Here is a 57,671-nt window from a genome sequence, read left to right as displayed (position 1 = left end):
CAGGCGGATGAAGTGGCCGTTCCACAGTTGCATGACGATTGGAGGTGGACTGGAACGATTCCAGCGGGCCTGCATTCTGGCCTGCCATTCCTCGGCAGCTTCGTCGCCAATGTCTACAATTCCTTCGGTGGTCAGCAATTGCAGAATCCGCTGATAGGAAATCCCCGGTGCGACTTCATCCAGGCCTTCAAAAACACTTAGATATGCTGCATTTGCGCTGATAAGCCTGCTGTCGCCATCAAAGAAAGCAAACCCGTCCTGAATGGTCTGGATCGAATGCCACAGGCGGCGTTCAGCAATCTCGATCTTGGCATGGGCGACGGTAAGATCGGATTTGACCTTTTCGTTTTCACCGCGGACAGTTTCAACTTCGGCCTGAGTTTCACCAATACGCCTGGTCAGCGCCATGGCGTGTTGGCCCAGTTTTCGATTTGCAGTCGAAAGTTCGGCCTGTTTCAAGGCAAGCATTCGTTCTGCTGCCAGACGCGCGCGCCGTTCCTGTGCCAGTTTGTTCGCAAGACTCATTATGATCGATTCCGGGACGTTCGGATTTCAGCATCGCGACAGAGAATGAAAAACTGTTTAAGCCGTTGCGCTACAGGCGCGCGCCATGCAAGGCTGAGCCCAAAGAGGAGGGCACCATGCGCCGCTTTGTTTATATTTCAATAACTTACATGATTTTTCTTCTGAACCTTCCCGCTGCGGTTCTGGCGCAGAGTGCGGTGCCTGAATTCCGCTATGTCGCCTCTCGGGACACGGATTTCTATGGCTCGGATCTGGATGCCTTGTTCGACACCGATTTGAAGTCCTGCATTCAGGCCTGCTCGGCCAACGCGCAATGTACGGCGTTCACCTATAATACCCGGTCCGATGCCTGCTTTCCCAAAATTGGCGTGAGCCGCCAAGAGACCTATCAAGGGGCTCTGTCTGCGCAAAAGGTGCCAGGCACTGAAAAGTCTCTAACCCTGGGAAAAACACGGGCTGAAACATTGAGCGCCCTGAGTTCTGACGATCTTGGTCGCGCAACAAAACAAGCCCGAGATTTGGGGTTCCTGCACCCGGCAGAAGGGTACGATCTGCAAGCCGTTCTGGATGCCGCGCGCGACGCGGGCAGTGTCACGCAGGCGATGCAGTGGACGGGTGTCGCCGTATCGCTCAGCGACACCCCGGATCTTTGGGTGGAATATGCGCGCCTGCTGCTGGCCATGAACCCTTCGGGTTGGAATGAGCGGCGCGATCTGCGCAATCGCGCGCTGAATGCGGCGATCAATGGCTATCTGCGTGCCGATGCTCCCGGCTCCCAGATCGCTGCCCTGATGATACTTGCAGAAGCCTTGGAAGAGGTTGAGCGCGGGCGCGACATGATCCCTGTTCTTCGGTTGGCCGAGCAGGTGCAACCGCGGGAAGACGTATTGGCCGCCTTGGACAACGCCATCGGTAAATATGGCTTCCGCGTGGTCGACAGCTCGGTCGAAAGCGATGCGGCTGCCCCCAGGATTTGTTTCGAGTTCTCGGAACCTCTGGTCAAGGCTGGGGTTGATTATGATCCCTTCGTTCAGCGTGACGCTGACGGGCTGGTCGTGCAGGCCGATGACAGCCAGCTCTGCGTCGATGGGGTTGCGCATGGCCAGCGCTATCGCCTGACATTGCGCGAAGGGTTGCCTGCCGCCTCGGGCGAAGCACTGAACCACAGCATTGAACAGACCCATTATGTTCGCGACCGGGCACCTTCGGTTCTGTTTCCCGGGCGCAGCTATGTCCTTCCGAATTCTGCGGATGCGGCCTTGCCTGTCGAAACGGTCAATGTGACAGAACTTGACCTGACTCTGCGGTGGGTCAGTGACCGGAACCTTTTGCGTGCCGTGCAACAGGACCTTTTCGGCCGTCCGCTCAGCGAATGGCAGGAAGAAGAATTCTCGGAAGAGATTGCTCAGGACATCTGGACGGGTACTGCCGAGGTTTCCAACCAGTTGAACCAGACCATGACGGCACGTCTTCCCATGGCCGAAGCGATCTTTGATCAACCTGCGGGTATCTATGCATTGACCGCCCGCGTTCCGGGAGCCGATCCCTATGACGATCCTGGTGCAACGCAATGGTTTGTTCTTTCTGATCTGGGGATCAGCACCGCCCTGGGCACTGACGGTCTGCACGTGACCGTGCGCGGGCTAAGCGATGCAGTACCGCGCGAAGGTGTCGAAGTTTCGCTGGTCTCAAAGGCGAACGCTGTCATCGCGACGGCGCGGACCGATGAAACCGGCTATGTAAGCTTCGATCCGGGCCTGACGCGCGGAAAAGGGGCCAGTGCGCCTGCTCTGGTGACGGCGGCAAGTGATGACAGCGATTTCAGCTTTCTCTCGCTGACCGATCCTGCCTTTGACCTATCGGATCGCGGCGTTGAAGGGCGCGCGCCGGCGGGGCCGGTCGATGTCTTTCTGACCACCGACCGAGGTGCTTATCGGGCTGGAGAGGTGATCCATGTCACTGCCCTGTCCCGCGATGGTAAGGCGCTGGCCATTGAGGGCCTGCCTCTGACTGCAATCCTGTATCGCCCGGACGGGGTGGAATACCGCCGGTCTGTCTCGGATGGCGGCGTTGCCGGGGGTCATATCTTTGCCCTGCCTGTGGCCGCAGACGTGCCGCGTGGCGCATGGAAGATTGAAATCAAATCCGATCCCAAGGGCGATGCACTGGCGCGTCAGACCGTGCTCGTCGAGGATTTCCTGCCCGAACGTATCGATTTTGACCTGACCTTGCCCGACGCACCCTTGCGCCCCGGCGATAGTCCACCACTCTCGATCGACGCGCGCTATCTGTTTGGTGCGCCGGGGTCTGACCTGAGCATCGATGGGCAGGTCATCGCGCGCCCGGCGGACACGGTTCCGGGCTACGGAGGTTATCGCTTTGGTCGCTATGATGCAGAGACCTCGATCAAGAGCACATATTTCGGTGACATGCGCACAGACACGGCGGGTCAAGCAACTGTGGCGGTCGAAGTCCCTGCATTAGAGACTGAAGGAAAGCCGATCGAGGTCGAGATCATCGCCCGACTGGCCGATGGCTCGGGCCGCCCGGTTGAGCGTCGCCTGACCGCGCCTGTCTTGCCGCCGCACCCTGTTATTGGCGTCAAGCCCCTGTTCGACGAGGTCATCCCGGAAGGCACGGAGGCTGCGTTTGAGATTGTCGGCCTTTCCCCTGACCTGACGCCCAGTCCGATGCGTCTGCGCTGGACGCTGAACAAGGTCGAAACGCGCTATCAATGGTACCAGCTGTACGGCAACTGGAATTGGGAACCAACTACGCGCCGCAGCCGTGTCGCCACTGGCGAAGTGGACGTCTCTACCGACCCTCTGACGCTGACACAGCCGGTGAAATGGGGGCGCTATGAACTGGTGGTGCAGCGTGTCGATGGGACGTATGCAGAAACCGCTATCGATTTCCATGCGGGCTGGTATCAGGCAGCCGATGCATCGACCACGCCGGACCGGCTTGAAATGTCGTTGGATCGCGACAGCTATCGCATCGGGGATACGGCGCAGTTGCGGATTGTACCGCGAATGGCCGGTGTCGCTCAGATAGAAGTCCTTTCGAACCGTCTGGTCCATCGCCAAATGGTGGAAGTGCCGGAAGGTGAAACTCTGATACCCATTGAGGTAACGAAGGATTGGGGCGCAGGGGCTTATGTCACCGCAACCGTGATCCGCCCAATGGATGTTGCAGCCGGTCAGAACCCGGCGCGGGCGATGGGTGTGGCCCATGCCAGCATCGATCCAGAGGACCACAAACTCTCAATAACTGTCGATGTGCCCGAGATCATCGCACCACGTCAGACGCAAAAAGCCCGTATCAGGGTCGAAAACGCCGCAGACAATGATCCGGTCTGGCTGACCCTGGCCGCTGTCGATGTGGGCATTCTGAACCTCACCGGGTTCGAAAGCCCGGACCCGCAAGGATACTATTTCGGGCAGCGTCGTCTGGGCGTTGATCTGCGGGATGTCTACGGGCGACTGATCGACGGCATGACCGGAGCCATGGGCACAGTGCGCTCGGGCGGCGACAGTGACAACGGGATGCGTCGCCAGTCTCCGCCGCCGACGCAAGACCTGATGGCCGTGTTCAGTGGCCCGGTCGAGATCGGTGCGGATGGTGAGGTTGAGATCGACATTCCCCTTCCCGCCTTCAATGGAACCGTCCGCCTGATGGCCGTCGCGTGGTCGCACAAAGCCGTCGGCCAGGCCGAAGTCGAAATGATCGTCCGCGACCCTGTGGTCGTCACCGCCAGCCTTCCGCGCTTCCTTGCCCCAGGGGATCAAAGCCGAATGCGTCTTGAGATCGTCCATGCTGATGGCACGCCCGGAGAAATGGCACTTGGCCTGACCGCCTCCAACGGTTTGGAACTGGGCGCGGCACCAGCCAGCTTTGTGCTGGAGGACGGTGGCAAGGCGGTTTTCGAGATCCCGATCACGGCCAGCGCCGTCGGCGATCCTGAAATCAGCGTGTCGATCACCACGCCTGATGGACGCGACCTGTCGCAAACCCTGCGGATGCCGGTGCGCGCCAATGATCCGGTGATTGCGCAGACGCGGCGTTTTGCCTTGGGCGCAGGCGACAGCTTCCTGTTTTCACAGGATGTGTTTGACGGGTTCCAGCTGGGCTCGGCCAAGGCCATTCTGTCAGCCGGAGCATTGGCAAAATTCGACACACCCGGACTGCTGGATCAGCTGAACCGTTACCCCTATGGCTGCACCGAACAGATCACCAGCAAAGCGCTGCCGTTGCTGTACCTGTCATCCGCTGCGCAAGCCTCGGGGCTGGGGGATGGTCCGGTGGTGGATCAGCGCATCGGCGATTCGATCCGCAGCATCCTGACCCGTCAGGCCGCGAACGGAGCCTTTGGCCTGTGGCGCGCAGGCAGCGGGGATTTCTGGCTGGACGCCTATGTGACCGACTTCCTGTCCCGTGCCCGCACTCAGGGACATCCCGTGCCAGACCGGGCTTTCGCTCAGGCAATGGATAACCTTCGGAACAGGGTCAATTATGCACCAGATTTTGACGAAGGCGGTCAGGACATCGCCTATGCCCTGATGGTTCTTGCACGGGAAGGCGCGGCCTCGATGGGCGATCTGCGCTATTACGCTGATGTTAAAGGGGATGCCTTCGACACCCCTCTGGCGGCGGCACAACTGGGCGCAGCTCTGGCCTATTATGGCGACCAGACCCGTGCGGATTCGATGTTCAACCGTGCCGCGCGAATGCTGGATTGGCAACAGAACCAGCAACAGAACGTCTGGCGCGCTGACTACGGCACCTACCTGCGGGATGCGGCCGGTCTGTTGACCCTTGCCGTGGGCGCAGGTAGCGAGGCGATTGACCGCGATGCTTTGATCCAACGGGTGAGCACAGGCCGCACGCCGCTGTCTACTCAGGAGGCCACGTGGTCGTTGCTGGCGGCGCACGAGCTTGTGTCTGACACAACGGAATCGGGCTTGATGGTCAACGGCGCGCCGGTTTCTGGTCCGTTTGTGAAGGTTCTGCAATCCGGACAGGCGGATGATATCAACATCATGGCCGCCGACGGTCAGGCGACGGATATCACCTTGACGATCACGGGCATTCCGGAATCTCCGCCGGAGGCGGGCGGCACCGGCTACGCGATCGAACGGCAGTACTACTCGATGGATGGCGATTTGATCGACGCAAACAGCTTTGCCGTGGGTGACCGCTTCGTCACAGTTCTGCAAGTAACACCGTTCGAAAGCGGCGGAGCACGGTTGATGGTGGACGATCCACTATCCGCCGGGATCGAGATCGACAACCCGAGCCTGCTCCGCTCGGGCGATGTGCGGGCACTCGACTGGCTGGACCTGTCCGACGCTACCCATACCGAGTTCCGTTCGGACCGGTTCCTGGCCGCCGTTGATTTGTCCGGTCGTGAGACGGTAACGCTGGCCTACGTGGCGCGCGCCGTAACGCCGGGCGTGTTCCATCATCCTGCAGCCTCGGTCGAAGATATGTACCGCCCGCAGAACCGCGCGCGTACGTCGACCAGGCAGGTTGAGGTTCAGTGATCAGCCTTGCACCATACCACTGCTTGGATGGCTGTCATGCCTAGGCGGTCGCGGCTTTTGTTTGCGCTGGCCGGAGCACTTTACCTCACGGCACTGGCGCGGGATGGTGTTGACCGCTGGGTCGACGCCACAACCCTCCCTCCCGTTCTGGCTGAAACTTCGGTCGAGATGCGAGACCGGAATGGCGACCTTCTGCGTGCATTTCCAGTCGAGGATGGCATCTGGCGACTACGCCCCGGCGCAGTCGATCCGAATTTCATCGCCATGCTGATCCGGTACGAGGATAAACGGTTCTGGACCCACGCCGGAGTGGACCCCATCGCGATGCTGCGGGCCGCTGGGCAAAGCCTGTGGAACGGGCGTAACGTGTCGGGTGGGTCCACCCTGACCATGCAGGTGGCACGGTTGATCGAAGATGGCCCGACCGGGCGCTGGAGCGGAAAATTTCGCCAGATCAGAGTCGCATTGGCGTTGGAGCGGCGCCTGAGCAAACAGCAAATCCTGAACCTTTATCTGACCCATGCCCCTTATGGTGGTAATCTGGAAGGACTCCGCGCCGGCACCCGCGCGTGGTTTGGAAAGGACGCCGCCCGGCTGACCCCTGCACAGACAGCCCTGTTGGTTGCGTTGCCGCAATCTCCGGAAGCGCGGCGTCCGGATCGTAACCCAGAGGCCGCCCGAGAAGCGCGTGACCGGGTGCTGCGCAGGCTTGAACGCCATAACGTCCTGACCGGTGTTGAAGCGCGCGTGGCTTTGACCGAAGCTCTTCCGGATCGGATGAATTCGTTTCCGCGCCTTGCACCACATCTGACTGACCGTGTGGCGCGGCAAGCACCCGCGATCCGAGCCTTCGACCTGTCGCTGGATGCCGGATTGCAGGCCCGGCTGGAAACCTTGGTGGCCCAGGCCGCCACCCGTGTCGGACCGCGCGTTTCCGGGGCCCTGATCGTGGCCGATCATCGCAGCGGCGAGGTTCTGGCATCGGTCGGATCTGCCGGGTATCAAGATGCGCGTCAGGGGTTCGTGGATATGACCCGGGCCGTACGGTCTCCCGGATCGACCCTGAAACCTCTGGTCTACGGGCTGGCCTTCGATCAGGGGCTGGCCCATCCCGAGACCCTGATCAGCGACAGCCCCGTCATGTTCGGTCGGTACGCGCCGCGCAATTTTGATGGCGCATTCCGTGGAGATGTCCGGGTGCGGGATGCATTGCAATTGTCGCTGAACATCCCCGTTGTGCGGCTGACGAATGAACTGGGGCCCGCTCGTGTGATGACGGCATTGCGGTTGGCCGGCTCGGAACCGCGTCTGAATGGTGGCACACCCGGATTGGCGATTTCTTTGGGCGGCGTGGGGTTGAGCCTGCACGATCTGGTTCAGGTTTACGCCACTCTGGCGGCTGGTGGCACAGGCCCGATCCTGTTTCACGATACGCTTGCGGAGGCGCGGCAAACTCACCGCGTTCTGTCAGAAACCTCTGCTTGGCAGGTTGCGGACATTCTGGCCGGGGTTTCGCCACCGGCGGGCAATGCAACAGGGTCGCTTGCCTACAAAACCGGCACATCTTATGGCCACCGCGATGCCTGGGCCATCGGCTTTGACGGGCGGCACGTCATCGGGGTCTGGCTGGGACGGGCTGATGGAACGCCTGTTCCCGGTGCATTTGGGGGCGATCTTGCCGCGCCGCTTCTGGCCGAGGCTTTCAACCTGTTGAAACCCGACCTCACGCCCCTGCGTCCACCGCCGCCCTCGACCCTGCTTGTCGGCGCTGCCCAATTGCCGCAACCTTTGCAGCGATTTCGCCCCCGCACAAAAGCTTTCGAAGATGATCCTTCCGCGCCGGACTTGCTGTTTCCTCCCAATAACGCTGTGTTAGAGACATTCGGAGCACCTTTGACGGTCAAACTGCGTGGCGGCGTCGGACCGTTTTCCGTACTGGCAGATGGAGTGCCCTTGCTGACCGGGCAGCGGCAAAGAGAGTTCAAAATCCCCAATCCGGGGGCCGGTTTCACCTCACTTGTAGTGGTGGATTCTCAAGGTCAGTCCGACAGGGTCGCAATCAGGATCGATTAGCGCCGACCCTCACGCAGCCAACCTCCCAACAGGAAACCACCTGCCAACAGCAAAACCAGCCAAGGAGGCAGCAGCCCCGCTTGGGTCACATCCCTTGTCTCGTAGGCATCACGTGGCGTCAGACCGATCCAGCCCCGACCGGCCGCTGGACGCCCGGCGCGCACGTTTCGGATCGACGGCAATCCATCTTCCAGCCGGATCACGCCGCCACGCATATTGGCCAGAACCGGTTCAAGGATATCCCCTGTAGCGATGGTGCGTTCAAATTCCTTCGGCGCGGCGGGACCAAGGCCAATCACGGCCGTGTGGTCGCCTTCCTGCAAACGATAAAGACCAATCTCGGGCCCATAGTATAACGCTTCGAACCGCCCCGGAGAGACCTCTTGCAAAGTGATTTCCAGCGTTTCGCCGTTCGGGCGCGTCACAGTCACCGGACCCACGTCATCCCCAAGCGTCTGTCGAATGATGCGCATGGATTGTCCGTTGGCTTCGGCCCACAGCGCCTCTTCCTCAAGTTCGGGTTCCTTCATCATCCAATGGGCCAACCTGCGCAAAAGCTCCAGTTGTGGGCCGCCACCTTCAAAGCCGCGACTCCACAGCCAGGCATGGTCCGAAGCCAGCATTGCAACACGCCCCTTGCCCACGCGATCCAGAACCAGCAACGGGCGTTCGTCAATGCCTGTCATCAGTACCTCGCCCGAGCGATGGTTCACATCAATCTGGCGCAACCAGGCGCCCCAATCCGCGGGATCGCCAAGATTTGTTGTCACCGGATGGCGCTGACCTAACTCGCTGACCATCGGCACATAACGTTCCTCAAAGACACGCGCGGAAGGTTGAGCAGGCAATATCGGTGCCAGCGGCGACCGGAAAATGCTATCTGCACTTGCGAAATCGGGACCAGCAGCAATCAGAACTGCGCCGCCATCGTTGATATAGTTGGTGACATTGTCCAGGTAGATCGCCGGCAGGATGCCCCGCCGCTTGTAGCGGTCGAAGATGATCAGGTCGAAATCGTTGATCTTTTCCAGAAACAGTTCACGCGTTGGGAAAGCGATGAGTGACAGTTCATCGACGGGCACGCCGTCCTGTTTCTCGGGCGGACGCAGGATGGTGAAGTGCACCAGGTCTACGGAACTGTCGGATTTCAGCAGGTTACGCCATGTGCGCCCACCGGGATGCGGCTCACCCGAGACCAGCAACACGCGCAGGCGATCCCGAACGCCGTTCATCTGGATCAGCGCGGTATTGTTGCGGTCGGTCAACTCACCTTCGGCCTGAGGCACGGAAAACTGGATCACATTGCGCCCGCCATGCGGCAGAGTGACAGGCAGTTCTACGTCCCGACCGATTGGAATACTCAGCTGCTGCGGCTCGCCACCATCCACGGAAATCTCCAGCGGCGCTGTCGCGGCACCCGCGGGGGCTGCTCCGCTGTCTTCAACGCGCAGGGTCAAAGTCACTGATTCTCCGATGATGGCAAAGGCAGGTGCATTTCGGACGATAAGCCTGCGATCCCAGTCGTCTGCACGCCCGGTTTGCAGAAGATGCATCGGCGCTGGCAATTCCGGGGCCTGATCAGCGTCATGCACAAGCCCATCCGATACCACCAGAATGCCTGCGATGCGCGCGCGCGGTTCTTCGGCCAGAGCTTCATTCAGGGCAGCCATGACCTGCGTGCCCTCATCCCCCTCACCGTCGCCGACCCGAATGCGGCGCAGTTCCGTATTATCTCGTGCCTCGATCTCAGCGGCCAGATCTTCGGCGGCTTGGGCGGTTTGCCGGGCCCGGTCCGAAAGTGTCTGGCTGGCACTTTCATCCTCGATCATCAAAACGATATCGGTCAGCCGAGCACGGTCTTCGATCTGATAGACCGGACCGGACAGTGCCGCGATGACAACCAAAGCTGCCAATCCCCGCAGGGCCCAGCCCGACAAGCCGCGCCACAAGGCCAGACCTACTCCAACAGCGGCAATCGCCCCCACAGCAGCCAAAAACGGCCACGGAATCAGTGGGTCGAATATGACGGTTCCGGTCATTGTCCCAACCTGTCCAAAAGTGCGGGCACATGGACCTGATCGGATTTGTAGTTCCCGGTCAGAACGTGCATCACAAGATTTACGCCAAACCGATTTGCCAGTTCGCGTTGCCGTTCCCCGGCATAGCCACGACCGACAGGCAACAGGGCCTGCCCGTTACGATCCACGGCCCAGGCTCCGGCCCAGTCATTGCCGCCGATAACCACCGGTGTCACATTGTCATTGAGGTTGCGGAAAGGCATCCCCTCGATCTGTTCTGCATCCCCGGGCGCAGCTTCGACCCAAACCTCGGTACCGGAATAGCGACCCGGGAAATCCTGAAGTAAATAGAATGTTCTGGTCAGGACATGATCGCGGGGAATCGGCTCTAATGCAGGGATATTCAGCGGTCCGGCCAGTTGTTGCAACCTGCGGCCATTCGGGCTGGATGCGCCAAAACCGGCGATGTCCGCATCACGCGTGTCAAACAGGATCATCCCACCCGAGCGCAGATATGCGTTCAGTTTGATATACGCCTCAGCTGAAGGTTGCGGCTGGTTCGGTGTAATGGGCCAATAAAGCAGCGGAAAGAATGCCAGCTCATCTCGTTCCAGATCAACGCCGATTGGGTCCGCCGGTTCGACGGAGGTGCGAAAGAACAGGGTTTGCGCCAAGCCCCGAATTCCGGCCTCGGCAATGTCGTCCACCTGCGCGTCACCCGTCAGCACATGCGCCAGCACAAGTTCTTGCGTTGCCGCCAAGGCGAACTCGGTATCTTCGGGCGTCTGCGCCTGTACTTCCGGCACCAGCAGGAAAGCTGCCAGCGCCGCAGCCGTCGTTCGGGCCAGACCCAACCTGCCCGACAGAGCCAGAGAGGCAATTACGTCAACCGTCAGCAAGATCAGTGCGAGGCTGAGCAACAGTCCACCAAGCGGGGTTTCCGTGCTGACCTCCTGCCCTTTGATCGGCACATTGGCGGGCCAGATCACCGGGCGCAGCTCGGTTTCTTCCGAGACCACGTTCAATGCCAGCTTCTGTTTGCCGCTTTCATAGAGACCCGGACGCAACTCTGGCCCGATCTGGCCCGAGATCAGCTGAACCCCATCCACACCTGCCAGCGTTCCAGCATCCGACAAGGCTCCAAACCCGTCCATGATCTGAACCGGTTCCCACGTGGTGCCCTGCAACTGCGCTTCTTGCCGCGATTTGGCTGCTGAGGCCACGGCCAAACGATCCAGCATCTCGACGAACAGGCCTGACAGCGGCAGGCTGGACCATTCGGCATCCGCAGTGACGTGAAACAGCACTACCTGCCCAAGCCCCAGTGCCTTGCGCGTCACCAACGGAGTCCCGTCGGACAGCGAAGCAATCACGCGATCCGCAAGATTAGGGTCTGGTTGGGCCATGACTTGTGTCGAGACAACCACGTCATTCGGGATAGCCAAGCCGTAAAAAGGAGAGTTCTCAGGGAATGGAGCCAGCGTCTTGGCTTCACCCCAGCTCATCGCGCCGCCGACGGATCGCCCACCGCTGCGCAGCCGCGCCGGTAACAGGGTGTCTTCGGTGTCCCGCCCCAGATCGCTGGCCGCCATGCGCGGACCGGCAAAACGCAGCAGCAGACCGCCCTGTTCGACCCATTCGATCAACGCGGCCTTTTCCGGTTCCGACATCTGCGCCACGTCCGACAGGGCGATCACATCCGGGTTGGCGGGCAGAACCTCAAGCAGGCCGCCATCGACAAAATCCGCGGTCGGGATCAGGACCTGTGTCAGGTAATGCAGAGGCGACAACAGCTCCAGCCCTTCACGGTTGAGGGTTCCGGCAATCAGTGCAACCTCGCGCCGACGCAGACTGTCATCGGTCAGGGTCACGGCCCCGGCGGACCTTTGGCCCTGAATCTCAAACCGCGTGATACGGGCGCGCAACTCCGACGGCAGTGCCAAATCGACCTGCGCCGTGGTTTCGCCGGCTTCAAGGGTCAGCTCAACATAATGCAACACCCGAGCCGTTCCCGCCGGATCACGTCCTTGCGCCAAAACCGTCACACGGTCTTCCGGTCCGGGGCCTGCACGCTGTACGGTCAATTGGATCAGCCCGTCCTGATAGGCCGCTGGCAGGATCGCAACGGGCCGAGACGCCGCCTGATAGACCGTCACTTCACCGCGCGCCTGCAAGCTTGAAACCAGTTCAGCGTGGTTTGAATAATTCAACCGGTCACTGAACCAATGGGTATCAAACCCGCCCTCAACGGCGTTCAACGCGGCAATGGTCTGAGCAATCTGATCCGCATTCGGCTGCCAGGGGTGAGGGGTCAGTCCGGGTAAACGCCCCTGCCATGCCTCTGCGGCCTGAAAAACAGGTGTTTCCGGCTCTGTCAGGCGCAGAATCGCAATAGTTCGGCCCGCGCGCCCGGCTTCGGACAATTGTGTTTCTATCTGGTCCAGTGTCGCCGGCCAGCGCGTGGCACCGGCCCAACTGGCATCCAGAACCAGCAGAAGAGGCCCGGTTCCGGTTTCATCCCGAGATGGGTTCAGGACCGGCCCTGCCAGCCCGAAAATGATCGCAGCAGCAGCCAACATCCGCAGCAGCAGCAACCACCACGGGGTACGGTCCGAAACGCTTTCGTCATCCTTCAGACCCAACAAAAGCGTCACCGCCGGGAACATCCGGCGGATCGGCGCGGGCGGTACGGCCCGCAGGATGAGCCACAGGATCGGCAGGGTCAGAAGACCCAGCAAAACCCAGGGCGCGGTAAAGCCGATGCCCGCCAGAACCGTCATCGCGTTCCCCCGTCCAGCGCACGATAGAGCCACAACAGAGCCGCTTGCGCACTATCACCGGTATGATGCAGGCCCAGTTGCCAGCCCGTCGCTCGGCATAACTGCGTCAGCGCGTCCTTGCGGCGCGCGAGGCGTTCCAGATAACGGTCCCGTAACTCTGCGGCCTTAAGCGTTTCATGTCGGACAGAACCGCCAACGCTTTCGAAAACGGTGCGGCCACGGTAGGGAAACGACTCTTCGCTCGGGTCCAGCACCTGCAGAACCACGCCGCGCACGCCACGGTCGGCGGCTTTGGTCAGGGCCAGTTCGACTTCGTCCATGGGACCAAGAAAATCAGAGATGAACACGGCGCGGGCATGAGGGATCATGGCACGGTGTTCAGGCGGGGCGTAATCCGTTTGATCATCCTCGGACCAGGCCTGCGCCAGCCGGATGATCTGCGCATTGCCGCGCCGGGGCGGCAAGGTCGTGCCTGTCAGGCCGACACGTTCACCGCCGCGCACCAGAAGGATCGAGGTTGCCAGCCCCAACAGGCGGGCGCGATCCGCCTTGGTGGGCAAGGTTATGTCGGACGCAAACCGCATCGAAGCCCCCTGATCGACCCAAAGCATCATGGATTGCGCGATCTGCCACTCCCGTTCACGTACAAATTGCTGATCCCCACGAGCCGAACGGCGATGATCTATCATGCGACGGCTATCGCCGATCTGGGCCGGGCGGTATTGCCAAAAATCATCCCCCATACCGGACCGCCGTCGACCGTGGTCGCCCAGCAAAACAGTACCTGCCAAATGCTCTGCCCGCGCCAACAGGGGCGGCAGCCGTGATGCCTCGGCTTCAGATCTTTCACGAAGGGTCAGCGCGGCATTCACGCCGCTGCCTCGGTCCGGATCAGTCCAACAGCGGTCGTGTCGATCAGATCAGCGAGACTGTCACCGCGCGCCCGTGCCGCAAAGTTCAGTGCCATCCGATGGCTGAGCACCGGGCGCGCCATGTCCAGAACATCTTCGGCATTGGGTGCCAGACGTCCCTGCAACATCGCACGCGCCCGCACCGTCATCATCAGCGCCTGCGCTGCACGAGGACCCGGGCCCCAGGCCACGGTTTCGGCAACCCGCTCGGATACTCCTGTTTCTTCAGGACGGAAGGCTCGGACCAGATCAAGGATCAGTTCAACGACGGATTCTCCGACAGGCATCCTACGCAACAGGACCTGCGCAGCCAGCAACTCTTCCTTGCTGAAAATCTGATGCGCTTCCTCTTCTTCAACCCCGGTTGTGGCCAGCAGAATATCCCGCTCGGTCTGACGGTCGGGGTATTCGACATCGATCTGCACCAGAAATCGGTCAAGCTGAGCTTCGGGCAGCGGATAGGTGCCCTCCTGTTCAATCGGGTTTTGCGTTGCCAGCACATGGAACGGTGTACCCAATGAACGATCCTCACCCGCTACGGTCACTGTACGTTCCTGCATCGCCTGCAACAGCGCCGACTGGGTCCGTGGACTTGCCCGGTTGATCTCGTCCGCCATCAACAGCTGACAGAAGATCGGGCCGGGAATGAAACGGAAATGGCGGCTGCCATCGTCGGCAGTATCCAACACCTCAGAGCCCAGAATATCGGCGGGCATCAGGTCGGGCGTGAACTGAATGCGGTTGCCATGCAGGCCCATCACCGTTGACAGGGTCTCGACCAGACGCGTTTTGCCCAACCCCGGCAGACCGATCAGAAGGGCATGGCCGCCACACAAAAGCGCGGTCAGAGTCAGGTCCACGACCCTCTCCTGCCCGATGAAGCGGCGGGTGATCGAGGCCTTGGCCTCTTGCAGCTTGTTTTCCAGCGCTTCGATCTCGGCTACGAGGTCGGCAGGTTCGGTCATGACTTTCCCTTCCGTGGACTATTATGATTGAAGTGTATCGCGCTGAGAGGAAATGGCAAAAGCAATGAGCGGACAAAAACCTGTGAAACCCTCGCCTGATGGTCTGGCGGCATCAGTCAAAGCGGTCAATACCAACGGTTTACCGCCCGTTCATCTCTGGAATCCTCCGTTTTGCGGCGATCTGGACATCAAGATCGCAAAAGATGGCACTTGGAGTTATTTAGGCTCACCCATCAACCGTTTCGAGCTTGTGAAGCTTTTTTCCTCAATTCTTAAGAAGGAGGAGGGCAAATACTACCTCGTCACGCCTGTCGAGAAGGTGGGAATCACTGTCGAAGACGCGCCGTTTGTTGCTGTGGATTTCGACCGGGACGGGGATGGCAAGAACCAGTCTCTGACCTTCACAACCCATGTCGGCGACAGGGCCGTAGCCGGAGTTAACCATCCAATCCGGATTGTTATTGACCCGGAAACGGAAGAACCCTCACCCTACATATTGATCCGCGCCAACCTCGAAGCCCGCATAGATCGCAAAAGCTTCTACCGCCTCGTCGAGATCGGAACGCATCATGACGGCTGGTTTGGTGTTTGGTCAGGCGGGCAGTTCTTTGGCCTGATCCCCTCAGCCGACCTGAGCTGACCGGGGCGCGCGATCCTGTGCCAGCACGACAGCCAATGCAACAACGCCCGCACCCAGCGCACGGGTCCAGTTCCACTCGTCCCCTATCATCAGCATGATCAACATGACGTAGAACGGGGCAACATTGATGTGAAAAGAGGCCAATGCAACGCCCAGCTTGCCGACGGAGGTGATGAAAAATACCTGACTGAGACCCATGGAAATGAGCGCATAGATCATCAACATGCCTGCCTGTTGCACATCAAATGCAGTTGCAGGCTTCACTTCCATGCCAAATTGCGCCGATCCGAATATCAGCAGCGACGCCATAGCCAGTCCTCCGACAAAGGTGATCGTCGTACGCCCGGTCTGGCTGAGCTCGGGGAAGTCCCGGGCGGTTGCCATGCTCGCCCAGCAAAACAGCACCGTTGACACAACTGCACAGGCCGCGCCCAGGCCCAACTGTGCCGGAGCCAGAGCGCTGGTGGCGATCAGCCCGCCGACAATCGACACAAGTACGCCCAGCGCAAAGTTCCACTTCAACCGGCGTGTACCAGCAGCCAATTCAAGCAATGTGGCCACCAAGGGCGCGCAAGAGACGATGATTGCCACCGTCACCGGGTCGGTCAGCTTTTGCGCTACGATCAGCAGGAACATTCCCAACCCAATCCCAAAGCCACCGACGATCATTGCATGACCCCAGCGGGCCGAAACAACCCGGTGCGGTCCGTCCATGATCACCCAGACCGGCACCATCACCAATACGGCCAGCGCCAGTCGCGCGGCCAACAAGGCAACGGGCGGCCATGTTTGCAACAGCACTTCGGCCGCCGGAAACCCGGCCGCCCAGGTCAGCATCGAGGCCACGGCCAACCCGTTGCCCGACAAGGCAGAATACTGCCCCGCGGACGCAGAAAGGCTGTTCCCACGTACGGGGTCTGGGCTCATCGCCATCGTTTCGAACCTTCTATTGGCACGGCGCCGGAAAAATGATTCGCCGTGATACCAAAAGCGTTTCCGATTTCATTGGTTCGATCTGGTCGAATTTCGACAAACTGTCGTTTTCTGTCACTTTCACAGAAACCTGTGCGCGGATATGGTCGGCCCACCAGCTTTCCAAGGGCCGCCATGCCAAAATTCGCCGCGAATATCTCTTTGCTCTTTGCCGAACTTCCGTATCTGGACCGGTTTCGGGCAGCCGCAGACGCCGGGTTCCAAGCGGTCGAGATTCTCTTTCCCTACGAACTTGCGGCAAAAGAAACCCAACGTGCCTTGGTGGCCAACGGGCTCGATTTGGTTCTGATCAACGCCCCTCCGCCGAATTATACCGGCGGCGCACCGGGTTATGCCGCCACCCCGGGCGGTGCTGCTCGGTTTCAGTCAGATATCCGCCGCGTTCTGCGTTATGCCGAAGTGCTGAAGCCGGGCTTCATTCACATCATGTCGGGATACGCCGTCGGGACGGATGCGATGGACTGCTTCGTGCACAACTTACAGTGGGCCGTCGATATCGCGCCGCACCAGGCTTTCACGATCGAACCCATCAATCCGATTTCCCAACCCGGTTATTTTCTGAACGACTATGATCTGGCGGCCGAGGTACTGGGCAGTGTGGATCGCCCGAATGTCGGTCTGCAATATGACAGTTTTCACGCGCAGATGATCCACGGCGACGCGTTGGCCGTCTGGGAGCGTTTTCACCCAAATGTTGTCCATGCCCAGATCGGGGCCGCCCCTGAACGTTCTGAACCGGGGCGCGGGCCCACGGATTTCGCGCAGCTTTTCGAGGCAATGGACGATACCGGTTATGTCGGTTGGGTCAGTGCCGAGTACACGCCTTCAACCACTCGAACGGCTGCGACCCTGGCATGGATGCGACGTTAACACCGGTCATCCGTCTGGAAATCGCTGCACGAATGGCGCACATATCGGGCGACCCGTTTTCGAGGATGTCCGATATGATCCCTGCCCGCTTTGCCCATGCCATCTTTGGACTGATCATGTCAGGCCTGATGTCGTGCATTGTCACCGGAATCGCCACAGTCAAAGCAGTGGGGTTCCACCCTGAAACGCTTGGTGACTGGATGGCGTCCTGGGCCTTTTGCTGGCCCATCGCTTTCACGGTGATCCTGGTCCTTGGACCTTCGGTCAAACGTATGGTCGAAGGGTGGGTCAGGCCACGGGGCTGACCCAGCACCGCTAGTGCGCCTCGGCCCAGTTCGCACCCTGGCCGGCATCCACATTCAGCTTCACATCCAGCCTCACCGCCGGGTCGGACGCACCTTCCATCACGTCGCGCGCCACGTCGATCAGCGGATCCACCGCGTCTTCGGCCACTTCGAACAACAATTCGTCATGGACCTGCAACAGCATTTTGGCGGGCAGCCCATTGATCGCACCCGGCATTCGAACCATCGCGCGCCGGATCACATCCGCCGCCGTGCCCTGAATCGGTGCGTTGATCGCCGCCCGACGCGAAAAGCCGGCATGTGGCCCCTTGGCGTTGATCTCGGGCGTGTGGATTTTGCGCCCGAACAGGGTTTGGACATAGCCGTGCTCTTTGGCAAATGTCACCGTGTCATCCATATACTGGCGAATGCCCGGGAAGCGTTCGAAATAGCGGTCGATGAATCCCTGTGCCTCGGCCCGCGGGATGCGCAGGTTGCGTGCCAGGCCGAAGCCCGAGATGCCATAGATCACGCCAAAGTTGATCGCCTTGGCCTGACGACGGATATCCGGCGTCATCTCATCCAGCGGCACGTCGAACATCTCGGACGCCGTCATCGCGTGAATGTCCAGCCCATCCGCAAACGCCTGTTTCAGGGCCGGGATGTCGGCGATATGCGCCAGGATGCGCAGCTCGATCTGGCTGTAGTCGAGACTGACCAGCACATTGCCCGGCTCGGCCACGAAGGCCTCGCGGATGCGGCGGCCCTCCTCGGTGCGCACCGGGATGTTCTGCAGGTTGGGATCAGTCGAAGCCAGACGCCCCGTATTCGCCCCGGTGATAGCATAAGACGTATGTACCCGGCCCGTGTCCGGGTTGATATGGGTCTGTAGCGCGTCTGTATAAGTCGATTTCAGCTTGGACAGCTGGCGCCAGTCCAGGACCCGGCGCGGCAATTCATGCTCAGTCGCCAGATCTTCCAGCACATCGGCGCCGGTCGAATACTTGCCGGTCTTTCCCTTCTTGCCGCCCTCAAGGCCCATCTTGTCGAAAAGGATCTCGCCCAATTGCGCGGGCGAGCCGACGTTGAAGGTTTCTCCGGCCAGCTCGTGAATTTCAGCCTCTAAACCGGCCATTTTCTGTGCAAAAGCGTTGGACATACGGCTCAGCACATCGCGGTCGACCTTTATGCCGTGCATCTCCATTTCCGTCAGAACCGGCACCAGCGGGCGTTCAAGCGTCTCGTAGACAGTTGTCACCTGCACCCAGTGAAGCTGCGGCTTGAACAGTTTCCACAAGCGCAGGGTGATGTCGGCATCCTCGGCGGCATAGGCGGTGGCCTCGTCTATCGGCACCTTGTCGAAGGTGATCGCAGACTTGCCCGACCCTAGCAGCGGTTTGATCGGGATCGGTGTGTGTGTCAGGTATCTCTCGGACAATGTGTCCATCCCGTGCCCATGCTCGCCACCGTGCATGGCGTAGGACATCAGCATCGTATCATCGATGGGGGTCACATTGATGCCGTGACGCCTGAATATCTTGGCGTCGTATTTCATGTTCTGCCCGATTTTGAGGATCGAAGGGTCCTCTAGCATCGGTTTCAGTAGTGTCAGCGCCTCATCCAGCGGCATCTGCCCTTCAGCCAGCGCATCTGAGCCGAACAGATCATCCGCTGCGCCATCGCGATGGGTCAGCGGGATGTAACAGGCTTCTCCGGCCTCGACACACAGCGAAATACCGACCAGATCGGCAATCATTTCATTCAGACCGGTGGTTTCGGTATCCACCGCAACCCAGCCGCGCTCATGGGCCTGATCAATCCACTTTTGCAGAGCCACTGCATCACGGACACATTCATACTTCTCCGCGTCAAACGGAATCGCCTCGGCCTCAACTTCCTTGGCCGCAGGCACCGGTGCGTCGGCGATGACCGGTGCTTCGGCCCCCAGCTTGTCTGCAATCCGTTTGGTCAGTGTGCGAAACTCCATATCCGCCAGAAAACCCAGCAGGGTCTCTGCATCGGGCTCCCGCACTTCAAGGTCATCCAGCGTGAAATCCAGCGGCGTGTTCTCGTCCAACTGCACCAGTTTCTTAGATAGTTCGATCTGATCGCGCTTTTCGATCAGGGTTTGCCGGCGCTTGGGCTGTTTGATTTCTTCAGCACGGTCCAGCAGTGTTTCCAGATCACCGTATTCGTTGATCAGAAGGGCAGCCGTCTTGACCCCGATGCCCGGAGCGCCCGGCACGTTGTCAACGGAGTCGCCGGCCAGCGCCTGAACATCCACAACGCGCTCGGGGCCAACTCCAAACTTCTCGATCACCCCGTCCCGATCAATACGCTTGTTCTTCATCGCATCGAGCATCTCGACACCGTCACCGACCAACTGCATCAAATCCTTGTCGGAACTTACGATGGTCACGCGCCCCCCTGCCTCGCGCGCTTGCACGGTGAGAGTGGCGATGATGTCGTCTGCCTCATAACCTTCGAGTTCCCTGCAGGCGATGTTGAACGCTTTTGTCGCCTCACGGGTCAGCGGTATTTGCGGGCGCAGGTCCTCGGGCATCGCTTCGCGATTAGCCTTGTAAAGGTCGTACAGATCATTCCGGAATGTGTGCGAGCCCTTGTCGAATACCACCGCCACATGGGTCGGTGCATCCGGCCCGGCGTTCCCTTCGACATATTTTTGAAGCATGTTGCAGAACCCGGACACCGCCCCAATCGGCAAACCATCCGACTTGCGGGTCAGCGGTGGCAGCGCGTGATAGGCCCTGAAAATAAAAGCCGATCCGTCGATCAGATGCAGGTGACACCCTTTTCCGAATTTGCTCATGCGCGCGCTCCCTATCGGTCAGGGACGGTTCTGCCACAGGGTCGCGCGGCTGACCAGCCAAGAACGCAGCCTAACCGCCAAACAGCCCCGAGAAGACGTCAGAGAAACTGTTCAGCAAAGCCATGATTACCAACACGCCAAGGAAAGCAAAAAATGCAAAGGCAAAGAACTGAAAAAGGATTGCCCCCGTGCCGATAACCATTCCGGCGATGGCGGGGCGCCGCTTTTCGTGACGCAGGATGCCAACGACCGAGATGACGATCGCAAGACCGCCAAGCATGGCGACACCGATCCGCAGGAAATCATCCAGATCGCGGGCGCGTGCAACAGGCTCGGGTTGTTCCATCCCCGCGGCGGCCCTTAGGGTCGATTTGCCGATCTCGGCCGCCAGTTCGCCCAGCGACACACCCGCAGTCTGCTGAGGTACAAAGGGCCCCGCCCAGAATACGAACAACGCAGCAAACAACGCCAAAGACGCGATGCAGAACCCAACCCAGCCGAAAACCGGGTTAACATTGTCAGTGGCCGAGATTCCGGTCATCACGTATCCCTGCTTTGGTTGCGCCAAAGCACTAACATGAAAACCGAGGCAAGATTTGGGCAAAACCCGGTTAGTCGGGCAATCAGCCCTGTTCGGTACCCTTCAGCACATATTTACAATCGCAATACGGGCATTCGACCCAGCCTGTATCCTCGGGGATTTGCAGCCAGACGCGCGGATGGCCCAATGCGCCTTCGCCGCCGTCACAGGCGACACGGTCGGTTTCGACGATCTTGGTTTCCGGCGCTTCGATGGTCACGGCTAGCGATCCTTCTTCGGTTGTCGGCCTCGCGGGCATGCATTAGGTGCGTTTATGAGCGATGAGCAATCCGGGGGCAAGAGCCACATGAGCGATGCGGCAATCAGGATCGAAGGTCTGCGCAAGACCTATCGTGGCGGCAAGGGTCAGCCTGAGAAACACGCGCTGAAAGGCATTGATTTGACTGTTCCCAGGGGTTCTGTTTTTGGACTTCTGGGCCCGAATGGCGCCGGGAAATCGACCCTGATCAATATTCTCGCCGGGTTGGTGGTGAAGTCTTCGGGCCGTGTATCGATCTGGGGTTTCGATCAGGATCAGAATCCGCGACAGTCCCGCGCCGCGATTGGTGTCATGCCGCAAGAACTGAACCTTGACCCGTTCTTCACACCGCGTGGTGCCTTGGAAGTACAGGCAGGCCTGTACGGCGTTCCGAAATCCGAACGCCGCAGCGATGAAATCCTTGAACTGGTCGGCCTCAGCGACAAGGCCGAGGCCTATGCCCGCACGCTGTCGGGCGGGATGCGGCGGCGGCTGCTACTGGCCAAGGCGCTGGTCCATCACCCCAAAATCCTGGTGTTGGACGAACCCACGGCAGGCGTGGATATCGAACTGCGTCAGATGCTGTGGGCCAATGTGCGGAAGCTGAACGAACAGGGTATGACGATTATCCTGACCACCCACTATCTGGAAGAAGCGCAAGAGATGTGTGACGAAATCGCCATCATCAACCACGGCGAAAAGATCGCTCAGGACAGTACCGCAAATCTGCTGGGGCGCATGGACAGCCGGACAATGGTGATTGTGCCGGACAGCCCAGTTACCGATTTGCCCACAGCAGAAGGCGTTGCGGCGACATTGCGCGATGATGGCAGCCTTGTACTGCAATATCGCAGCGCCCAGACCAGCGCCGAGCAGGTTCTGGAAGCCGTGCGCACCGCAGGTATTCGCATCCGCGACGTCCGCACTGAAGAAGCGGATCTGGAGGATGTGTTCCTGGCGCTGACATCCAGCCGCACAGGTGATGCCCCGATGGATGATCAGGATCAGCCACGCCGCGGGATGCACCGGGTCAAGCTTTAGGCGCGGTCTATTCGCGCCTGATAGCAGTTGTTTCGAGCAGACCGGACGTGAATGTAATCGACATCTGCGCGGGCAAAGATGTCCGCCACTTTTGCGCCGATCTGGTCGCTGAGCGTGATCGCCCCGGTGCCATAGACGATCCTGTCATCCGCACCGTAACCCTTGATCAGGTATTCGGACGAGGAGGTCAGAATCTCGGGCAGCGTGTCTCCCTCATACCGGTCGCACGGCGTGGCACACAGAAAGATCGGTCCGGTTTCAGCATAGGGATGTGTCTCTAAAAAAGGCCGATGTGCCAGTATCAGCATATTTTCGCCTTCGGGAATGTTCTGCAAGCAATGGCGACACGGGTTGCCGGCGCCCGTCGAAAAGGCGCGTTCCGGCGTTGAACCATACGCATCCGGGCCACCTGCCTGAAGGTCGCGGACTTCGTCGGTTGGCAGAGCGGTGATTTTGAACATCTCAGGTCTCCTTTTTCCCGACACTGCCCATCCGACCAAACCCAATCGACCCGTTTCCTGCGCAAAGGACTCGAAAAAGAACAAAACGTGAATATAATATGGAATCGTCATGTATGCCGAGCTGTCGATCACGTCGAATTTCACCTTCCTCACCGGGGCGTCCCACCCCGAGGAGTATATGGAGCGTGCCGTCACCCTGGGCCTGCCCGCCATCGCCATCGCTGATGACAACTCGGTCGCAGGCATCGTCCGCGCCCAAACGCAGGCGCGCGAGATCACCCGCAAGGTGCGCGAACGGCTGGAGTGGGAGGCGCAGAACACCCTGATCGGCCCGCCTTGCCCCGGTCATATCCTCAAACCACCGTCCTATCCGATCCACGCGGTGCCACGGCTGATCCCGGCAGCCCGACTGATCTTTACCGACGCACCCACGGTCACCGCCCTGCCCCTGAACCGGCAGGGCTGGGCCAACCTGTGCCGCATCCTGTCCAAGGGCCGTCTGCGCGCCGAAAAAGGCGACTGCATCCTGCACCTGTCCGACCTGCTGGAGTTTTCCGACGGTCTCCACCTGCTGCTGTGGCCACAAACGGCCCGGTCTCCGGGAGGCGCGGGCACATGGCGGACACAAGCGCAACAGCTGACGCGCCGCTTTGCCGGGCGGATACATCTGTTGATGCACCCCCGGTATGACGGCGCAGATGGCATATATTTCTCTTTATTAGAGACTGAATCAAAGCAACTCAGCCTCCCCACACTCGCCAGCGCCGCACCGATGATGCATCACGGCACGCGCCGCAAGCTGGGTGATGTGCTCACCGCCATCCGCCTGCGCCGCAAGGTCGATGAGCTGGGCCGCGAGGCGCTTGCCAATGGCGAGCAACGCCTGCGGTCCGAGGCCGAGATGCTGCGCATTTTCAAAGGCTATGAGGGGGCTGTCGCCCGCGCGCATGAACTCAGCGAACAGCTCACATTCTCGCTGGATGAGCTGCGTTATGAGTACCCCAGCGAGGGCAGCGAACAGGAAACCCCGACCCAACGCCTGCATCGTTTGGCGCATGAGGGGCTGAAATGGCGCTATCCGGCGGGCGCGTCGGAGAAAGCAAAAAAGATGCTGGCGCATGAGCTCGCCCTGATCGGAAAGCTGAAATACGAACCCTATTTCCTGACCGTCCGCGACATCGTCCATTTCGCCCGCTCGCGCGGCATCCTGTGTCAGGGGCGCGGCTCAGCGGCCAACTCTGTCGTCTGTTTCTGTCTTGGCATCACTGAGGTCAGCCCCGAGATGGGCACCATGGTGTTCGAACGCTTCGTCTCCGAGGCGCGGGACGAGCCGCCCGACATCGACGTCGATTTCGAACATGAGCGCCGCGAAGAAGTGATCCAGCACATCTATGAACGCTATGGCCGCCACCGTGCGGGACTGTGCGCCACGGTGATCCATTATCGCGGCAAGCGCGCCATCCGCGAGGTGGGCCGCGCCATGGGGCTGACCGAAGACACGATTTCCGCCCTGTCTTCGCAGCTCTGGGGGTTCTTTTCCGCCGCAGGCCTTGAAGCCCAGCGCATGCGTGAAATCGGCCTCGATCCCGAAGATCGGCGGCTGAAACAGACTCTAATGCTGGTCTATGAAATCGACGGGTTTCCCCGTCACCTGTCCCAGCATGTGGGCGGCTTCATCATCACCGAGGGGCGGCTGGACGAACTTGTCCCCATCGAGAACGCCACGATGGAGGACCGCACGGTCATCTGCTGGGACAAAGACGACATCGACTCGCTGGGCATCCTCAAGGTCGATGTCCTCAGCCTCGGGATGCTCACATGCATCCGCAAGGCGTTTGATCTGATTGGCCAGCACCACCAGACCAGCTATACGCTGGCCACGCTGCCGCCCGAGGACCCGGCAGTTTATGACATGCTCTGCAAGGCAGACTCAGTGGGTGTGTTTCAGGTGGAATCACGTGCACAGATGAACTTTCTGCCCCGGATGCGGCCGCGCAATTTCTATGATCTGGTGATCGAGGTCGCCATCATCCGACCCGGCCCCATCCAGGGCGACATGGTCCACCCCTATATTCGGCGGCGAAATGGTGAGGAGGAGGTCAGCTTCCCCTCGGACGAACTGGGCGAGGTGTTGGGCAAGACGCTGGGCGTGCCGCTGTTTCAGGAACAGGCGATGCAGATCGCCATTGTCGGCGCGGGTTTCACCCCGGAACAGGCGGACCGGCTGCGCCGTTCGCTGGCGACGTTCAAGAAACACGGCAATGTCAGCGAATTCCGCGCGCTGTTCCTGCGTGGGATGAAACGCAACGGGTATGACGCCGAATTTGCCGAGCGTTGTTTCTCGCAGATCGAGGGGTTCGGGTCCTACGGCTTCCCCGAAAGCCACGCGGCCAGCTTTGCGCTGCTGGTCTATGCCAGCGCCTGGATCAAGTGCCACCATCCGGGGATTTTCGCCTGCGCGCTGCTGAATTCGCAGCCGATGGGGTTCTATGCCCCCGCCCAGATCGTGCGCGACGCGCGCGAGCATGGCGTGCAGGTGCGCCCGGTCTGCATCAATGCCAGCTTCTGGGACAACGTGATGGAGCCCGACGGCCACGGCGGGCTGGCCCTCCGGCTGGGCTTTCGCCAGATCAAGGGCCTCAGCGAAGAGGACGCCAGCTGGCTGACCGCCGCGCGCGGCAATGGCTACACCCAGGTCGAGGATGTCTGGCGCCGCGCCGGGCTGGGCCCGTCCGTGATCGAACGGCTGGCCGAGGCCGATGCCTTTTCCACCTGCGGCCTGACCCGGCGCGAGGCCTTGTGGCAGGCCAAGGCGATTGCCACTACCAAGCCTCTGCCGCTGTTCTCACAGGATCTGGAGGGCGAGGCGCTGGACGAGCCCGAAGCCTATCTGCCGCAAATGACGCTGGGCGAGCAGGTGGTCGAGGATTACGTCGCCACCCGCCTGAGCCTGCGCGCGCATCCGGTGGCCCTGCTGCGGCATCTGCTGACACCGGATGGGCGCGACAATACCACCTCTGTCACATAACGCCGGAACCGCCTATCTGCCAAAAACAGAGTCGAAAACAGGCCACCATGACCAGACCAACCCTTCCACCGCGCTTTCCCGCGACGCCCGAGCAGATCAACGCACAGGTTCGCGCCTTTTACGCCCGTGTGCGGCAGGACGCGGTACTTGGACCCGTATTCGCCAACCACGTCACCGACTGGTCCGCGCATGAGGAAAAGATCGCATCCTTCTGGCGCAACGCCATCCTGTTTGAACGCAGCTATGACGGCAATCCACAGCGGGTCCATATCGAACGACCAGATGTAAAGCCTGAATTCTTTGCCCATTGGCTGGACCTGTTCGAACAGGTCGCCACCCAGACCCTGCCTTCTGAAACCGCCACACCATGGGTCGCTCTGGCGCGTCGTATCGGTGTCGGCATGAAAGCGGGTGTTCAGTCTGCGCGCCAGCCCAAAGACGCGCCGCCAATCCTGCGATGATCTCAGATCATGGCGGCCATGCGATGTTAGCGGTAAAATTGGGGCTATTCGCGCCCTCGAAATAGGGTTAAGCAGAAAGAAAGACAGCCGGGAACTCCGCCCGCGCTGCTATGGCATATCGCCATCACACCAACATTGACCGGGGCCATGTCGATGAGCGCTCAAAACACCACCCTAAAGGGGCTTGGCTATGCATTTCTGGGCTTTGCCGTCTTTGCCAGCCACGACGCGCTGATCAAAGTGCTGGGCGGGACTTATTCGGTGCTGCAGATCATCTTTTTCGCCACACTGTTTTCCTTTGTGCCGATGGCCGTCACGATCCTGACCGACCGAACGACCGGGAACTTCCTGCCTCAACACCCCTGGCTGGTTCTGCTTCGCTCGGGCCTGATGGTCACGGCAATGTCCTGCGCGTTTTATTCCTTTTCCGTATTGCCACTGGCCGAAGTCTATTCGTTGCTGTTTTCTTTCCCATTGATCGTCACCGTTTTGTCGATCCCGATATTGGGTGAGGTGGTCCGCGCCCAGCGTTGGGCCGCGGTTGGCGTCGGCCTGATCGGCGTCCTGATCGTTCTGCGCCCCGGTACGACTGACATCACCCTTGGCCACCTCGCCGCCCTGACGGCTGCCTTCTGCAGCGCCTTTGCCTCGGTGCTTGTGCGCAAGATCGGAAATGAGGAACGCTCGGCCGTTCTGATCCTGTACCCGATGCTGCTGGCTATTGCTGTGATGAGCGTTGCCCAACCCGCCGTATATCAGCCGCCATCCCTGCTGCATCTGGCGATGATGGCGCTGGTTGGCGTATTTTCGGTGATCGCCCAGCACCTGATCATTCTGGCCTATCGGGCTGCGCCCGCAGGGGTCATTGCCCCCAGCCAGTACAGCCAGATCATCTGGGCGACGCTGTTTGGCATGATGTTCTTTGGCGAAACGCCCGACATGTGGGTCGCAGTCGGGGCCAGCATCATCATCGCTTCGGGTGTCTACGTTGTCTGGCGCGAAAGCCGGGCGAATACGACGTCGGTCAACACTCCGGTCCTGCGCGTGCGGTCGCCTCGATCAGATACAGGTGCGACACGGCCGGGAGATTAGACCCCAGGCGTCAGGTATCCTTGCATCTGATCTTGAGATCTCCGTTTGTACCGCTCTTATCACAGCGATCGATAGCACGTACCAAATCGCTCAGTCTTTTGTGCCCATAAGTTCGAGAGTCGAAATCCGGATACATCTTGCCTAATTGGCTTCCCACAAATGAAAGACTGGCCCAACCATCGGCTTCGTTCGTGTTTAGTACAACGTTCCGGATCAACTGGTATGCATGGTTCAGCTCATGCTTAGATTTTACGTCACCGGCTTTTTTGACCTGAGGCGCGCCAGCTTCAGGCTTCTCTATGTTTTCAATGTAAATGAATCGGTTGCATGCCGCGACAAACGCGCTTGGTGCCTTGCGCTCACCGATCCCAAACACATCCAAACCCTGTTCGCGGATACGACTGGCGAGACGGGTGAAATCACTGTCAGAGGACACCAATACAAATCCATTGAACCGGCCTGAATGCAGGATATCCATGGCGTCAATCACCAGCGCGATATCACTTGAATTCTTCTTTGATGTGTTGGCGAACTGCTGATGTGGAACGATAGCATATTCGGCCAGAGATTTGGCGTCCCACCCTTGGGGCGATCCATTGGAAAAATCCCCATAGATCCGCCTTAAACCCGCTTCGCCCAATGTTGCGATTTCTTCAAATATCTCGGCGGCATGTTTTGCGGACACGTTGTCCGCATCAATCAGAACCGCAAGGCGGTCCGTATTTCCTGGTATCACCTGAATTCCTCAACTCAAAATTTAATTCGTGTTAAGGAATGTATGAACGAAAAGAGGCGGACAAAAGCCCGCCCCGTACAAATATTTCAATTTGATCAGTAGACTACCACCGACCGGATGCTTTCGCCCTTATGCATCAGGTCGAAGCCGTTGTTGATGTCGTCCAGACCCATGGTGTGGGTGATCATCGGGTCGATCTCGATCTTGCCGTCCATGTACCAGTCGACGATCTTGGGCACATCCGTCCGGCCCCGCGCGCCGCCAAAGGCGGTGCCGCGCCAAGACCGCCCGGTCACCAGTTGGAACGGACGGGTCGAGATCTCGGCCCCAGCAGGTGCCACGCCGATGATGATCGATTCGCCCCATCCCTTGTGTGCCGATTCCAGTGCCGCGCGCATCACACCAACATTGCCGGTGGCATCAAAGGTGTAATCCGCGCCACCCTTGGTCAGGTTGACCAGATAAGGCACCAGATCACCTTCAACTTCGGACGGATTGACGAAATCGGTCATGCCGAACCTGGTGGCCATCTCAACCTTTGACGGGTTGAGGTCGACACCGACGATCTGGTCGGCCCCGGCCAGACGCAGGCCCTGAATGACGTTCAGGCCGATACCGCCCAGACCAAACACGATGGCGCGGCTGCCGATTTCCACTTTGGCGGTGTTGATCACCGCGCCGATCCCTGTGGTCACGCCGCAACCGATATAGCAGATCTTGTCGAAGGGTGCGTCCTCGCGCACCTTGGCCAGTGCGATTTCAGGCAGGACCGTGTGGTTCGAGAAGGTCGAGCAGCCCATGTAGTGTAGGATCGGATCGCCATCCAAGGTCGAAAAACGCGACGTCCCGTCGGGCATCAGCCCCTTGCCCTGAGTCTCACGGATCGCCTGGCACAGGTTGGTCTTGGGATGCAGGCAGTATTCACACTCGCGGCATTCCGGGGTGTAGAGCGGGATCACGTGATCCCCCGGCTTCAGGCTGGTGACGCCCGGGCCGACCTCGACCACTACGCCGGCGCCCTCGTGGCCCAGAATGGCTGGGAACAGGCCTTCGGGGTCGGCACCCGACAGGGTGAATTCGTCCGTATGGCAGATGCCAGTGGCCTTGATTTCAACCAGAACCTCGCCCGCCTTTGGGCCTTCTAGGTTCACGTCCATCACTTCCAAAGGTTTGCCCGCCTGTACGGCGACGGCAGCACGGGTACGCATGGTACTTTTCTCCCTGTCACTTTTGCCCCGACCCTGCGTCAAATACAGGGTGTTTTCAACTGTGCTTTCTTGGCAGGTTGGCTAATTATTTGATATTGCAGAAACGACATTGCCAGAATGAGGAACGCCAATGCACCGTTTTATCCCTATCTTGATCCTTCTGGCGGCCTGCGCAGACACAAGCATTCCGCAGGAAGTTGCCGCCACCTCAGAAGACGCACCTGTTGATCTGGCATTTTGCAAGGGCGAGCCCTTTGCCGAATCCGTCGGCCAGCCCGTTTCAGCGATTCAGGCCGATCTTCCCGAACGGTCTCGTGTCTTGGGCCCGGATGGCATCGCCACACAGGATTACCGTATCGACAGGCTGAACGTCTATGTGGACGGTGCCGGTGTTATTCAGCGTCTGACCTGTGGGTAAGCGTGGACTCGGCAGGTGATTCTCGAATAAGAACAAAATGAGAACATTTTGATGTCTGCCCGATGCCCAAACGCCGAATACTCTCGCTGTGGTTCCCCCGTCTAGGGGCCGAACGGCTGATCCGCGCTGCGCGGGGCCTGCATGGCGGACCTTTGGCCGTTGTGACCGAACAGTCGAACATGCAGGTCATCACCTCGCTGAACACCGAGGCACAGGCCGCTGGTCTGCGCGTGGGCCAGCCGGTACGCGATGCCCATGCCATGTGCGCCAGCCTGATCACCCGCCCCCGCAACGCCCCGACCGAGGCCGCGTTTCTGACCGCGCTGCGCCGCTGGGCGGGCAAGTTCAGCCCGTGGGTGGCTGAAGAGGCTCCGGACGGGTTGATCGTTGACCTGTCGGGTTGCGCCCATCTGTTCGGCGGTGAAGAGGCCTTGCTGGTCGTGCTTGAAACCGACTGTGCCGACATGGGCCTGAGCGTGCAGATGGGCATCGCCGACACGCTGGGCGCGGCCTGGGCGCTGGCCCGCTATGCCGGGCAAGAGGCCACATCCGATCGCAACGGTGATGCCATTGCCCAAGAGGCTCGCGCCACCCGCGCCCGGGCAAGCAAGCGGCGGCACTGGACCAAGGGCGGGGCCGCGCCACAGGCGATGGCGCTGGGCGGTGGCGCGCGGATTGCCGCGCCGGGACAGGCCTATGGCGCGCTCAGCCCTCTGCCCATTGCGGCGCTGCGGCTTGAAGATCAGGTTGTGGCGCAACTGAATCGTCTGGGCCTGCGCCGGATCGGAGACTTGCTGGGACAGCCGCGTGCCAGTTTGGCACGGCGGTTCGGCCGCGGGCTGGTGCTGCGCGTGGATCAAGCGGTGGGCAGCGCACCCGAGCCGGTCTCGCCCGCCCGTCCGCCACATCACTTTGCGGTGCGGATGACTCTACCCAACCCGATTGGCTTGGTCGAAGACGTGATGGCTGCCGTCGATCGTATTCTGCCAACGCTCTGCACCAAGCTGGAAGAGAAGGGGCGCGGGGTCCGCACGCTGCGTCTGGAAGCCCACCGGGCCGATCAGGCCGCTGAGGTTATCGAGATTGGCCTGGCACGTCCGACCTATGACAAAAATCGCATTCGCCCATTGTTAGAGATGAAAATTGACAAGATCGACGCAGGCTATGGCATCGACATGCTGCGGCTTGAGGCGATCCAGACGGAACCCATCCATGCCCGCACCATCGCCGGTCATGCCGAAGCGCGCCGTGTGGCCCGTAACCGGCTTGAGGGCAATACAGCGGTGGATGATCTGATCGGCAAGCTGGGCGCACGGGTGGGGCTGGATGCAATCACGCGGCGGCACCCGGCGGCCTCTCATATCCCCGAGAAAACGGCGCAAACGCTGGCAGCCGCATGGTCGGAACCCGCGCGCGACTGGCCTGCCCCACCGCGCCCCCGGCCTTTGCAGATGTGGCAGCCCGAACCCGTGATGGCGCCGGAAACCCCGAATGTGCCCTGCACCTTTCGCTGGCGCGGGCGCGACTGGCAACTGGCGCAGGCCACAGGCCCGGAACGTATCGCGCCGGAATGGTGGCTGGATGACCCCAACTGGCGCAGCGGGGTGCGCGATTACTGGGTGGTGGTGACAGAACAGGGGGAACGACTATGGTTGTTCTACGGGCACGGAGGCACGATGTCCGCAGGCTGGTTCTGTCAGGGACAGTTTTGTTAGAGTCTATTTTCCACGAAAAACCAGCAGGTCCGGCAGGTAGTCAATCAGACGAATGAGCCAGGAAAACGGTGCCGGAAAATCAGTACGGAAACGGCGGTGAGACATCGCCTTGACCACGCGATCCGCCGCATCCTCGGGCGTCATCAACATCGGCATCTTGAAGCTGTTCTTTTCGGTCAATCGGGTCTTGATGAAGCCGGGATTGACGATACGCACTGTCACGCCAGTACCCGCCAGATCATGCCGCATCGTCTCGGCCAGCGAAATCAGCGCGGCCTTGCTGGCGCCATACCCTATCGCCGCGGGCAACCCGTGATACCCGGCCAGAGATCCGATCAGAGTAACCTCTCCCTGGCCCGCCCGGACAAAACCCGGAACAGTTTCACCCAGAACCCGCAGCGCACCCAGATAGTTCACATCGCTCATCCTGAGGGACGCCTCGGTGTCCCATTCGGCCGAACGCATAGGATCATACGCACCGGCATTATAGACCAGCCCATCGATATGCCCCACCTCAGCAAAAGCAGAGCGAACAGAGTCTAAATCGGTCACATCGCACCAGATCGCGCGCGAATCCGGCAATTCTGAACACATCTCGGACAACCGCTCCAAATTGCGCGCCGACAGGATCAGGGACGCACCTTTTCGGCTGAGCGCCTGCGCCAAAGCGCGGCCCAGACCTTCGCTTGCGCCGATGATCCAAATGGTTTTCCCGTCAAATTTGCTCATGTGTGGGCCGTTTCACTTGTGTGTCACAATAATACGACTTCGCATCCGCGTTGGATCAAAACGGTGGCGCAATTCGCGGAATCTCAAACCAGAAGTCACGAAGTAGTGCATCTGCTAAAAATTTCCAATCGAATTGATCCACTCGCGCCTACCCTGCGTATCTTCTTGTAAAACGTCACATAAAGAGGCTGGAATGTTCGACGAAACCCGGGGTGTACGGAAGAAAATCGCGATTGTAGGTGCAGGCATTTCGGGTCTTTCCGCCGCTTACTATCTGTCAGAAAACAACGACGTAACGGTCTATGAGGCAGAACCGCGACTTGGTGGCCATGCCCGCACGGTGATGGCTGGTAAGAACGGGGACCAACCGGTCGATACGGGCTTCATCGTCTTCAACTATGCGACCTATCCCTACCTGACCCGGTTGTTTGCTGAGCTGGGCGTACCCGTGATCGAAAGTGAGATGAGCTTTGGCGCGAGCATCGACAATGGGCGCATTGAATACGGGTTGAACAACCTGCGCACTCTGACCGCTCAAAAGCGCAATCTGGCGCGCCCTGCCTACTATAGAATGATCGCCGATATCCTGCGGTTTGGCAAAGAAGCACCCGAAGCAGCCAAGGACGACGACACCACGATTGGTGAGTTGGTGGACCAACTGCGGCTGGGTCACTGGTTCCGGCACAACTATCTGATGCCGATGTGCGGCGCCATCTGGTCTACGCCGGTCGAGTTCGTGGATCAGTTCCCCGCACGTTCTTTGGTGCAGTTCTTCCGCAATCACGCTTTGCTGGCAAGTGGTCGTGCAAATCAGCATCAATGGTACACGGTCAAAGGCGGCAGCATAGAGTATGTCCGCCGGATCGACGCAGCCCTTCGTGCGCGGGGGGCAGAAATACGTCTGGCCAGCCCTGTTCAGAATGCATCCCGTGACGAGATGGGCGTCACCATCCACAGCCAAGGCGCCGTGGATCAGTTCGATGAAATCATCCTGGCCACCCATTCGGATCAATCGCTTGCCATTTTGGGTGAGGGCGCGACCCCCGCGGAAGCCGCTGCATTGGGCGCGATCCGCTACCAGCCCAATACGGCCATACTGCATTGTGACCCAGGTCAGATGCCAAAGCGGCGCGCGTGCTGGTCAAGCTGGTCCTATCGCTCGCAAGCCGGAGATGTGGGCGTGACCTACTGGATGAACCGGCTTCAGAACATTCCGGACGGTGACCCGCTGTTTGTAACGCTGAACGCCTCAACAGAAATTCCCGCGGATAAAATCTATGATCAGGTCGAATTTGCCCATCCGGTATTCGACAAGGCCGCCCTAAAGGCGCAAGGGCAAATCCGCGAGATGCAGGGACAGAATCGAACCTGGTTTGCCGGGGCTTACAACCGGCACGGATTTCACGAAGACGGGATAGCCAGCGCGATGCATGTCGTTGCTCAAATCAATGGTGCCCCGCAAACCATCGGAGCTGACAATGGCATTCCTAGTAAAGACCCGGCCATATCTGTTGCCGCCGAATAATGGGATATGGCGCGTGGCGCTTCTTGCACTTTGTTTGCTGGTCGCCAAGGGGCTGGCGGCATCGCCGGTCACGAAAGGTCTAAACGATGCGCAACTGCGCGGAACCGCGACTTTCCGGTATCTGGGTTTGCCGATTTATGACGCCACGCTTTATACGCCCAAAGGTGCGCCGTTCAGTTGGAGCGAAGATATCGCCCTGCAACTGACCTACCGCAAGAACATAAAGAAGAAAGCGCTGGTCAACTCGACGCTTGAGGAGATGGACCGCATCGGCCGTTCAGTGCCCGTTCGCGACCAACTGGACCGGTGCTTCAAAGCCGTGGCAAAAGGGGACAGCTATCTGGCGGTTTCTGACGGTCCCGACAAGGTCAGTTTCTGGCTGAACGGGCAAAAGACCTGCACCATGGCGTATCCGGGCATCAAGCGCAGTTTCATGTCCGTATTCCTGGGGGACAACACGCGGTCAGCGTCTTTCACGCGAAGGCTGCAGGGGCGGTGATGCTCTATCCCCGGGTCAGCCTCTATGCGCTGATGCTCGCTGCGGCGGGTATTCCGCTTTATATCCACTTGCCGCGCTTTGCAGCCGTGAACCTGGGTATTGGCCTTGGGGTCATTGGTACCGTGCTGCTGTTGATCCGTTTGGTGGATCTGGTGCAGGACCCGCTGATTGGTTGGGCAATTGACAGATGGCCCGATGGCCAGCTTGTATTTGCGGCGATGGCGGCTTTGGGGCTGGCGGTCGGGTTTCCCCTGCTTTTCAATCTGCCGCAGGGTGCCAGCGTGCCGGAACTGGTCGCAATCCTGATCTTGCTGTTCTCGGCATACAGCCTGGGAACCATTATTCTGTACGGTCGCAGCGCAACTTTGGCAAAGCGAACCGATCCGAAAGAGCTGATGACACTGGCCGCCTTTCGTGAAGGCGGGCAGTTGACCGGGGTGGTCATCGCAGCCAGCGCACCAGCCCTATTGGTTGCTTTCGGCGCGCAATCCCAAGGCTACCCCGCATTCGGAGCGTTTCTGGGGCTGCTATCCGTTCTGACTCTGGTGCTGACTGTCCCGATCTGGCGACGGACCCCGATAACAGGAACAGGTTTGTCTTTTTCTGGGCTGGGTCAGGCCGGCGGCTTGCGCCTTCTTGCACTGGCTTTGGTAAACAGCCTCCCGGTCGCCATCACCTCCACCCTGTTTCTGTTTTTTGTGGAAGACCGGCTGCAACTGCCGGGCAAAGCGGGCCCCTTGTTGATCCTGTTCTTCCTGAGCGCAGGCGCGAGCGTCCCGCTCTGGGCAAAGCTCAGCAACAGAATTGGCCCGAAACAGACTCTGATAATCGCGATGCCGCTCTCGATCGCTGGCTTTATCGGCGCGGCCACACTGAGCGCGGGAAACCTTACCGGGTTCGCCGTCATCTGTCTCGCTTCGGGCGCGGCCCTTGGTGCGGACATGGTCGTGTTGCCCGCGATGTTCTCGGTCGTCCTGACCCGGGCCGGGCTGAACGCGTCGGCCGCGTTTGGCATCTGGTCCTTCGCTGGCAAGCTGGGCCTCGCCCTGGCTGCTTTTTTCACTCTGCCGCTGCTGGAACGCAGCGGTTTCACCCCTGGTCAAACCAATTCAGCACAGGCACTGGATACACTCAATCTTGCCTATGCGGTGCTGCCCTGCATCCTGAAAGTCGGGGCGTTCGGGATGGTCTTGACCCTGCCCACCGAGGTCACAAGCAAATGAACGCTATCGCCATCATCCTGTTGGTCCTTCTGATCGCAATATTCATCCGCACCCGACTGCTGAGCTTTCGTGCGCAATCTCCGTCCGATTACAGTGGCACCGGGCCAAGTTTTTCGCTGAAAAAACACCTGAATGGAGAGATCGTGTCCGAGGGCCTGATCTATGGCCCCAACGGCAAAATGTCGAACAGCTTTGTCGCCCGCATGGCCGGCGACTGGCAAGGCAACTCGGGCACGCTGACCGAGTACTTCACTTATTCAAACGGAAAACAGATGACCCGCAAATGGTATCTGACGCTGGGAACCGGAGACACATTCACGGCAATGGCGGATGATATCGTGGGCGAAGGCCGGGGTGTCATCTCGGGGTCAACCGTGAAACTGACCTATCGCATCATCCTGCCCGAAGACGCTGGCGGGCATACTCTGGATGTCACCGACTGGATGTATCTTACAGAACATGGCGTCATCATGAACCGGTCCGAGATGCGCAAATTTGGTATCAAGGTCGCGGAACTTGTGGCCACGATGCGTGCAAACCCGAAATCAAAACCGACCCACGCAATTGGTTCGAACGGATATGACGCGACTTCGGACGGGAAACCGTTGCAATGATCACCGTTCGCTCCGTGATCGCCTGTGTCGCCATCGCGAGTCTCGCGCTTCTGACGGCCTGCTCCAGTAAACCGAAGGTACCAAAAACCTTTCTTTCTGACCGACAGTTGAACCTCGAGGATTTTTTTGAAGGTGAAACCGTGGCCTACGGTCAGTTTCAGGATGTTCTGGGGAACATCCCCCGCAGATTCAAGGTCGACATTAACGGCACTTGGGACGGCGAAACCCTGACCCTGATCGAAGACTTCGTCTACGATGATGGCGCGACTGAGCAACGCATCTGGGCATTGACCAAGACCGGAGAAGATACTTGGACCGGTATGGCCTCTGGCGTGCTGGGCGCCGCCAGCGGGATTGAACGCGGGGATACGTTCAACTGGAAATATAAGATCGACCTGCCGATCAAGGACGGAACCATGCGCGTCACGTTTGACGACTGGATGTGGCTGCTGGATGACGACCGCCTGCTGAACCGTGCGTATGTCTCACGCTATGGCGTACGCCTGGGTGAAGTTGTCCTGTTTTTCGAGAAAAAATAGACCCGTCAGGCTCAGCTTCATCACAAAAGTCAGTAGAAGATGAATTCGTCCACCAATGCCGCCGTTGATCCTTTGGCCTCGCCAGCCATGTCTACTCTTGCCCCATCCGAGGCTGCACCATCAGGGCGTTCGCCGTCTTCGATTTTCAAACGCGCGCGCTCTATCTGTCCCCACAGGAAAAACAGACCATCCCTTTTTCCCACGAGGCGCGCAGGAACCCTTGTCCGCAAAACACGTGTTTTCGGTTTTGGCATCTGCTCTCTTACTGCCTCCGGTGTTTTCCACCATTTTCATAAAACCTAATGGTTTTCCCAGAAAAAGACAATTTTTTATGGACAAAATGAGGCTTTCTACCATCCGTTGAGAGGAAAGCTTAACCACTCTCGTATACCTAGGGTCAGTATTCATAACCAGCAGATGACGGTTGCCGCGAGTGCGATTGCTGAGATGCAGACCTTGGGACAACGATTATGGCGTGTCGCCACGCACCCCCAACCCCTGAGCCTGCCAAACATAATCTCGATGCGATTTCGCCGCTCGAATCTGCGCTTGTCGTACTTGACCGGTGTCTTGCGAGGCCCGTATTCGCCAGAGGCATCTCGTCAGCGCAAACCATTGCGATTGATGAAGATAATTCTACTCAACACCCGATTGTCATCACCTCGGGGCTTGCCGTGCGACTTCGGGAAGAAGGGCGCGCGCTTCGCCATCTGCACGTCGGTCAGCCAACAAAGGTCGCTCAGAGCTCAAAGTGCCGATTGCAGCAAAGTACTTGAATGTCTTCTATCGGACAATTGCATTTGGGTTTCTGCAGCTCTAGCGTATCAGCCGCAGAGCCTGCAGTCATTTAGAGTTACGGCTGTCGCTGACCGCACTCCAAGGCAAGCGATGGAGGCCGTGCGAACGGCACTGATTGCAAATCGCTTGAGTCTTGGCCATCCTCTTCAGCATGGAGTTTCTGACCGTCGACCATAGCAGCTTCCTGATCGCAATGTCCTGCGTCGTGGCACTTGTCGCGGGGTTCACAGGTCTTTCGCTGACCCGCGATCTGTCAGAAAAACCGATGTTTCAAAAAAAGGCGTCGATCGCGCTTGCGGCCGTCGCCTTGGGGGGCGGCATCTGGGCGATGCACTTCGTGGCCATGCTGGGTTTGAAGCTGCCGATATTGTTCTACTACGATGCGGCGATCACGCTGGTGTCGGCTCTGTCAGCGATCCTTCTTGTTGGCGCGGCCTTGATCCTGTTGCATTTCGCTGACCGCACACCGCTCATCATTTCGCTTTCCGGCTGCGTTGTCGGGACCGGCATTCTGGTCATGCACTATATCGGCATGGCCGGTCTGGAGTTGTGCCGCGCGGTCTATACGACGTCGGGTGTCGTCTTTTCTTCCATCGTGGCCATCGGGCTATGCATTCTTGCCTTCTGGATCGCCTACGGAAAGCGCACGAACCGCAACATCGTGCTTGGGACGATTTGTTTTGCGATTGCAGTTTGCTCGGCTCATTTTCTGGCGATTGCGGAAACCAATTTTGTGCAAGCGCCCACCGCTACTGAATTTGGCCCCACCATGAGCAATGAAACTTTGGCACTTGGTGTGATCTTCTTCAGCTTTGTAATCTTCGGTGCGTGCCTCTGGGTGAGCGTGACGTATCTGGTCACGCCCGGATCACAAGAGCAACACCAGCGAGCGAAGCTCGAGCCGGAACTGAAGGCGGATCTGCAGATCCCTTGCGAAGCAGACGGCAACAAAGTCTTTGTCAGGGCAAGAGACGTTGTTTTCGTACGTGCCGATGGGCACTACACGCAGATCTATACCGAGGACGAACGGCTGTTCTGTGTCTGGCCGATCACCGTGGCTTCCAAACGCCTCTTGCCGCTGGGGTTCCTGCAGACGCATCGCAGCTACTTGGTCAACCCTGCCCGTGTCTCGCGGTTTGAAAGAACCAAGGACAAAGGGCGCTGCCTTTTCGACAGGGGTGATCTGCCGCCCGCACCCGTTAGCCGTTCCAAACTGAAGGTTGTTCAGGACGTGCTTGCGTCGCAGGGCGGCGCAATTGGTGCGTGAGCACGCGCATTTCGTGCAAAAGACCTGTGTTTCACTGATTTTCTGGTGATGTGGCTTGCTGTCGCATGCAAACTTCCTCCGACACTGAGCATTCGCTTTAGGGAGGAGAGCCGATGATTCCAGCGGCATTTGAATATCACCGTCCTCAGGATATGGCTGGCGTTCTGGCCGTACTTGAAGAATACGGAGATGACGCGCGCGTCATGGCAGGCGGGCACAGTCTGATTCCGATGATGAAACTTCGCATGGCGGAAGTCCCACACCTGATCGACCTTCAGGATGTCGGAGGTATGTCGGATATCGAACTAGGTGCCGACGGCGTTCGGATCGGCGCGATGGTCACGCAGGCCGAAATCATAGACCATGCCGGCCTCGCGGATGCCGCCCCCATCCTGCGCGAGGCTGCCTTGCAGATCGCTGATCCTCAAGTCCGCTACATGGGCACCGTCGGTGGCAACGTCGCCAATGGCGATCCGGGCAATGACATGCCGGGTCTGATGCAATGCCTTGATGCGGTGTTCACCTTGGTCGGTCCGGATGGCGAGCGTGATATTCTCGCGCGGGAGTTTTACGAGGCCGCTTACATGACCGCGCGCGAGGATGAAGAGGTGCTGACCGCCGTGACCATCCCCACGCCAGCTGGCGGCTACGCCTACGAAAAGCAAAAGCGCAAGATCGGCGACTACGCGACGGCCGCCGCCGCTGTGCAGATCGTCAAGGACGGCGGAACGTGCGTCAGCGCCGCCATCGCTATGACGAACCTAAGCGACACGCCGGTTTATTCCGAGGATGCGGGCGCCGCGCTGGTGGGAACATCTGTCGATGCCGCCGCACTGGACGCGGCAGTGGCTGCGATGCTGGGCGATATCGACCCAACCGAAGACAACCGCGGCCCCGTCGCATTCAAGAATCATGTGGCGGGCGTCATCCTGCACCGCGCCATCGAGCTCGCCTGGTCGCGGGCGTAAGAGGAACACACCATGTCCAAGAAAATGCACATAAAAATGAACGTGAACGGCAAGGACGAGGAGTTCCTTGCCGAACCGCGCGAACTGCTGATCTATACGCTGCGCGAACGGCTGAACATCACCGGGCCGCACATTGGCTGCGAAACATCCCACTGCGGGGCGTGCACGGTCACAATCAACGGTAAGTCGGTGAAATCCTGCACCATGTTCGTGGCGCAAGCCGATGGCGCCGAGGTGACGACTATCGAAGGTCTCGGCGGACCTGAAAACCTTCACCCGCTGCAAGAGGCGTTCAAAGAACACCACGGATTGCAGTGTGGCTATTGCACGCCGGGGATGATCACCCGGGCGACCAAGCTGCTGGAAGAAATTCCCAACCCGACCGAGGAAGAAATCCGCTTTGGTATGGCCGGCAATATCTGCCGCTGCACGGGTTATCAGAACATTGTGAAATCCATTCAGGCCGCCGCAGCCGAAATGAATGCAGCCAAGGAGGCCGCAGAATGAAGGACGATATTTCCCGCGAAGAACGTGTCGACAATCTCAAAGGCATGGGCTGCTCGCGCAAGCGGGTCGAGGATGCGCGCTTTACCCAAGGCAAGGGCAACTACGTCGATGACATCAAGCTGGATAGCATGCTGTTCGGCGACTTTGTCCGCTCTCCCTACGCCCATGCGCGCATCAAGAGCATCGATACCGCTGCTGCACTTGAGGTGCCCGGCGTTCTGGCCGTGCTGACAGCGGCGGATCTGGAGCCGCTGGGGCTGCACTGGATGCCGACGCTGGCGGGCGACAAGCAGATGGTACTGGCCGATGGCAAGGTGCTATTTCAGGGCCAGGAAGTCGCCTATGTCGTCGCCGAAGACCGCTATGCCGCCGCTGACGGGATCGAGGCGGTCGAGGTTAACTACGAAGAACTGCCTGTCATCGTGAACCCGTTCGAGTCTTTGCAATCGGATGTGGTGCTGCGCGAAGATCTTGTTGGCGAAGACGGGTCAATTCCCGATGGCGCACACGGGCCCCGAAAACATCCCAACCACATTTTTACATGGGACGCGGGCGACAAGGGCACAACGGACGAGGTCATCGCCAACGCCGAGGTCGTTGCGACTGAAAGCATGTATTACCATCGCACCCACCCATGCCCGCTGGAAACCTGCGGCTGCGTGGCGTCGATGGACAAGGTTAACGGCAAGCTGACGCTTTGGGGCACGTTCCAGGCGCCGCACGCGATCCGGACGGTCGTGTCGCTGATCTCGGGCATTGAAGAGCACAACATTCGCGTGATCAGCCCCGATATTGGCGGCGGCTTTGGCAACAAGGTCGGCGCGTACCCGGGCTATGTCTGCTCGGTCGTAGCGTCGATCGTCACGGGCAAGCCCGTAAAGTGGATCGAAGACCGGATGGACAATCTGATGACCACCGCCTTTGCCCGCGACTATCATATGACCGGCAAGATCTCCGCCACCAAGGACGGCAAAATCACCGGGCTGCTTTGCCATGTGACAGCCGACCACGGCGGCTTTGATGCCTGCGCCGATCCCACAAAGTTCCCGGCGGGCTTCATGAACATCTGCACCGGCTCCTACGACATCCCGACCGCCTATCTAGAGGTCGATGGCGTCTACACTAATAAAGCCCCGGGCGGCGTCAGCTATCGCTGCTCGTTCCGGGTGACCGAGGCGGTCTACTTCATCGAACGCATGATCGAGGTTCTGGCCATAGAGTTGAACATGGACGCAGCGGAGCTGCGCCGGATCAACTTCATCAAGAAGGAGCAGTTCCCCTACACCGCCGCCCTTGGTTGGGAGTACGACAGCGGCGATTATCACACCGCATGGGATAAGGCGCTCAAGACAGTCGATTACGAAGGGCTGCGGTCCGAACAGGCCCAGCGGGTCGAGGACTTCAAAGCTGGCAAGACGCGCAAGCTGATGGGCATTGGCCTGAGCTTCTTTACTGAGATTGTCGGCGCAGGCCCGGTAAAGAACTGTGATATCCTTGGGCTTGGTATGTTCGACAGCTGCGAAATCCGCATCCATCCGACCGGGTCGGCGATTGCTCGCCTGGGAACGATCAGCCAGGGGCAAGGCCACGCGACAACCTTCGCGCAAATCCTTGCCTCGGAGATCGGCTTGCCTGCAGACAGCATCACCATCGAGGAAGGCGACACCGATACAGCACCCTATGGCCTCGGCACATACGGGTCGCGCTCTACTCCTGTGGCAGGCGCAGCCACGGCCATGGCCGGCCGCAAGATCCGCGCCAAGGCGCAGATGATCGCGGCGTACCTGCTTGAGGTTCACGACAATGACGTGGAATTCGACGTTGATCGGTTTGTCGTGAAAGGCGCGCCTGAAAAGTTCAAGACGATGAAGGAAATCGCCTTTGCAGCCTACAACCAGGCCATTCCGGGAATCGAGCCGGGGCTTGAGGCCGTCAGCTATTACGACCCGCCCAACATGACCTATCCGTTCGGAGCCTATGTTTGTGTGATGGACATCGACGTCGACACGGGTGTGACGGAAATTCGCCGCTTCTATGCGCTGGACGATTGCGGCACGCGGATCAATCCGATGATCATCGAAGGCCAGGTGCATGGTGGTTTGACCGAAGCCCTCGCCGTCGCTCTGGGGCAAGAGATTGCCTATGACGACATGGGCAACGTCAAGACCGGCACGCTGATGGACTTCTTCCTGCCAACGGCATGGGAAGTGCCGAACTACGAAACCGACTACACCGTCACACCCAGCCCGCATCACCCGATCGGCGCAAAGGGCGTGGGCGAGAGCCCGCACGTGGGCGGCGTGCCCTGTTTCTCGAACGCGGTGCAGGACGCGTTCCGCCCCTTCGGCAACCGGCATACCAATATGCCGCATGATCACTGGCGGATTTGGCGCACGGCCAACGAGCTTGGCCTGCACGATTGATCCCTTTGGTAGGGCGGGGTGATCTTCGCCCTACGGAGACACGAATGACCTGGACTGACTTGAAAACCGCGCTGGCTGGCGAAGGCTATGTGGCCTCGGACGATCTGACCGTTGCGCTGCAACTGGCTTTGTCGCTGGGCCGTCCGCTATTGCTGGAAGGGGCGGCAGGTGTCGGCAAGACCGAAATCGCGCGCACGTTGTCTACGGTGATGGATACGCGCCTGATCCGGCTGCAGTGCTATGAAGGACTGGACGCGGCGCAGGCGATTTACGAATGGAACTACCAGCGGCAGCTGCTGACCATCCGGGCGGCCTCCGAGGCTGGCGAAACAGGCAAGGCATTAGAAGACCGCATCTTTTCCAGTGATTTCCTGCTGGAACGCCCCTTGCTGGCGGCCATTACCCAGGAAACGCCCCCGGTCCTTTTGATCGACGAGATTGACCGGGCGGACGAGGAGTTCGAAGCCTACCTGCTGGAAATCCTCTCGGACTATCAAGTGTCGATCCCCGAGCTGGGCACGATCACGGCGACAAGCCGCCCGGTCGTGATCCTGACGTCGAACGGCACCCGCGACCTGTCTGACGCCCTGCGTCGCCGCTGCCTTTATACCTTCGTGGAATACCCGGACCGTGCGACCGAACTGGCCATTCTCAAGGCCCGCTGCCCCGACGTCGAGATTCGGCTGGGCGAGCAGATCGTCGGATTTGTGCAAAAGCTGCGCCAAGAAGAGCTGGAGAAAACCCCTGGCGTGGCCGAAATGCTGGATTTCGCCGCGGCGTTGATGGGTCTTGGCATCGCTGATCTGACCGAAAACCCCGCGGTCCTTCAATCGACGCTGACGACGTTGCTGAAAACCCAAAGCGATCAGGCCCAGATCACGCCAGAGGTGGCCGGGCGTATCGCTGGCAAGGCTGCATGAGCCGGGTGACGAAATTTTCTGGCCGCGATCCCGGCCCTGCCGCGCGGATCGCGGGCTTCATCGCTCATTTGCGCGACAACGGTTTGCGGCTTGGCGTGGCCGAAGCGGACCTTGCCCTGAAGGCGCTGGACGAGGTGGACGCCATCCGCCCCGACGACAGCCGCCGTGCCTTGCGCGCTGTCTGCACGGGCTGCAAGGAAGAGTATGAAAGGTTCGACGACCTTTTCGACAGCTACTGGATGGACATGGGCCGCGTGCGGCAGAAGGTCGTTCCCACCCCGTCGTCCCCGGTCAGCGATGACGTGCATTCCTCACGCGATGCCAAGGGCGAAGACGCGGGCGCATCAGGAACCTCCACGGCCCCGGACGACACAGGCGGGGCGTCCGACAGCGACGGGACCGGCAAGCTGATCGCCACCGCACAACGCAACCTCAACCGGCGTGACCTGCGCGACCTTGTCCGTCCGGAAGAGATTGCCGAGGCCGAAGACGTCGCACGCCGCCTTGGGGCTGCCTTGCGTGACACGCGATCCCGCCGCCGCATTGCCGCGCGCAAAGGCGATCGGTTGCATTTTCGCAAGATCATTCGCCACAGCCTGGCCACTGGCGGAGAGCCTCTGCACCTGTGGCGCAAGAAACGCCCGGACCGCACCCGCAAGATCGTGGCGCTGTGCGATGTCTCCGGGTCCATGTCCGTCTATGCCAAAGTTTTTCTGGCGTTCCTCGCTGGCCTAATGCGGGCTGATACAGCCGCCGACGCCTATTTGTTCCACACCCGCCTTGTGCGCATCACCGAGGCGCTGCGTGACAAGGACGCGATGCGCGCGATTGGCCGGATGTCACTGATGGCCGACGGGTTCGGCGGCGGATCAAGGATCGGCCCATCGCTCATGCGTTTTGCCGACACCTATGCCAAACGCTTTGTCGATGGTCGTAGCGTCGTGCTGATCCTGTCGGATGGCTACGACACTGAGGCACCTGACATGATCGCAACCGCGTTGGAAAAACTGCGCAAACGCAGCTGCAAGGTGATCTGGCTCAACCCGCTGAAAGGGTGGGCAGACTACGCACCCGTGGCCGAGGGCATGGCGGCGGCACTTCCCTATCTGGATGTCTTCAAAGCGGCCAACACGCTGGGTGATCTGGCCGCGCTGGAACAGGAGCTGGCACGCCTATGACCCCGGCCGAAATTCTTTCATCAGACCTGGCCGAGGCCGCTCAGGAGTTGCGCGACAAGGACGAACCCTTTGCCTTTGCCACCATCGTGCGCACCGCTGGTTCCACCGCCGCCAAACCGGGGGCCAAGGCGCTGCTCAGCGCCGATGGGACGATCCTGCAAGGCTGGCTCGGCGGCGGTTGCACCCGAGGTGCCGTCAAACGCGCGGCGCTGCAGGCGTTGCAGGACGGCACGCCACAGCTTGTGTCTGTCGCACCCGAGGATTTGCTGGCGGAAAAAGGCGTTGCAGCCGGCGATGAAGTAGACGGCACACGATTTGCCCGCAATGGGTGCCCCTCTCGTGGCACGGTCGACATCTTCATCGAACCTTGCCTGCCATCACCGCAACTTGTTGTCATGGGAGCATCACCGGTAGCACAGGCGCTGAGTGCGCTTGCCCCGCAGTTTCACTGGTCTGTGTCTTCGACCCCGGTGCAAGGCAAACCACATCAGCAGTGCTTTGTGGTTGTTGCCACGCAAGGGCAGGGTGATCTTGACGCCTTGAAGGCCGCGCTCAACACGCAACCGACCTATGTGGCCTTCGTGGGCAGCCGCAGAAAATACACTTCGCTTGCAGAAAAACTAGGCGCTGACGGTTTTGAACAAGCCGCCATCGACGGGGTAAAGGCCCCGGCGGGTCTTAACCTTGGCGCGGTCACGCCTGAGGAAATAGCCCTGTCCATACTGGCGCAACTTGTTCAGGATCGGCGCGCGGCGGTGAAGCAGGCCGATGCGTGATGTCACTGCGATCATACTGGCCGCAGGGCTTTCGCGCCGCATGGGCGCGCGGAACAAGCTGCTTCTGCCCCATGGCGATGTTCCAATGATCCGCCATATGGTCGATGTCTATGGCGCCGCCACGGCGGGGCCTGTGCTGGTGGTCACGGGACATCAGGCGAATGAGATCAAAACAGACCTTGCAGGCAGTGGCGCCAAGACGGTTTTCAACCCGGCTTACGGTGACGGTCAGCCCACATCGGTCGCCTGCGGGCTTCGTGCGGCGCGTGATGACGATACGGTATTAATCGGATTGGGCGACCAGCCGCTTCTGAACGTCGCTGACATCCGGTCATTGCTGGCCGCACACGTGGCGACTGACAGCGCACGTATCTCCATTCCGGCGGTCGATCAGAAGCGCGGCAACCCGATCGTGGTGCCTGCAAACTTGCGTGCCCGGCTTCTGGCAAACCCCAGATCACCGGGCTGCAAGAAGTTCACCCGAACCCATCCCGAACATGTCCAGTTTCACCCATTGGCCTCTCCCGGCTTTTACATGGATGTGGACACCCCCGAGGCCTATGCCGCCTTTCAGGCGGGCACGCTGGAGCAGATCACATGAAATTCGTTCGAGAAATCGCAGCCCGACTGCGCCGAAAGACAGCACTTACACCTGAGCAAGCCAGCCATCTGGCCACCATCAAATTTCCCTGTTGCTAAAAGGACATCCCATGGAACTGGCAGACGAAATCATCATCAACGCACCCAAAGAGCAGGTCTATGCCGCGCTCAACGACCCCGAGGTTCTAAAGCAATGCATTCCGGGCTGCGAAGAGTTGATCAAGCACTCGGATACTGAACTGGAGGCAAAGGTCGTCCTCAAGGTCGGGCCGGTGAAGGCCAGGATCAGCGGTGACGTCCAACTCGACACCGCAGGCGCGCCGGATGCCTTTTCGCTGACCGGCCAGGGCAATGGCGGTGCCGCTGGGCATGCCAAGGGCGGCGCAGATGTCACGCTCACAGCCGACGGGTCCGACACGACGATCCTGCGGTATCAGGCAAAGGCCGATATCGGCGGAAAGCTGGCTCAACTGGGCAGCCGGCTGATCCAAAGCACTGCCAAGAAACTTGCGGCCAAATTCTTCAAATCCTTCGCTGATGTGGTCAATGAAGACGCAATCGCCTAGCGATCTCATCTAGGCACAGCACGCGCCAGACATCATTGCAAAGGGGCGGCGCTTGCAAAGCCACCACTTCTTCGGCCTGTGACAAGTCTCTTTTCGCCAACCGGGCATCCCCGATGAGAGCCTGGCTTAATTTCGAGGACCAATTGGCTTGGTACGGTCGTTACAGGACACATCGCCCATTCCAGTATCAGCAATGGCTGAAATCGTAACGGTTGTTCAAGACACAGACACGCAACCTCATACCGTGCGATTTTTGAAGAGAGCAGAAATTAGGCCAATCTGAGCAAACGGCTGCATAGTCCGCATAGCAGTCGTTCAAACCGAGTGCCGCGAATGTCTACTTCGGAGTCCACTTTGGCCGATGCTGCGCTATGCCCCAATTACAGCAATACGCAGAAAGCGGACTTTGCAAAGTCTAGCTTGAGCCCAAAACGGACGCGTACTGAATTCAAGCAGAATTGACTTTCGCGGCTTTCGGATAAAAGGGTTGTGAGTTTCCTTCTTTAAATCGAAGTATCCGAAAATCATGTCAAGGTGGGAGGAGTTGCTATGAAAACAGCGGTTGTGACTGGCGCCGCGGGAGGGATGGGGCGGGCCATCTGTCGCCAACTGTGGGCAGATGGGTTCCAAGTTGTTGGACTGGACCTTAACGAGGAGGCCCTAGGTGAAATGGCAACTGAGTTAGGTTCGGATTTCACGCCTATCTGCCTTGACCTAACGGATCCTATTGCAATCGCTCATGCGTTTGATGGCATTAAGGAAGAGAATGGTGGTCTGGATGCTTTGGTAAACAACGCTGGCACCTGCTTTATGTCTGACTTCCCGAATATTCCGCCCGAGGAACTCGAAAAGCAGATGGCAATCAACTTTAACTCTGCGTTCCATTGTTGCCAGCAGGCGGTCCAATTGATGTTGGAACGCGAAGGCATCAAAAAGATTGTAAATATCTCATCGAACGGTGCTTATAATTTCGATGTGTTTGACCCTCCGCATTACAGGGCGTCAAAAGCGGCGATGGATACCCTTACGAAAGACCTCGCCCGTCGATACGCACAGGAAAAAATCTGTGTGAATTCGCTGGCACCTGCCATGACTGAAACACCTTTGTTCAATGTCTTAACTGAGGAAGTCTTGGAGAAAGCCGTCAGTGCCATGCCACATGGTCGCGCGATGCTGCCTGAGCAAATCGCCTCTTGGGTCGGTTTTCTCATTTCGCCGGCCGGTGATGTTTCCAGTGGGAATGTGATTATTCTGAACCAAGGGCGCGACGTCAGATAACTCTCGGGTGCGACATCACTTTTCGGGAAAATGGTCCACGGGGTAGGGTCAGCTGTAGACTTCTGGTGCTTTCTTCAGAACAAGCCACTGGCTTGGACAATGCCCATAGATTACAAAGGCGTCTCGCTCGGATGCAAGGCGCATCAACCTTTCTGCGCTGGCAATCGCTGCATCTTCGTCCCAAGACCCGGCAAACTTCTCGTCGATTTCTGCTGGTCGGGAAATCGCATCACTGGTTAATAAAATCGCCCCCGACGGAAGATGGACCATCACGGCGATCTGGCCAGGCGCATGGCCTGGCGCCGCCAAAACTAAGATACCCGGCCCAATCTCTACGTCGCCGTCAACTAAGAGATAATCCTGGTTGGGCCACTCCAAAGGCCGCATATCGCCCCAGTACAACGGGCGGGGTAAGGCTCGCTCCGCAGCAGAGATAAGAATTGGACTGCTTGGAAAGTCGCCCAGTGCCCCGATATGGTCGATATGGGTGTGCGTACAAATCTGTAGTGTAATGTCTGACGGAATAAGCCCGAGTTTTGCCAGTTGTGCGCTTGGAAGATTGTCTGGTTCACACTTCAAGACGTCGCCGAACTCATACAATCGATCTTCTTTGACCGCGGCGTCGGTATCGGTGGCATATTTTTCAGGAAACCCAGTATCGATGAGTATTGATTCTCCCAAATCTGTCCGGATCAGAAACCCGCAGATACCTATGATGCGGCCAGTGGAATGGACCTTGAACAGCCCGTAGTCCAAAACCGCAAGGTCAATCGGTCGCCCTTTGACAAATCCCTCTGCTTGCACAGACTATCTCCCTGATTGACTACATAGATTTTGAGTAGAGCATGAAAGTCAAGATACACACACTCTTTCAGTACCTACTGGATACCACAGAAACGGATCCAGAAGCTTTCGTTGGGTTTTCCTTGTCCGAGTCGCCGCGTTTGGGTGAGTTCATGGATGCGCTGGATCCAGCGCTGCCGTTGGATTGGAACCAAAAGAGTTTTCGGGGTCTGCCTGCTTTACGACGACATGTTTTGGACCGCGCCGGCTTGTCTGATGTTTGCAAGCCAGACGACGTCCTGATCACCGCCGGCGCAGCAGAAGCCAATTATCTTGCATTCATGCAATTGGTCCAACCGGGCGACGAAGTCGTAACGGAACGCCCGGGCTGGCCACAAGTGGGAGTATTGGCAGAGGCAGTCGGCGCGACGCTCAAAGTTGTCGACCGAGAAGAGAGTGCTGGTTGGTTATTGCCGCTCGACAAAGTTGAGACCGCAGTAACAGAACGCACTCGACTGATCTTTGTAACCAACCCCAATAATCCCACCGGGCGCCTGATGACCCAAACAGAGCTGGAAAGGCTTGTCCAAATTGCAGATCGCGTAGGTGCATGGCTGGTTGTTGACGAGGTTTACGCTGGATTGGAGTGGGACGGGTCTCGCGCCCCTTCGATAGCCGGTTTGTATCCTAGGGGTATCACGACGGGCAGCGTTTCCAAGGCACTGGGGCTCCAAGGACTACGCACTGGGTGGATGGTTTGCCGTGATTCTGATTTGATGTGGGATGCCATCATCCTGCGGGAAAACTCTAGCGAAATTATGAATATTCTCGGCGAAGTCATCGCCGAAATCGCCTTGAGGCCTGACCGATATAATCAGGCTTTGAAAACTGCGCGGGCAGCAGGGATTAAGACGCTGGAACGCCTTGATCGGTATGTTGCCGATCAGCCCTGCCTGGATTGGGTCAAACCTCAGGCTGGATTGATTGGATTGGCACGGCTCGACGGGATTGATGGTGATGTTTTTGCCAAACGCTTGCTCGCCGATCCCTATCGGACATTTCTTTTGCCGGGCTCGTCTTACGGCATGCAGAACCACATCCGACTAGGTGTCGGAGGAGGTGCTATTGCCAATCTCGACCTTGGCCTTATGCGCATGGGCGAACTGTTGGCGAACTGGTAGATTTAGGACACTCATTTCGGCGGTTCAGGCTGCACAGTCGGTCAAATAACGCTGCCCGTTCCACGCTGACACTAAGCCCAATTTTGGTGCAAGTTCACCTGCCATGCGTTGAAAGCTATCTCGCTAGAATAACGCTGTCGGCGCGCTACCTCACAGAAAGAACAGCCGAATACACATTTCGAGTCCGCAATGACAGCTTTGACAACTGAAGACGTTCAAGACTATCCGCGGCCACCTGCGCTGCGGGCGGTGCCGCGTACCGTAAGAGTAGAGTTCGGCGTTGAAACAATCGTGGAAACCGATCAGGCGTTTCTGGTTCTCGAAACTCACCACGCCCCAACTTACTACATCCCACCGCATACAATTGATGCCGTTCTGACAAAGGCCTTGGGTAAATCGTACTGCGAGTGGAAGGGTGTTGCGAGTTACTGGGACGTTCAGAGCGGGGCGGCCGCGGCTAAGAAAGCTGCGTGGAGTTATGGTGCACCAACCACCAGATTTGAACAGATTAAGGGCTATCTCGCCTTTTACCCCGGACTTATGGACGCTTGTTTTGTTGGTGAGCACCGTGTGATCCCGCAACCCGGGAACTTCTATGGAGGCTGGGCCACCGAGAACTTAAAGGGTCGCATCAAAGGCTCTCCTGGAACCGAGTTTTGGTGAGAATTGATGCCCGACCCTAAATCCTCGCCTACCCCTTTGGCTGTTCCTACAAGCCGTTTGGTCCGAGTTGCCGGTTTGAGCAGCATGACGGCAGGCATTGCGGGGAACGTGGCAGTACGCGCCCTGCGAGAGATCGGTCGCGGTGCGCGACCCGATATGCGTGGTTTGTTGATGACACCGGGTAACGCGACACGGATCGCGGATCGGCTTGCTCGCATGCGAGGGGCCGCGATGAAGGTGGGTCAGTTGATTTCGATGGATGCAGGTGAGGTCTTACCGGCTGAACTGGCAGAAATCATGGCGCGTCTGCGAGATCAGGCGCATTTCATGCCGCCGAAACAATTGCGTGACGTCCTGAACCAAGCCTGGGGTTCAGATTGGCGAAACTCCTTCCAAACCTTCGATGTAAGGCCCATAGCGGCAGCGAGCATTGGGCAAGTACATCGTGCAACTATTAGAGACGGGCGCGATGTGGCGATCAAAGTGCAATATCCCGGTATCGCGCGCAGTATCGACAGCGATGTGGCCAATGTTGCCACTCTGGTTCGTATGTCAGGTCTGCTTCCCAAAAGCTTTGATATGGCTCCATATATCCAAGAGGCGCGCAGTCAATTACATGAAGAAACGGACTATGAACGCGAGGGGCAATACATGCGCTGTTTTGCTGACCTATTGCAGGGCGATGAAGCGTTCGAAATCCCAGAGTTCTATCCAGATTGGAGCACGCCAGAAGTTCTAACGATGTCCTTTCTGGAAGGTCGCTCCATCGAAACGGTGAGAGATGCAACCAGTGAGGAACGCAATCGAGTTTCCGAGGCCTTGGTCAAGCTCACGCTGCGCGAGATTTTCGAGTTCGGTATCATGCAAAGCGATCCGAACTTTGCCAACTACCGATACGACGCGTCAAATGGGAAGATTAGTCTTTTGGATTTTGGCGCAACCCGAGCACTGCAATCATCTGCAATAGACGGGTATGTGCACCTGCTGCGTGCAGGCTTACTTGAAAATGACGCAGCACTTCGTAACGCCGCCATCCAATTGAAGCTTGTTGAAGGTGATGGCCCGTTCGACGACCAGATCCTGGGAATGATCCGCAGTGTTTTCGCCGCAATCCTATCCGCGAATGAATTTGATTTTACTGACCGAAAGCTCTCCAACCACCTGAACAAAGAAGGTATGGCCCTGGCTGCGGCCGGGTATGCCCCACCCCAAATGCCAATGGACATTCTTTACCTTCAGCGAAAGATTGGGGGGATGTTCATGTTGGCCACTCGATTGAGTGCTTCGCTGCCTTTGAAGACGCTGCTTGAAAAATATGTCATCTGAACGATCACAAATAACTCAAAACCAACAAGCCGAAAAATAACAAACCTGCGGCAATGATACGCGTGACCAACCCAAGACGAAGCGCGAGTACGGCGCGAATGTTGCCAAGTGCGGATTCGAGAACTCCTTTAACGAGCCAATCAAGCCTTTAGAAATGACCATCGTCTAGGTTGATCATGTCGACGAACCCGTCCTGTCAACCGGCTTCGCTCCGAACCAAGAAGCGATCCTCGAAAGCGTCGGCCTTAGGGGCAGGAAAACCCGGTATGCAAGCTCTAGCAGAGGCGTTACCCCCGGTAAGCCTGCCACACGTGCCAGCCAACGCCATTTGGGTAAAGTACCCCAGAGTTCCGTGAACCCGCGCGCACCGGATGCAAGTTCTCCATCTGGTCGACGCACAGTGAATCGATCCATTGCTTCTTGCCGCGTTAGATTTTCACCAATACGAGCATTGGATTTTGAGACGTCGACAAACCGCAGGCGCTCAGCGCCCTTGCAAGAAGCATAATGCCCGATCTCAACGGAGCAAAGCGGGCAAGATCCGTCGTAGTACACCGTAGTAAAGGATTGATCGGCGTCATCAGATGTGAGCGCAACTTCAGCGTTGTCTGTTTTGAACATTTTGTTTGACTTCGCCTCTTGGGTTTCGCCTGTACGTTTGCAAGAGCTAGCGCAAAAACCGAAGAAACGAGGGTGCAGCAGCTGCATACAGATGCGTTATGAAGCCGCAACTTGGGATGCTGCCAGTCAAACTTAAACGTAGCTTCGCCCGAATTGCAGGCGCACAGGCAAATATGTTAAATGAGGCCCGAGGCTTGTAGTTATCTCGCTGTTTGCCGAAGAGTACTGAAAAGTTACCGTCACTGGAGATCGACTAGGACAATCAAACAAGTTCAGTGATTTCCGTAGCGCATGATCGAAGAAGCTAAAAACTGCATGAGCCTAGCTTACCGCTTTGGATGCGCGAACAAGATGGTTCCGCTTGGATATAGCTTTCTCCCATTTCAGTTCTTTCGGGGTGGATGTTCTGGAGCTCGCCGCCATCCCCGCCGACAGAGCTTGGTGACGTACAGATCGTCGAGGTTGTCTCGTTATCGTTTACTTGGAAATCAGAAATTCGAACAAAATTAAGTTGTGCTAACCCAGTTGTTTGATTGGTGTTTTAGGGCCCGGCGCCGTCACTAAACAATGTCACCTTCGCCTAGGTCTCATACTCCTGGCCAAGCGCTCATCAGTGAGTTCGCGCCAACTTCCGACCTTCAAGTGTCGAGGGCAAATGACGCCTTTGCAAAAGCCACGTCGCCAGCGAAATGCGGAGGAGACTGGAACAAAGATCCATTTTTTGTAGCCATACGTACTACACTTGAAAAACGGAGGTATCGTGCAGGTCGTTTGGTTCAAACGGGATTTACGGGTATATGATCATCCGGCAATAGCGCAAGCGTCCGAGGTAGGGCCAGTTCTGCCGCTCTATGTGGTTGAACCGGAACTTTGGCAGCAACTCGACGCGTCAACACGGCAGTGGGACTTTGTTGCAGAGACAATCGCTGGGTTAAGAAAAGACCTTGGGAAACTGGGCCAGCCACTTGTTGTGCGCACCGGGCAAATTGTGTCGGTCCTTTCCGAGTTGAAAGATCGTGGTCTAATTGACGTGCTTTGGTCACACGAGGAAACAGGAAATAGTTGGACGTATCAGCGGGACCGTCAGGTCGCTGCATGGTGCAGGGATTACGGTGTGCTGTGGCACGAAGTGCAAAACCACGGCGTTTTTCGCAGGCTCAAGTCTCGCAACGGCTGGGCGGAGCGTTGGGATAGGTTTATGGCTCGGCCCGTTTCTCCACCAGTTGCGTTAGAGCACATCGACATAGAACCAGGGTATATTCCCACGGCGCGCGACCTCGGCTTGCGGGATGATCTGTGCGTTGGTCGTCAATCTGGTGGACGAAATGCGGGTTTGGAACGGCTGAACAGCTTTCTGACCCACCGTGGCAAAAGATACCAACGCGAAATGTCCAGCCCCTTGGAGGGAGCCGTTGCGTGTTCGCGGCTATCACCCTACCTGGCTTGGGGTGCGCTTTCGATGCGCGAGGTTGCGCAAGCTACTGAAAAGCAGAGACGCAGATTGCCGCCCCACGCAAAGGACTGGCGCAAATCAATTCGCTCGTTCTCGGGCCGATTGCATTGGCATTGCCATTTTATTCAGAAACTTGAGGATGAACCCCGGATTGAGTTTGAAAATCTGCATCGACTTTACAACGGTCTTCGACCGAATGCCCCAGATGCCGAACTACTTGCCGCATGGTCCAAAGGCGAAACGGGATATCCTTTTCTGGACGCATGCATGCGGTCCTTGCAAGCAACGGGGTGGCTCAACTTTCGGATGCGCGCAATGGTGATGGCCACGGCGAGTTATCATCTCTGGCTGGATTGGCGGGCTCCGGGTGCGCATTTGGCGCGCATGTTTACCGACTATGAGCCGGGCATTCACTGGAACCAGGTTCAGATGCAATCAGGCACCACCGGCATCAATACTGTGCGCATCTATAATCCGGTTAAGCAGGGCTATGATCAGGATCCAAAAGGGGTGTTCATACGGACATGGGTGCCGGAATTGTCCCAAGTCGCAGATCAGCATATCCACGAACCTTGGAGGGCTCAAAACGCGAAACAATTTCTTGGAAAGCTTTATCCAGAGCGTGTTTTTGACCATCTCGCGGCAGCCAAGGCCGCGCGCGAGCGGGTTTGGGGCGTCCGCCGAAGTGCGGAGTTTCGCACCGAAGCACGAGCCATCGCGACAAAACACGCTAGCCGAAAGACCACGCGGAATGCTCGCGAAGTCGCGCGGGCGCCTCAAGATCAAAAGCAACTCGACCTGCCTTTGGGGGACCAGTGATGAAAATGCGGAAAAAAGCCGATTTACCCCAAAAAAACTGCCCGGTCTGTCGGCGCCCTTTCACCTGGCGCAAGAAATGGGAAAACGTTTGGGATGAAGTGAAATACTGCTCGAAAAAATGCAGGTCTGCCGCATGACCGAGAAATTTCCAGAACTTCCGGAAGCGAAAGAGTCGATCAGTTTCAAACCTACACGCACCAATGGTCTGGAAAGGCTGAAGCAGTTCGTGGGCCGCACTGGTCGGCATTATACAAGTACGCGGAACTACGATTCTGGGACCGGGCGACGCAGCAATGTATCGGGTTTGTCACCTTGGCTGCGCCACCGGTTGATAACGGAGAAAGAGGTACTGACAAGGGTCTTAGCGTCACATAATTCCAACGCGGCCGATAAGTTCGTGCAAGAAGTGTTTTGGCGCACTTACTTCAAGGGTTGGCTGGAACAAAGGCCCAGCGTTTGGGCACTGTATCAGCGGGACTTGTTGAGTTTTTGTAAGCGACTAGCAAATGATCAGGGCCTGGAGATGCGCTTCAACGATGCAGTAAACGGCAATACCGGCATCGACTGTTTCGATCATTGGGCGCGGGAACTGGTGGCGACTGGCTACCTTCATAATCATGCGCGCATGTGGTTTGCTTCAATTTGGATTTTTACACTCCGCATACCTTGGCAGCTTGGCGCGGATTTCTTTTTACGACACTTGTTAGACGGCGATCCCGCGTCAAACACGCTGAGCTGGCGGTGGGTTGGCGGATTGCACACAAAAGGCAAAAACTACCTCGCGCGCGCTGACAATATTGACAGATATACCGAAGGACGGTTTCAACCGAGAGGCCTGGCCAAATCTGCAGAACCGCTGACCGAGCCGATAGATCACCCGCTCATTCCCCTTTCAAGCCCTCACATGCCCACAGACGGCCCTTATCTGTTACTGTTGACGGAGGATGATCTGTCAGGTGACTGCATAATGCCGACATCTCCTGCTGCCGCGATTGGACTTTTGGCGACGCATGGTCGGTCCCCAAACCCGATTGGGCACGTCGTACAGGATTTTGCCACCGACGCGATGAGCAGCGCTCTAGAACACCACGGAAAAATCGCGAAACCAGCTGACGACTGGAGTGGTCCGCTGATCGATGCAGCACGGAATGCGGGTGTCACGACCATTGCAACAGCCTATGCGCCTGTCGGTCCCTCCCGGTCAAGGATGGATCGTGCGGAACCTTTATTGAGAGACGCAGGCCTATCGTTGAACAGGGTAATGCGGCCGTACGACGCTATGACATGGCCTCATGCAAGGGCCGGATTCTTCGGCCTTCGAAAGAAGATCCCATCGTTCTTAGGCGAAATGAACCTAGCCACCCAAAAAAGGCCATAGCCCGTGTCCTCTGCCGCCCTTCTGCTCCCCAACCAATTGTTTGCCCAACACCCGGGTCTAGCCGCCCGGCCAGATACTGTTGTGCTTTTCGAAGACCCTCTGTTCTTTGGCGATGCCTATTACCCCGCAACGATGCACAAGCAAAAGCTTTGGCTGCACCGCGCCTCTATGGCGCGCTATCGCGATGGCTTGGTTGCCAAGGGCATTGATGCCGCGATATGGCCCTTTGAGCGGCAGCCGGGCGCATGTCTGCGACTGTTTCAGAGTCTGTGTGATAGCGGTGTCAGCCAAATAATCATGGCTGATCCAGTAGACTTCATTGCAGAAAGGCGTTTACGGGCGGCGGCTGGCAAAACCGATATCATACTCGATATCCAGCCATCGCCTGGCTTTTTGAACACTCGGGCCGATAATCTGGATTGGTTTGCCGGTCGAAAACGTTGGCTCATGGCTGAGTTCTACAAAAGCCAACGCCGCCGCTTGAATGTGTTGATGGACAGCGGGCAACCGACCGGAGGACAATGGAGCTTTGACGAAGAAAACCGCAAAAAAGTACCCAAGGCGTTGTTGGGCAACCTTCCGTGGATCGACTGGCCGGACCATGACGCAGTTGATGAAGCCGCAAAAGCGAGCGTTATTGCTGACTTTCCAGATGCATTAGGCAGCCTGGAAACGTTGTATTATCCAACGTCACACAAAGCTGCGTCCGACTGGCTGGCGCAGTTTCTGGAGCGGCGGTTCGAACGTTTTGGCGACTATGAAGATGCCATTGTTGAGGGCGAAAACTGGCTATGGCATGGCGTTCTCACGCCTGCTTTGAACATTGGATTGTTAACGCCGAAACAAGTTTTGGACGCTACCTTGGCGCATGCGAGTCGCAAGGGCATTCCCCTGAATTCGGTAGAAGGTTTCATCCGCCAGATCATTGGCTGGCGCGAGTTTATGCGCGCGACCTATGAGAACCTTGGTTTGCCGATGCGCACGACAAATCATTGGGGCCATCACCGCCCGATGCCCCGCTCTTTCTATAACGGAACCACTGGTATTGATCCGCTGGACGACACGATCAAAAGGGTGCTCAAAACCGGGTATTGTCACCACATTGAACGCCTTATGGTACTGGGCGGATTTATGTTTCTGTGTGAGATTGACCCGGATCATGTCTATCGCTGGTTCATGGAAATGTTCGTCGACAGTTATGATTGGGTAATGGTTCCTAATGCCTACGCGATGAGCCAGCATGCCGATGGCGGGTTAATCACCACCAAACCGTACTTTTCCGGTTCAAACTATGTTCGCAAAATGAGCCATTGGGGCAAAGGGCCTTGGTCCGACATATGGGACGGGCTTTATTGGCGCTTTATCCTGAAACACACCGATAGACTTGCTGGCAATCCCCGTTGGGCGATGATGTGCCGTACGGCTGGGCGCATGTCGCCAGAGGTCAAAAATAAGCATGTCACGACGGCTGAAGCCTTTTTGCGACGGATGGTATGAGCGTGGACTTTATGGCAGCGCATGACTGAGATTGAGACCATTTGAAGAAAAACTGGCATCACGTCAGATCCAGTATCGCAAAACCGAAGTCCCAGGGCCCCGCATGATC

The 57,671-nt window shown here is 58.4% G+C and carries 49 protein-coding genes and 2 pseudogenes (1 of these 51 running past the window's edge); 33 read left to right on the top strand and 18 right to left on the bottom strand.

Features of this window, described 5'->3' with window-relative positions:
* Positions 1-525: the start of a response regulator gene (locus AC2FJB_RS14035; protein ID WP_496718863.1), read on the bottom strand. 1,734 nt of this gene lie to the left of the window's left edge; 525 of the gene's 2,259 nt are visible here — the first part of the coding sequence; the start codon lies at positions 523-525; its stop codon lies off the left edge, out of view.
* 116 nt (positions 526-641) lie between these two features.
* On the opposite strand from AC2FJB_RS14035, the gene AC2FJB_RS14030 reads away from it, so the two are divergent.
* Both AC2FJB_RS14030 and pbpC read left to right on the top strand, forming a co-directional pair.
* Complete coding sequence (locus AC2FJB_RS14030) at positions 642-6,068, top strand: alpha-2-macroglobulin family protein (RefSeq protein ID WP_496718862.1); 5,427 nt, start codon at positions 642-644, stop codon at positions 6,066-6,068.
* A gap of 36 nt (positions 6,069-6,104) precedes the next feature.
* Positions 6,105-8,141 carry a penicillin-binding protein 1C gene (gene pbpC / locus AC2FJB_RS14025; protein WP_496718861.1) on the top strand — a complete coding sequence of 679 codons (2,037 nt, stop codon included), beginning with the start codon at positions 6,105-6,107 and terminating at the stop codon, positions 8,139-8,141.
* Here the strand turns inward: pbpC and AC2FJB_RS14020 are convergent.
* From AC2FJB_RS14020 to AC2FJB_RS14005, 4 genes are read right to left on the bottom strand one after another with little or no spacing between them, the layout of a single operon-like run.
* Positions 8,138-10,180 (bottom strand): hypothetical protein, encoded by a 2,043-nt coding sequence (locus AC2FJB_RS14020; RefSeq protein WP_496718860.1) that lies wholly within the window; start codon positions 10,178-10,180, stop codon positions 8,138-8,140. The two genes, pbpC and AC2FJB_RS14020, sit on opposite strands and share 4 nt — an antisense overlap.
* Entirely contained in the window at positions 10,177-12,939 is a 2,763-nt protein-coding gene (locus AC2FJB_RS14015; RefSeq protein WP_496718858.1) for a DUF4159 domain-containing protein, read from the bottom strand. The genes AC2FJB_RS14020 and AC2FJB_RS14015 overlap by 4 nt, the downstream gene beginning before the upstream one ends.
* Complete coding sequence (locus AC2FJB_RS14010; RefSeq protein ID WP_496718857.1) at positions 12,936-13,811, bottom strand: DUF58 domain-containing protein; 876 nt, start codon at positions 13,809-13,811, stop codon at positions 12,936-12,938. Before AC2FJB_RS14010 ends, AC2FJB_RS14015 begins: the two co-directional genes overlap by 4 nt.
* A complete protein-coding gene (locus tag AC2FJB_RS14005; protein ID WP_496718855.1) occupies positions 13,808-14,815 on the bottom strand; it encodes an AAA family ATPase in 1,008 nt (335 codons plus the stop codon). Before AC2FJB_RS14005 ends, AC2FJB_RS14010 begins: the two co-directional genes overlap by 4 nt.
* Before the next feature lie 64 nt (positions 14,816-14,879).
* Here AC2FJB_RS14005 and AC2FJB_RS14000 point away from each other — a divergent pair, with 64 nt between their 5' ends.
* Positions 14,880-15,455: a DUF1285 domain-containing protein gene (locus AC2FJB_RS14000; RefSeq protein WP_496718854.1), complete on the top strand. Its 576-nt coding sequence runs from the start codon at positions 14,880-14,882 to the stop codon at positions 15,453-15,455.
* On the opposite strand, the gene AC2FJB_RS13995 is transcribed toward AC2FJB_RS14000, so the two are convergent.
* Positions 15,438-16,388: a DMT family transporter gene (locus AC2FJB_RS13995; protein WP_496818514.1), complete on the bottom strand. Its 951-nt coding sequence runs from the start codon at positions 16,386-16,388 to the stop codon at positions 15,438-15,440. The two genes, AC2FJB_RS14000 and AC2FJB_RS13995, sit on opposite strands and share 18 nt — an antisense overlap.
* Before the next feature lie 174 nt (positions 16,389-16,562).
* Here AC2FJB_RS13995 and AC2FJB_RS13990 point away from each other — a divergent pair, with 174 nt between their 5' ends.
* Both AC2FJB_RS13990 and AC2FJB_RS13985 read left to right on the top strand, forming a co-directional pair.
* Complete coding sequence (locus AC2FJB_RS13990) at positions 16,563-17,318, top strand: hydroxypyruvate isomerase family protein (RefSeq protein WP_496718851.1); 756 nt, start codon at positions 16,563-16,565, stop codon at positions 17,316-17,318.
* Positions 17,303-17,623 carry a DUF2798 domain-containing protein gene (locus tag AC2FJB_RS13985; RefSeq protein WP_496674497.1) on the top strand — a complete coding sequence of 107 codons (321 nt, stop codon included), beginning with the start codon at positions 17,303-17,305 and terminating at the stop codon, positions 17,621-17,623. Before AC2FJB_RS13990 ends, AC2FJB_RS13985 begins: the two co-directional genes overlap by 16 nt.
* Positions 17,624-17,633: 10 nt before the next feature.
* Here the strand turns inward: AC2FJB_RS13985 and polA are convergent, their stop codons facing one another.
* The 3 genes from polA to AC2FJB_RS13970 all read right to left on the bottom strand — a co-directional run bounded on the left by polA (position 17,634) and on the right by AC2FJB_RS13970 (position 21,232).
* Positions 17,634-20,432 (bottom strand): DNA polymerase I, encoded by a 2,799-nt coding sequence (gene polA / locus AC2FJB_RS13980; RefSeq protein ID WP_496718850.1) that lies wholly within the window; start codon positions 20,430-20,432, stop codon positions 17,634-17,636.
* A gap of 70 nt (positions 20,433-20,502) precedes the next feature.
* Positions 20,503-20,973: a hypothetical protein gene (locus AC2FJB_RS13975; RefSeq protein ID WP_496818511.1), complete on the bottom strand. Its 471-nt coding sequence runs from the start codon at positions 20,971-20,973 to the stop codon at positions 20,503-20,505.
* 82 nt (positions 20,974-21,055) lie between these two features.
* Positions 21,056-21,232 carry a zinc-finger domain-containing protein gene (locus tag AC2FJB_RS13970; RefSeq protein ID WP_299899654.1) on the bottom strand — a complete coding sequence of 59 codons (177 nt, stop codon included), beginning with the start codon at positions 21,230-21,232 and terminating at the stop codon, positions 21,056-21,058.
* Between the two features lie 87 nt (positions 21,233-21,319).
* On the opposite strand from AC2FJB_RS13970, the gene AC2FJB_RS13965 reads away from it, so the two are divergent.
* Positions 21,320-22,312, top strand: coding sequence for an ABC transporter ATP-binding protein (locus tag AC2FJB_RS13965; RefSeq protein ID WP_117871611.1), 993 nt, complete (start codon positions 21,320-21,322; stop codon positions 22,310-22,312).
* Here AC2FJB_RS13965 and AC2FJB_RS13960 read toward each other — a convergent pair.
* On the bottom strand, positions 22,309-22,773 hold the full coding sequence (locus AC2FJB_RS13960) for a DUF1203 domain-containing protein (protein ID WP_496718847.1): 465 nt from the start codon (positions 22,771-22,773) through the stop codon (positions 22,309-22,311). The two genes, AC2FJB_RS13965 and AC2FJB_RS13960, sit on opposite strands and share 4 nt — an antisense overlap.
* A 109-nt stretch (positions 22,774-22,882) precedes the next feature.
* Here AC2FJB_RS13960 and AC2FJB_RS13955 point away from each other — a divergent pair, with 109 nt between their 5' ends.
* The 3 genes from AC2FJB_RS13955 (at position 22,883) to AC2FJB_RS13945 (ending at position 27,354) form a co-directional block, all read left to right on the top strand.
* The gene (locus tag AC2FJB_RS13955) at positions 22,883-25,801 is read left to right on the top strand and encodes an error-prone DNA polymerase (protein ID WP_496718846.1); all 2,919 of its coding nucleotides are present in this window, start codon (positions 22,883-22,885) and stop codon (positions 25,799-25,801) included.
* A 47-nt stretch (positions 25,802-25,848) separates the two neighbouring features.
* The gene (locus AC2FJB_RS13950) at positions 25,849-26,262 is read left to right on the top strand and encodes a group III truncated hemoglobin (protein WP_299899658.1); all 414 of its coding nucleotides are present in this window, start codon (positions 25,849-25,851) and stop codon (positions 26,260-26,262) included.
* 153 nt (positions 26,263-26,415) lie between these two features.
* Positions 26,416-27,354, top strand: coding sequence for a DMT family transporter (locus AC2FJB_RS13945; RefSeq protein ID WP_496718845.1), 939 nt, complete (start codon positions 26,416-26,418; stop codon positions 27,352-27,354).
* Between the two features lie 10 nt (positions 27,355-27,364).
* Here the strand turns inward: AC2FJB_RS13945 and AC2FJB_RS13940 are convergent, their stop codons facing one another.
* Together AC2FJB_RS13940 and AC2FJB_RS13935 are read right to left on the bottom strand one after the other, a co-directional pair.
* Positions 27,365-28,087: an NYN domain-containing protein gene (locus tag AC2FJB_RS13940; protein WP_496718952.1), complete on the bottom strand. Its 723-nt coding sequence runs from the start codon at positions 28,085-28,087 to the stop codon at positions 27,365-27,367.
* Positions 28,088-28,185: 98 nt separating this feature from the next.
* The gene (locus AC2FJB_RS13935; RefSeq protein ID WP_496718844.1) at positions 28,186-29,298 is read right to left on the bottom strand and encodes an S-(hydroxymethyl)glutathione dehydrogenase/class III alcohol dehydrogenase; all 1,113 of its coding nucleotides are present in this window, start codon (positions 29,296-29,298) and stop codon (positions 28,186-28,188) included.
* Positions 29,299-29,428: 130 nt separating this feature from the next.
* On the opposite strand from AC2FJB_RS13935, the gene AC2FJB_RS13930 reads away from it, so the two are divergent.
* Together AC2FJB_RS13930 and AC2FJB_RS13925 are read left to right on the top strand one after the other, a co-directional pair.
* Positions 29,429-29,716 carry an I78 family peptidase inhibitor gene (locus tag AC2FJB_RS13930; RefSeq protein ID WP_117871601.1) on the top strand — a complete coding sequence of 96 codons (288 nt, stop codon included), beginning with the start codon at positions 29,429-29,431 and terminating at the stop codon, positions 29,714-29,716.
* 62 nt (positions 29,717-29,778) lie between these two features.
* Positions 29,779-31,431, top strand: a complete 1,653-nt coding sequence (locus AC2FJB_RS13925; RefSeq protein WP_496718843.1) for a Y-family DNA polymerase — start codon at positions 29,779-29,781, stop codon at positions 31,429-31,431.
* A gap of 3 nt (positions 31,432-31,434) precedes the next feature.
* Here the strand turns inward: AC2FJB_RS13925 and AC2FJB_RS13920 are convergent, their stop codons facing one another.
* Complete coding sequence (locus AC2FJB_RS13920; protein WP_496718841.1) at positions 31,435-32,160, bottom strand: SDR family NAD(P)-dependent oxidoreductase; 726 nt, start codon at positions 32,158-32,160, stop codon at positions 31,435-31,437.
* Between the two features lie 193 nt (positions 32,161-32,353).
* On the opposite strand from AC2FJB_RS13920, the gene AC2FJB_RS13915 reads away from it, so the two are divergent.
* From AC2FJB_RS13915 to AC2FJB_RS13895, 5 genes are read left to right on the top strand one after another with little or no spacing between them, the layout of a single operon-like run.
* Positions 32,354-33,685, top strand: coding sequence for an NAD(P)/FAD-dependent oxidoreductase (locus AC2FJB_RS13915; RefSeq protein WP_496718840.1), 1,332 nt, complete (start codon positions 32,354-32,356; stop codon positions 33,683-33,685).
* Complete coding sequence (locus tag AC2FJB_RS13910; RefSeq protein ID WP_496718839.1) at positions 33,639-34,184, top strand: hypothetical protein; 546 nt, start codon at positions 33,639-33,641, stop codon at positions 34,182-34,184. The genes AC2FJB_RS13915 and AC2FJB_RS13910 overlap by 47 nt, the downstream gene beginning before the upstream one ends.
* The gene (locus AC2FJB_RS13905; protein WP_496718838.1) at positions 34,184-35,407 is read left to right on the top strand and encodes an MFS transporter; all 1,224 of its coding nucleotides are present in this window, start codon (positions 34,184-34,186) and stop codon (positions 35,405-35,407) included. The genes AC2FJB_RS13910 and AC2FJB_RS13905 overlap by 1 nt, the downstream gene beginning before the upstream one ends.
* Positions 35,404-36,021 carry a DUF3833 domain-containing protein gene (locus tag AC2FJB_RS13900; protein WP_117871589.1) on the top strand — a complete coding sequence of 206 codons (618 nt, stop codon included), beginning with the start codon at positions 35,404-35,406 and terminating at the stop codon, positions 36,019-36,021. The genes AC2FJB_RS13905 and AC2FJB_RS13900 overlap by 4 nt, the downstream gene beginning before the upstream one ends.
* Positions 36,018-36,560: a DUF3833 family protein gene (locus AC2FJB_RS13895; RefSeq protein ID WP_496718837.1), complete on the top strand. Its 543-nt coding sequence runs from the start codon at positions 36,018-36,020 to the stop codon at positions 36,558-36,560. Before AC2FJB_RS13900 ends, AC2FJB_RS13895 begins: the two co-directional genes overlap by 4 nt.
* A 29-nt stretch (positions 36,561-36,589) precedes the next feature.
* Here AC2FJB_RS13895 and AC2FJB_RS13890 read toward each other — a convergent pair whose 3' ends face one another.
* The 3 genes and pseudogenes from AC2FJB_RS13890 to AC2FJB_RS13880 all read right to left on the bottom strand — a co-directional run.
* The gene (locus AC2FJB_RS13890) at positions 36,590-36,814 is read right to left on the bottom strand and encodes a hypothetical protein (protein ID WP_496718836.1); all 225 of its coding nucleotides are present in this window, start codon (positions 36,812-36,814) and stop codon (positions 36,590-36,592) included.
* Between the two features lie 150 nt (positions 36,815-36,964).
* Positions 36,965-37,135, bottom strand: a pseudogene (locus AC2FJB_RS13885) (IS5/IS1182 family transposase); the annotation flags it as partial.
* Between the two features lie 30 nt (positions 37,136-37,165).
* Positions 37,166-37,303: pseudogene (locus tag AC2FJB_RS13880) on the bottom strand (IS5/IS1182 family transposase); the annotation flags it as partial.
* 206 nt (positions 37,304-37,509) lie between these two features.
* Between AC2FJB_RS13880 and AC2FJB_RS13875 the strand changes: the two are divergent.
* From AC2FJB_RS13875 to AC2FJB_RS13830, 10 genes are all read left to right on the top strand, one after another.
* Complete coding sequence (locus AC2FJB_RS13875; RefSeq protein WP_496718835.1) at positions 37,510-38,625, top strand: MHYT domain-containing protein; 1,116 nt, start codon at positions 37,510-37,512, stop codon at positions 38,623-38,625.
* Positions 38,626-38,738: 113 nt separating this feature from the next.
* On the top strand, positions 38,739-39,593 hold the full coding sequence (locus AC2FJB_RS13870; RefSeq protein ID WP_496718834.1) for an FAD binding domain-containing protein: 855 nt from the start codon (positions 38,739-38,741) through the stop codon (positions 39,591-39,593).
* A 12-nt stretch (positions 39,594-39,605) separates the two neighbouring features.
* The gene (locus AC2FJB_RS13865) at positions 39,606-40,100 is read left to right on the top strand and encodes a (2Fe-2S)-binding protein (protein ID WP_117871579.1); all 495 of its coding nucleotides are present in this window, start codon (positions 39,606-39,608) and stop codon (positions 40,098-40,100) included.
* A complete protein-coding gene (locus AC2FJB_RS13860; RefSeq protein WP_496718833.1) occupies positions 40,097-42,523 on the top strand; it encodes an aerobic carbon-monoxide dehydrogenase large subunit in 2,427 nt (808 codons plus the stop codon). Before AC2FJB_RS13865 ends, AC2FJB_RS13860 begins: the two co-directional genes overlap by 4 nt.
* Positions 42,524-42,567: 44 nt before the next feature.
* A complete protein-coding gene (locus AC2FJB_RS13855; protein WP_117871575.1) occupies positions 42,568-43,443 on the top strand; it encodes an AAA family ATPase in 876 nt (291 codons plus the stop codon).
* On the top strand, positions 43,440-44,621 hold the full coding sequence (locus AC2FJB_RS13850) for a vWA domain-containing protein (RefSeq protein WP_496718832.1): 1,182 nt from the start codon (positions 43,440-43,442) through the stop codon (positions 44,619-44,621). The genes AC2FJB_RS13855 and AC2FJB_RS13850 overlap by 4 nt, the downstream gene beginning before the upstream one ends.
* Positions 44,618-45,397 carry an XdhC family protein gene (locus AC2FJB_RS13845; RefSeq protein WP_117871570.1) on the top strand — a complete coding sequence of 260 codons (780 nt, stop codon included), beginning with the start codon at positions 44,618-44,620 and terminating at the stop codon, positions 45,395-45,397. Before AC2FJB_RS13850 ends, AC2FJB_RS13845 begins: the two co-directional genes overlap by 4 nt.
* Positions 45,390-45,998, top strand: coding sequence for a nucleotidyltransferase family protein (locus AC2FJB_RS13840; protein WP_496718831.1), 609 nt, complete (start codon positions 45,390-45,392; stop codon positions 45,996-45,998). The genes AC2FJB_RS13845 and AC2FJB_RS13840 overlap by 8 nt, the downstream gene beginning before the upstream one ends.
* A gap of 109 nt (positions 45,999-46,107) precedes the next feature.
* A complete protein-coding gene (locus AC2FJB_RS13835; RefSeq protein WP_496718830.1) occupies positions 46,108-46,563 on the top strand; it encodes an SRPBCC family protein in 456 nt (151 codons plus the stop codon).
* Positions 46,564-47,112: 549 nt separating this feature from the next.
* Positions 47,113-47,841, top strand: coding sequence for an SDR family NAD(P)-dependent oxidoreductase (locus tag AC2FJB_RS13830; protein WP_496718829.1), 729 nt, complete (start codon positions 47,113-47,115; stop codon positions 47,839-47,841).
* Between the two features lie 48 nt (positions 47,842-47,889).
* Here AC2FJB_RS13830 and AC2FJB_RS13825 read toward each other — a convergent pair whose 3' ends face one another.
* Entirely contained in the window at positions 47,890-48,645 is a 756-nt protein-coding gene (locus AC2FJB_RS13825; RefSeq protein WP_117871562.1) for an N-acyl homoserine lactonase family protein, read from the bottom strand.
* A gap of 41 nt (positions 48,646-48,686) precedes the next feature.
* Between AC2FJB_RS13825 and AC2FJB_RS13820 the strand changes: the two genes are divergently transcribed.
* The 3 genes from AC2FJB_RS13820 to AC2FJB_RS13810 all read left to right on the top strand — a co-directional run bounded on the left by AC2FJB_RS13820 (position 48,687) and on the right by AC2FJB_RS13810 (position 51,794).
* Entirely contained in the window at positions 48,687-49,805 is a 1,119-nt protein-coding gene (locus tag AC2FJB_RS13820) for a pyridoxal phosphate-dependent aminotransferase (RefSeq protein WP_496718828.1), read from the top strand.
* A gap of 189 nt (positions 49,806-49,994) precedes the next feature.
* On the top strand, positions 49,995-50,468 hold the full coding sequence (locus tag AC2FJB_RS13815) for a DUF427 domain-containing protein (RefSeq protein WP_496718827.1): 474 nt from the start codon (positions 49,995-49,997) through the stop codon (positions 50,466-50,468).
* A 231-nt stretch (positions 50,469-50,699) separates the two neighbouring features.
* Entirely contained in the window at positions 50,700-51,794 is a 1,095-nt protein-coding gene (locus AC2FJB_RS13810) for an ABC1 kinase family protein (RefSeq protein ID WP_496718826.1), read from the top strand.
* A gap of 174 nt (positions 51,795-51,968) precedes the next feature.
* Here AC2FJB_RS13810 and AC2FJB_RS13805 read toward each other — a convergent pair whose 3' ends face one another.
* Positions 51,969-52,415 carry a thiol-disulfide oxidoreductase DCC family protein gene (locus AC2FJB_RS13805; RefSeq protein WP_496677466.1) on the bottom strand — a complete coding sequence of 149 codons (447 nt, stop codon included), beginning with the start codon at positions 52,413-52,415 and terminating at the stop codon, positions 51,969-51,971.
* 760 nt (positions 52,416-53,175) lie between these two features.
* Here AC2FJB_RS13805 and AC2FJB_RS13800 point away from each other — a divergent pair.
* The 4 genes from AC2FJB_RS13800 to AC2FJB_RS13785 are packed head-to-tail and all read left to right on the top strand — an operon-like array spanning position 53,176 to position 57,562.
* On the top strand, positions 53,176-54,687 hold the full coding sequence (locus AC2FJB_RS13800) for an FAD-binding domain-containing protein (RefSeq protein WP_496718825.1): 1,512 nt from the start codon (positions 53,176-53,178) through the stop codon (positions 54,685-54,687).
* Positions 54,687-54,824, top strand: coding sequence for a DUF2256 domain-containing protein (locus AC2FJB_RS13795; RefSeq protein ID WP_117871549.1), 138 nt, complete (start codon positions 54,687-54,689; stop codon positions 54,822-54,824). The genes AC2FJB_RS13800 and AC2FJB_RS13795 overlap by 1 nt, the downstream gene beginning before the upstream one ends.
* Positions 54,821-56,065, top strand: coding sequence for an FAD-binding domain-containing protein (locus AC2FJB_RS13790; RefSeq protein WP_496718824.1), 1,245 nt, complete (start codon positions 54,821-54,823; stop codon positions 56,063-56,065). Before AC2FJB_RS13795 ends, AC2FJB_RS13790 begins: the two co-directional genes overlap by 4 nt.
* A gap of 3 nt (positions 56,066-56,068) precedes the next feature.
* Complete coding sequence (locus AC2FJB_RS13785; protein ID WP_496718823.1) at positions 56,069-57,562, top strand: cryptochrome/photolyase family protein; 1,494 nt, start codon at positions 56,069-56,071, stop codon at positions 57,560-57,562.
* Positions 57,563-57,671 lie beyond the last annotated feature (109 nt).

The organism is Ruegeria sp. CDSC085, assembly GCF_059610465.1.
The sequence above is the reverse complement of the archived record's forward strand: the minus strand, read 5'-3'. Positions and strand labels throughout refer to the sequence as shown.

Bases quoted from the DNA above. Each gene is read 5' to 3' on its own strand.
- AC2FJB_RS14030 (WP_496718862.1), top strand. From the start codon at position 642: ATGCGCCGCTTTGTTTATATTTCAATAACTTACATGATTTTTCTTCTG.
- pbpC (WP_496718861.1), top strand. From the start codon at position 6,105: ATGCCTAGGCGGTCGCGGCTTTTGTTTGCGCTGGCCGGAGCACTTTAC.
- AC2FJB_RS14020 (WP_496718860.1), bottom strand. From the start codon at position 10,180: ATGACCGGAACCGTCATATTCGACCCACTGATTCCGTGGCCGTTTTTG.
- AC2FJB_RS14015 (WP_496718858.1), bottom strand. From the start codon at position 12,939: ATGACGGTTCTGGCGGGCATCGGCTTTACCGCGCCCTGGGTTTTGCTG.
- AC2FJB_RS14005 (WP_496718855.1), bottom strand. From the start codon at position 14,815: ATGACCGAACCTGCCGACCTCGTAGCCGAGATCGAAGCGCTGGAAAAC.
- AC2FJB_RS14000 (WP_496718854.1), top strand. From the start codon at position 14,880: ATGAGCGGACAAAAACCTGTGAAACCCTCGCCTGATGGTCTGGCGGCA.
- AC2FJB_RS13995 (WP_496818514.1), bottom strand. From the start codon at position 16,388: ATGGCGATGAGCCCAGACCCCGTACGTGGGAACAGCCTTTCTGCGTCC.
- AC2FJB_RS13990 (WP_496718851.1), top strand. From the start codon at position 16,563: ATGCCAAAATTCGCCGCGAATATCTCTTTGCTCTTTGCCGAACTTCCG.
- AC2FJB_RS13985 (WP_496674497.1), top strand. From the start codon at position 17,303: ATGGATGCGACGTTAACACCGGTCATCCGTCTGGAAATCGCTGCACGA.
- polA (WP_496718850.1), bottom strand. From the start codon at position 20,432: ATGAGCAAATTCGGAAAAGGGTGTCACCTGCATCTGATCGACGGATCG.
- AC2FJB_RS13975 (WP_496818511.1), bottom strand. From the start codon at position 20,973: ATGACCGGAATCTCGGCCACTGACAATGTTAACCCGGTTTTCGGCTGG.
- AC2FJB_RS13965 (WP_117871611.1), top strand. From the start codon at position 21,320: ATGAGCGATGCGGCAATCAGGATCGAAGGTCTGCGCAAGACCTATCGT.
- AC2FJB_RS13960 (WP_496718847.1), bottom strand. From the start codon at position 22,773: ATGTTCAAAATCACCGCTCTGCCAACCGACGAAGTCCGCGACCTTCAG.
- AC2FJB_RS13955 (WP_496718846.1), top strand. From the start codon at position 22,883: ATGTATGCCGAGCTGTCGATCACGTCGAATTTCACCTTCCTCACCGGG.
- AC2FJB_RS13950 (WP_299899658.1), top strand. From the start codon at position 25,849: ATGACCAGACCAACCCTTCCACCGCGCTTTCCCGCGACGCCCGAGCAG.
- AC2FJB_RS13945 (WP_496718845.1), top strand. From the start codon at position 26,416: ATGAGCGCTCAAAACACCACCCTAAAGGGGCTTGGCTATGCATTTCTG.
- AC2FJB_RS13935 (WP_496718844.1), bottom strand. From the start codon at position 29,298: ATGCGTACCCGTGCTGCCGTCGCCGTACAGGCGGGCAAACCTTTGGAA.
- AC2FJB_RS13930 (WP_117871601.1), top strand. From the start codon at position 29,429: ATGCACCGTTTTATCCCTATCTTGATCCTTCTGGCGGCCTGCGCAGAC.
- AC2FJB_RS13925 (WP_496718843.1), top strand. From the start codon at position 29,779: ATGCCCAAACGCCGAATACTCTCGCTGTGGTTCCCCCGTCTAGGGGCC.
- AC2FJB_RS13920 (WP_496718841.1), bottom strand. From the start codon at position 32,160: ATGAGCAAATTTGACGGGAAAACCATTTGGATCATCGGCGCAAGCGAA.
- AC2FJB_RS13915 (WP_496718840.1), top strand. From the start codon at position 32,354: ATGTTCGACGAAACCCGGGGTGTACGGAAGAAAATCGCGATTGTAGGT.
- AC2FJB_RS13910 (WP_496718839.1), top strand. From the start codon at position 33,639: ATGGCATTCCTAGTAAAGACCCGGCCATATCTGTTGCCGCCGAATAAT.
- AC2FJB_RS13905 (WP_496718838.1), top strand. From the start codon at position 34,184: ATGCTCTATCCCCGGGTCAGCCTCTATGCGCTGATGCTCGCTGCGGCG.
- AC2FJB_RS13900 (WP_117871589.1), top strand. From the start codon at position 35,404: ATGAACGCTATCGCCATCATCCTGTTGGTCCTTCTGATCGCAATATTC.
- AC2FJB_RS13895 (WP_496718837.1), top strand. From the start codon at position 36,018: ATGATCACCGTTCGCTCCGTGATCGCCTGTGTCGCCATCGCGAGTCTC.
- AC2FJB_RS13890 (WP_496718836.1), bottom strand. From the start codon at position 36,814: ATGCCAAAACCGAAAACACGTGTTTTGCGGACAAGGGTTCCTGCGCGC.
- AC2FJB_RS13875 (WP_496718835.1), top strand. From the start codon at position 37,510: ATGGAGTTTCTGACCGTCGACCATAGCAGCTTCCTGATCGCAATGTCC.
- AC2FJB_RS13870 (WP_496718834.1), top strand. From the start codon at position 38,739: ATGATTCCAGCGGCATTTGAATATCACCGTCCTCAGGATATGGCTGGC.
- AC2FJB_RS13865 (WP_117871579.1), top strand. From the start codon at position 39,606: ATGTCCAAGAAAATGCACATAAAAATGAACGTGAACGGCAAGGACGAG.
- AC2FJB_RS13860 (WP_496718833.1), top strand. From the start codon at position 40,097: ATGAAGGACGATATTTCCCGCGAAGAACGTGTCGACAATCTCAAAGGC.
- AC2FJB_RS13855 (WP_117871575.1), top strand. From the start codon at position 42,568: ATGACCTGGACTGACTTGAAAACCGCGCTGGCTGGCGAAGGCTATGTG.
- AC2FJB_RS13850 (WP_496718832.1), top strand. From the start codon at position 43,440: ATGAGCCGGGTGACGAAATTTTCTGGCCGCGATCCCGGCCCTGCCGCG.
- AC2FJB_RS13845 (WP_117871570.1), top strand. From the start codon at position 44,618: ATGACCCCGGCCGAAATTCTTTCATCAGACCTGGCCGAGGCCGCTCAG.
- AC2FJB_RS13840 (WP_496718831.1), top strand. From the start codon at position 45,390: ATGCGTGATGTCACTGCGATCATACTGGCCGCAGGGCTTTCGCGCCGC.
- AC2FJB_RS13835 (WP_496718830.1), top strand. From the start codon at position 46,108: ATGGAACTGGCAGACGAAATCATCATCAACGCACCCAAAGAGCAGGTC.
- AC2FJB_RS13830 (WP_496718829.1), top strand. From the start codon at position 47,113: ATGAAAACAGCGGTTGTGACTGGCGCCGCGGGAGGGATGGGGCGGGCC.
- AC2FJB_RS13820 (WP_496718828.1), top strand. From the start codon at position 48,687: ATGAAAGTCAAGATACACACACTCTTTCAGTACCTACTGGATACCACA.
- AC2FJB_RS13815 (WP_496718827.1), top strand. From the start codon at position 49,995: ATGACAGCTTTGACAACTGAAGACGTTCAAGACTATCCGCGGCCACCT.
- AC2FJB_RS13810 (WP_496718826.1), top strand. From the start codon at position 50,700: ATGAAGGTGGGTCAGTTGATTTCGATGGATGCAGGTGAGGTCTTACCG.
- AC2FJB_RS13805 (WP_496677466.1), bottom strand. From the start codon at position 52,415: ATGTTCAAAACAGACAACGCTGAAGTTGCGCTCACATCTGATGACGCC.
- AC2FJB_RS13795 (WP_117871549.1), top strand. From the start codon at position 54,687: ATGAAAATGCGGAAAAAAGCCGATTTACCCCAAAAAAACTGCCCGGTC.
- AC2FJB_RS13790 (WP_496718824.1), top strand. From the start codon at position 54,821: ATGACCGAGAAATTTCCAGAACTTCCGGAAGCGAAAGAGTCGATCAGT.